The organism is Actinomyces succiniciruminis (assembly GCF_900002405.1).
GTDB lineage: Bacteria > Actinomycetota > Actinomycetes > Actinomycetales > Actinomycetaceae > Actinomyces > Actinomyces succiniciruminis.
On record NZ_LK995540.1, the window covers coordinates 141,909 to 187,332 of the forward strand.

General features: G+C 69.3%; 50 protein-coding genes and 3 tRNA genes. 30 read left to right on the top strand and 23 right to left on the bottom strand.

Annotation, left to right across the window (positions count from 1 at the left end; all coding sequences use genetic code 11):
- The 5 genes from BN1056_RS14870 to BN1056_RS13090 all read right to left on the bottom strand — a co-directional run.
- Nucleotides 1-722: ABC transporter transmembrane domain-containing protein (locus BN1056_RS14870; RefSeq protein WP_244671716.1), on the bottom strand; the 722-nt coding region annotated here is incomplete at its 3' end.
- A 167-nt stretch (nt 723-889) separates the two neighbouring features.
- Entirely contained in the window at nt 890-1,501 is a 612-nt protein-coding gene (locus tag BN1056_RS13075) for an NAD(P)H-dependent oxidoreductase (RefSeq protein ID WP_210581875.1), read from the bottom strand.
- A 129-nt stretch (nt 1,502-1,630) separates the two neighbouring features.
- A complete protein-coding gene (locus tag BN1056_RS13080) occupies nt 1,631-2,968 on the bottom strand; it encodes an ABC transporter permease (protein ID WP_210581877.1) in 1,338 nt (445 codons plus the stop codon).
- A 26-nt stretch (nt 2,969-2,994) separates the two neighbouring features.
- Complete coding sequence (locus BN1056_RS13085) at nt 2,995-4,164, bottom strand: ABC transporter ATP-binding protein (protein ID WP_244671717.1); 1,170 nt, start codon at nt 4,162-4,164, stop codon at nt 2,995-2,997.
- Between the two features lie 64 nt (nt 4,165-4,228).
- A complete protein-coding gene (locus BN1056_RS13090; protein WP_210581879.1) occupies nt 4,229-4,618 on the bottom strand; it encodes a metallopeptidase family protein in 390 nt (129 codons plus the stop codon).
- 162 nt (nt 4,619-4,780) lie between these two features.
- On the opposite strand from BN1056_RS13090, the gene BN1056_RS13095 reads away from it, so the two are divergent.
- From BN1056_RS13095 to BN1056_RS13105, 3 genes are all read left to right on the top strand, one after another.
- Nucleotides 4,781-4,853: transfer RNA gene (locus BN1056_RS13095), tRNA-Glu, on the top strand.
- Nucleotides 4,854-4,878: 25 nt separating this feature from the next.
- Nucleotides 4,879-4,952, top strand: a tRNA-Asp gene (locus BN1056_RS13100).
- A 47-nt stretch (nt 4,953-4,999) separates the two neighbouring features.
- Nucleotides 5,000-5,072, top strand: a tRNA-Phe gene (locus tag BN1056_RS13105).
- 478 nt (nt 5,073-5,550) lie between these two features.
- Here BN1056_RS13105 and BN1056_RS13110 read toward each other — a convergent pair.
- The 7 genes from BN1056_RS13110 to BN1056_RS13140 form a co-directional block, all read right to left on the bottom strand.
- Nucleotides 5,551-6,564 carry a LacI family DNA-binding transcriptional regulator gene (locus tag BN1056_RS13110; protein WP_210581881.1) on the bottom strand — a complete coding sequence of 338 codons (1,014 nt, stop codon included), beginning with the start codon at nt 6,562-6,564 and terminating at the stop codon, nt 5,551-5,553.
- Between the two features lie 12 nt (nt 6,565-6,576).
- The gene (locus tag BN1056_RS13115) at nt 6,577-8,013 is read right to left on the bottom strand and encodes a GH1 family beta-glucosidase (protein WP_210581883.1); all 1,437 of its coding nucleotides are present in this window, start codon (nt 8,011-8,013) and stop codon (nt 6,577-6,579) included.
- Entirely contained in the window at nt 8,010-8,942 is a 933-nt protein-coding gene (locus BN1056_RS13120; RefSeq protein WP_210581885.1) for a carbohydrate ABC transporter permease, read from the bottom strand. The genes BN1056_RS13115 and BN1056_RS13120 overlap by 4 nt, the downstream gene beginning before the upstream one ends.
- Nucleotides 8,939-10,033, bottom strand: a complete 1,095-nt coding sequence (locus BN1056_RS13125) for a carbohydrate ABC transporter permease (protein WP_244671718.1) — start codon at nt 10,031-10,033, stop codon at nt 8,939-8,941. Before BN1056_RS13125 ends, BN1056_RS13120 begins: the two co-directional genes overlap by 4 nt.
- A 107-nt stretch (nt 10,034-10,140) precedes the next feature.
- Nucleotides 10,141-11,427: an ABC transporter substrate-binding protein gene (locus BN1056_RS13130; protein WP_244671719.1), complete on the bottom strand. Its 1,287-nt coding sequence runs from the start codon at nt 11,425-11,427 to the stop codon at nt 10,141-10,143.
- 772 nt (nt 11,428-12,199) lie between these two features.
- Entirely contained in the window at nt 12,200-13,282 is a 1,083-nt protein-coding gene (locus BN1056_RS13135) for a permease prefix domain 1-containing protein (RefSeq protein ID WP_210581887.1), read from the bottom strand.
- 104 nt (nt 13,283-13,386) lie between these two features.
- Nucleotides 13,387-13,740 carry a PadR family transcriptional regulator gene (locus BN1056_RS13140; protein ID WP_210581889.1) on the bottom strand — a complete coding sequence of 118 codons (354 nt, stop codon included), beginning with the start codon at nt 13,738-13,740 and terminating at the stop codon, nt 13,387-13,389.
- A 275-nt stretch (nt 13,741-14,015) separates the two neighbouring features.
- On the opposite strand from BN1056_RS13140, the gene BN1056_RS13145 reads away from it, so the two are divergent.
- The 4 genes from BN1056_RS13145 (at nt 14,016) to BN1056_RS13160 (ending at nt 18,288) form a co-directional block, all read left to right on the top strand.
- Nucleotides 14,016-15,608 carry a mechanosensitive ion channel family protein gene (locus BN1056_RS13145; protein ID WP_210581891.1) on the top strand — a complete coding sequence of 531 codons (1,593 nt, stop codon included), beginning with the start codon at nt 14,016-14,018 and terminating at the stop codon, nt 15,606-15,608.
- 113 nt (nt 15,609-15,721) lie between these two features.
- Nucleotides 15,722-16,177: a peptide-methionine (R)-S-oxide reductase MsrB gene (gene msrB / locus BN1056_RS13150; RefSeq protein ID WP_210581893.1), complete on the top strand. Its 456-nt coding sequence runs from the start codon at nt 15,722-15,724 to the stop codon at nt 16,175-16,177.
- A 62-nt stretch (nt 16,178-16,239) separates the two neighbouring features.
- On the top strand, nt 16,240-17,235 hold the full coding sequence (locus BN1056_RS13155; protein WP_210581895.1) for an endonuclease/exonuclease/phosphatase family protein: 996 nt from the start codon (nt 16,240-16,242) through the stop codon (nt 17,233-17,235).
- Nucleotides 17,236-17,253: 18 nt separating this feature from the next.
- Nucleotides 17,254-18,288: an AEC family transporter gene (locus BN1056_RS13160; protein WP_210581898.1), complete on the top strand. Its 1,035-nt coding sequence runs from the start codon at nt 17,254-17,256 to the stop codon at nt 18,286-18,288.
- Nucleotides 18,289-18,359: 71 nt separating this feature from the next.
- Here the strand turns inward: BN1056_RS13160 and BN1056_RS13165 are convergent, their stop codons facing one another.
- Nucleotides 18,360-19,076: a FadR/GntR family transcriptional regulator gene (locus BN1056_RS13165; protein ID WP_210581901.1), complete on the bottom strand. Its 717-nt coding sequence runs from the start codon at nt 19,074-19,076 to the stop codon at nt 18,360-18,362.
- A gap of 223 nt (nt 19,077-19,299) precedes the next feature.
- Here BN1056_RS13165 and BN1056_RS13170 point away from each other — a divergent pair, with 223 nt between their 5' ends.
- The 21 genes from BN1056_RS13170 to BN1056_RS13265 all read left to right on the top strand — a co-directional run bounded on the left by BN1056_RS13170 (nt 19,300) and on the right by BN1056_RS13265 (nt 31,568).
- On the top strand, nt 19,300-19,821 hold the full coding sequence (locus BN1056_RS13170) for a gluconokinase (protein ID WP_210581903.1): 522 nt from the start codon (nt 19,300-19,302) through the stop codon (nt 19,819-19,821).
- Between the two features lie 49 nt (nt 19,822-19,870).
- The gene (locus tag BN1056_RS13175) at nt 19,871-21,265 is read left to right on the top strand and encodes a GntP family permease (RefSeq protein WP_210581905.1); all 1,395 of its coding nucleotides are present in this window, start codon (nt 19,871-19,873) and stop codon (nt 21,263-21,265) included.
- Between the two features lie 1,124 nt (nt 21,266-22,389).
- Nucleotides 22,390-22,647 carry a GlsB/YeaQ/YmgE family stress response membrane protein gene (locus BN1056_RS13180; RefSeq protein ID WP_210581907.1) on the top strand — a complete coding sequence of 86 codons (258 nt, stop codon included), beginning with the start codon at nt 22,390-22,392 and terminating at the stop codon, nt 22,645-22,647.
- Between the two features lie 253 nt (nt 22,648-22,900).
- Nucleotides 22,901-23,098 (top strand): hypothetical protein, encoded by a 198-nt coding sequence (locus tag BN1056_RS13185; RefSeq protein WP_210581909.1) that lies wholly within the window; start codon nt 22,901-22,903, stop codon nt 23,096-23,098.
- Between the two features lie 113 nt (nt 23,099-23,211).
- Entirely contained in the window at nt 23,212-23,451 is a 240-nt protein-coding gene (locus BN1056_RS13190) for a hypothetical protein (protein WP_210581911.1), read from the top strand.
- Nucleotides 23,452-23,575: 124 nt separating this feature from the next.
- On the top strand, nt 23,576-23,989 hold the full coding sequence (locus BN1056_RS13195; protein WP_210581913.1) for a DUF6248 family natural product biosynthesis protein: 414 nt from the start codon (nt 23,576-23,578) through the stop codon (nt 23,987-23,989).
- A 13-nt stretch (nt 23,990-24,002) separates the two neighbouring features.
- Nucleotides 24,003-24,209, top strand: a complete 207-nt coding sequence (locus BN1056_RS13200) for a hypothetical protein (RefSeq protein WP_210581916.1) — start codon at nt 24,003-24,005, stop codon at nt 24,207-24,209.
- A gap of 2 nt (nt 24,210-24,211) precedes the next feature.
- Entirely contained in the window at nt 24,212-24,505 is a 294-nt protein-coding gene (locus BN1056_RS13205) for a hypothetical protein (RefSeq protein ID WP_210581918.1), read from the top strand.
- Nucleotides 24,502-25,248 carry a DUF2786 domain-containing protein gene (locus tag BN1056_RS13210; protein WP_210581920.1) on the top strand — a complete coding sequence of 249 codons (747 nt, stop codon included), beginning with the start codon at nt 24,502-24,504 and terminating at the stop codon, nt 25,246-25,248. Before BN1056_RS13205 ends, BN1056_RS13210 begins: the two co-directional genes overlap by 4 nt.
- A 1-nt stretch (nt 25,249) precedes the next feature.
- A complete protein-coding gene (locus BN1056_RS13215) occupies nt 25,250-25,474 on the top strand; it encodes a TIR domain-containing protein (RefSeq protein ID WP_210581922.1) in 225 nt (74 codons plus the stop codon).
- 15 nt (nt 25,475-25,489) lie between these two features.
- Entirely contained in the window at nt 25,490-25,669 is a 180-nt protein-coding gene (locus tag BN1056_RS13220) for a hypothetical protein (protein WP_210581924.1), read from the top strand.
- A 20-nt stretch (nt 25,670-25,689) separates the two neighbouring features.
- Nucleotides 25,690-25,824: a hypothetical protein gene (locus BN1056_RS14995; protein WP_280516477.1), complete on the top strand. Its 135-nt coding sequence runs from the start codon at nt 25,690-25,692 to the stop codon at nt 25,822-25,824.
- Nucleotides 25,821-26,603, top strand: a complete 783-nt coding sequence (locus tag BN1056_RS13225) for a ParA family protein (RefSeq protein ID WP_210581926.1) — start codon at nt 25,821-25,823, stop codon at nt 26,601-26,603. Before BN1056_RS14995 ends, BN1056_RS13225 begins: the two co-directional genes overlap by 4 nt.
- Before the next feature lie 179 nt (nt 26,604-26,782).
- Nucleotides 26,783-26,986 carry a hypothetical protein gene (locus tag BN1056_RS13230; protein WP_210581929.1) on the top strand — a complete coding sequence of 68 codons (204 nt, stop codon included), beginning with the start codon at nt 26,783-26,785 and terminating at the stop codon, nt 26,984-26,986.
- 178 nt (nt 26,987-27,164) lie between these two features.
- Entirely contained in the window at nt 27,165-28,016 is an 852-nt protein-coding gene (locus BN1056_RS13235; RefSeq protein WP_210581931.1) for a tyrosine-type recombinase/integrase, read from the top strand.
- Nucleotides 28,017-28,373: 357 nt separating this feature from the next.
- Entirely contained in the window at nt 28,374-28,655 is a 282-nt protein-coding gene (locus tag BN1056_RS13240; RefSeq protein WP_210582003.1) for a hypothetical protein, read from the top strand.
- Between the two features lie 2 nt (nt 28,656-28,657).
- Entirely contained in the window at nt 28,658-28,984 is a 327-nt protein-coding gene (locus BN1056_RS13245) for a ribbon-helix-helix domain-containing protein (protein ID WP_244671720.1), read from the top strand.
- A gap of 233 nt (nt 28,985-29,217) precedes the next feature.
- Nucleotides 29,218-29,793: a recombinase family protein gene (locus BN1056_RS13250; RefSeq protein WP_210581935.1), complete on the top strand. Its 576-nt coding sequence runs from the start codon at nt 29,218-29,220 to the stop codon at nt 29,791-29,793.
- A gap of 59 nt (nt 29,794-29,852) precedes the next feature.
- Nucleotides 29,853-30,287 carry a hypothetical protein gene (locus tag BN1056_RS13255; RefSeq protein ID WP_210581938.1) on the top strand — a complete coding sequence of 145 codons (435 nt, stop codon included), beginning with the start codon at nt 29,853-29,855 and terminating at the stop codon, nt 30,285-30,287.
- A gap of 78 nt (nt 30,288-30,365) precedes the next feature.
- Complete coding sequence (locus tag BN1056_RS13260) at nt 30,366-31,310, top strand: helix-turn-helix domain-containing protein (RefSeq protein ID WP_210581940.1); 945 nt, start codon at nt 30,366-30,368, stop codon at nt 31,308-31,310.
- Nucleotides 31,311-31,316: 6 nt separating this feature from the next.
- Nucleotides 31,317-31,568, top strand: coding sequence for a hypothetical protein (locus BN1056_RS13265; RefSeq protein ID WP_210581942.1), 252 nt, complete (start codon nt 31,317-31,319; stop codon nt 31,566-31,568).
- Nucleotides 31,569-32,072: 504 nt separating this feature from the next.
- Here BN1056_RS13265 and BN1056_RS13270 read toward each other — a convergent pair.
- Both BN1056_RS13270 and BN1056_RS13275 read right to left on the bottom strand, forming a co-directional pair.
- Nucleotides 32,073-32,504, bottom strand: coding sequence for a hypothetical protein (locus BN1056_RS13270; protein ID WP_210581944.1), 432 nt, complete (start codon nt 32,502-32,504; stop codon nt 32,073-32,075).
- A 23-nt stretch (nt 32,505-32,527) separates the two neighbouring features.
- Nucleotides 32,528-33,145: a hypothetical protein gene (locus tag BN1056_RS13275; RefSeq protein WP_210581946.1), complete on the bottom strand. Its 618-nt coding sequence runs from the start codon at nt 33,143-33,145 to the stop codon at nt 32,528-32,530.
- A gap of 465 nt (nt 33,146-33,610) precedes the next feature.
- Here BN1056_RS13275 and BN1056_RS13280 point away from each other — a divergent pair, with 465 nt between their 5' ends.
- Both BN1056_RS13280 and mobF read left to right on the top strand, forming a co-directional pair.
- Entirely contained in the window at nt 33,611-34,156 is a 546-nt protein-coding gene (locus tag BN1056_RS13280) for a hypothetical protein (protein ID WP_210581948.1), read from the top strand.
- Nucleotides 34,157-34,161: 5 nt separating this feature from the next.
- Nucleotides 34,162-37,761 carry a MobF family relaxase gene (mobF, locus tag BN1056_RS13285; RefSeq protein ID WP_210581950.1) on the top strand — a complete coding sequence of 1,200 codons (3,600 nt, stop codon included), beginning with the start codon at nt 34,162-34,164 and terminating at the stop codon, nt 37,759-37,761.
- Between the two features lie 2 nt (nt 37,762-37,763).
- Here mobF and BN1056_RS13290 read toward each other — a convergent pair whose 3' ends face one another.
- The 8 genes from BN1056_RS13290 to BN1056_RS13325 all read right to left on the bottom strand — a co-directional run bounded on the left by BN1056_RS13290 (nt 37,764) and on the right by BN1056_RS13325 (nt 45,035).
- A complete protein-coding gene (locus BN1056_RS13290; RefSeq protein WP_210581952.1) occupies nt 37,764-38,591 on the bottom strand; it encodes a hypothetical protein in 828 nt (275 codons plus the stop codon).
- Entirely contained in the window at nt 38,516-39,094 is a 579-nt protein-coding gene (locus BN1056_RS13295; RefSeq protein WP_210581954.1) for a hypothetical protein, read from the bottom strand. The genes BN1056_RS13290 and BN1056_RS13295 overlap by 76 nt, the downstream gene beginning before the upstream one ends.
- Entirely contained in the window at nt 39,091-39,390 is a 300-nt protein-coding gene (locus BN1056_RS13300; protein WP_210581956.1) for a glutaredoxin family protein, read from the bottom strand. The genes BN1056_RS13295 and BN1056_RS13300 overlap by 4 nt, the downstream gene beginning before the upstream one ends.
- A gap of 16 nt (nt 39,391-39,406) precedes the next feature.
- Nucleotides 39,407-41,272: a type IV secretory system conjugative DNA transfer family protein gene (locus tag BN1056_RS13305; RefSeq protein ID WP_210581958.1), complete on the bottom strand. Its 1,866-nt coding sequence runs from the start codon at nt 41,270-41,272 to the stop codon at nt 39,407-39,409.
- Entirely contained in the window at nt 41,265-42,767 is a 1,503-nt protein-coding gene (locus BN1056_RS13310; protein WP_210581960.1) for an ATP-binding protein, read from the bottom strand. The genes BN1056_RS13305 and BN1056_RS13310 overlap by 8 nt, the downstream gene beginning before the upstream one ends.
- Nucleotides 42,768-42,769: 2 nt before the next feature.
- Complete coding sequence (locus BN1056_RS13315; protein WP_210581962.1) at nt 42,770-44,221, bottom strand: PrgI family protein; 1,452 nt, start codon at nt 44,219-44,221, stop codon at nt 42,770-42,772.
- A 13-nt stretch (nt 44,222-44,234) separates the two neighbouring features.
- Nucleotides 44,235-44,639 carry a hypothetical protein gene (locus BN1056_RS13320; RefSeq protein WP_210581964.1) on the bottom strand — a complete coding sequence of 135 codons (405 nt, stop codon included), beginning with the start codon at nt 44,637-44,639 and terminating at the stop codon, nt 44,235-44,237.
- 132 nt (nt 44,640-44,771) lie between these two features.
- Complete coding sequence (locus tag BN1056_RS13325) at nt 44,772-45,035, bottom strand: hypothetical protein (protein WP_210581966.1); 264 nt, start codon at nt 45,033-45,035, stop codon at nt 44,772-44,774.
- Between the last annotated feature and the right edge of the window lie 389 nt (nt 45,036-45,424).

Sequence of the window (45,424 nt, forward strand, 5' to 3'; positions counted from 1 at the left end):
CCCCCGCCGATCCCGCGCAGAATCCGCAGACCCGCCACCGTGTCGGTGGTGATGGTGGTAAGTGCCGACTGTGCCTCCCGCTGCACCGACTGGCGACGTTGCAACGGCCGGATTACCGGCGTGATCGCCCACGCCACCACCGGCATCCCCACCAGCACGATCACGCCCAACCGCACTGACGTGCTCAGCATGACCACCGCCACCACCAGGAAGGCGCAGGCGGACCCGATCAGCTCCGGCAGCCGCTCGGCGAAGTTTCCGATGTACTGGGCGTCCGAGGCGACGATTGAGGCGACCTCCCCGGAGGAGACCTGCCGGGGCAAGTCGGCGCCGGTGGTGGACACCTGCCGCCCCACCAGACGCGTGATGTCGAAGTTGATTCGCATCCACCCGTGCACACGGAAGTAGGACAGCAGGGTGTCACCCACCGCGTAGACCACGAACAGCCCCAGCAGGGTCAGGGCAATCGCCCACACGCGGCCGTTCAGCCCGTGCTCGATGCCCGCGTCCAGGGCGGCGCCGAGGAAGGACGGCACGATCGCCTGGATGATGCTGGAGACGATCGCCGCGGCGGTGGCGACTGCCAGCGGTGGGGCGGCACGGCGCAGCAGCCAGCGCAGCAGTCTCCCCGGTGACGTGCCGGCGGGCGGGTGGGGGAGCGGGGCGTCGGGCTGCGGCAGCAGTCGTCGGACGGCGGCGCGGGGCATTCGGGAGTCGGCCATGGTGCCATGAGGCTAGCCGCCCCCGAGCAAACGGGCGCCGCCCAATCGGTGTGGGAAGGGACGCTTCGAAGGCGGGAATAGGCGTCGGCGCGGGTACCGGTCCATGCCGGGGTGCCCGCGCAGGGAGCCGGCCGGTGTCGGGGCCCCTACACCGGCCGAGCCGGGCGCTACTGGTAGGTGTCGAGCACGCGCAGCTTGCGCGAGGTCACGTACCGGGCGTAGGCCTTGGCCCGCGCCTCCAGGTCGGCTGTGTGCATCGTCGTCGCCCCGGGGGTGACGAAGGGCTCCAGGTAGTCGGTGCCGATGATGACGCTGGTGGCCTGGAAGGGGCGCAGCACGTCGTTCATGGTGTAGCCGGAGGAGGCGGCGTCCCGATCGCGCCGACGCCGTCGGAACAGCACGTCGGTCACCGAGCGGCGGGTGTCGAAGCGCCGGTAGTGTGCGGCCACCGCGCCGGCGGACACGGCCAGCAGCAGCTCCTTGCCCTGCAGGGCGTCCCCGTTGGTGCCGTAGGCCCACCCCCAGGTCAGGACGTCGTCCTCCCACTTCTTCAACAGCGGCGGACTGGAGTACCACTGGATCGGGAACTGAAGCACGATCCGATCGGTGCGTTCCAGCAGGTCCTGCTCAGCCTCGACGTCGAAGTTGAAGTCGGGGTACAGGGCGTACATGTCGCGGATCTCGACTCCCTCCAGTCCCTCCGCCGCCTGCGCCAGGCGCAGGTTGATGGTGGACTGGCTGAGATCGGGATGAAAGATGAAGATGGTGGTTTTCGCCATGGCATTCCTCAACAGGCGCGGGCGGGTCTGGTACCTCCGATGGCCGGGCGCGGCGAGAGTCGACACGAGTCGACCATCTAACCGCAGGCTTACGGGAAGGTAATGGCATGGTAACGGACTGGAGTGGGGTTATGCAGGTGCCCCGTCCGGTTCTGTGGTTGACACGACTCGCGGGGCTGGCTCCAGCACCGGCGCCAGCGCGGATAGCACGCCGACGCCGCAGCCGATCGCCAGCGGTAGCAGCAGTTGCCGCCAGGGGATCGCGAAGCCGCCAATTCCCTGGTCGGCCAGCACGGCTCCTCCCACCCCGGCCAGCAGCAGTCCGGTCGCCGCGCCCAGGACCAGTCCGGCTACGCAGGCAAGGGTGAATTCACACAGGAGCTGCGCGGCCCGCTGGCCTCGGCTCTGCCCCACCGCTCGCATGAGCGCACTCTCACCCGTCCGCTCAGCGGCCGATGCCGCCAGGGCTCCGGCCGCGCACAGACCGGCGAGTGCGCTCACGCAGATCAGCAACGCGGGCAGTGCATCCAGTTGTGCAGCCGCCTGTTCAGGGACGGCCTGATCCGCCACGGTGGCGCGCAGTGAGACGGCGAGCGGCGCGCCCGCGCAGACCGCCGCAGTGGCGAGCAGCGGGGCCACCGCGATGGCGGCCGCACTGCGGGGTGTCGCCGCCACCTGCCGCAGCGCCAGCCGGCCGCTGGAACCCAGCCGCGCCGGCAGCCCCAACACGGCGACCAGCGCGCGCACCGCCTGCGGCAGCGCAATGAGCAGGCCGACGAGCAACACTCCGGCCGCTGCCCACAGCACGCCGACACGGTGAGTCAGGGCATCCGCGCGCCAGACCACGACGCTGCCAAACGCGCCCACAACAAGTAGCACTGCGCCGATGACGCCGCGTGCCGACAGCGGCTGTTGCGGTTTGGAGGGCGCGGCCGGCGTCGTCCCCGGTGGGGCGGTGGCCGCGCGTAAGGCGGGCGGCAGGGTGCCGACGAGCGTGGCCAATAGGGCCGTGCCGGCGGCGAGCTCCCGCGCCATCAGCGCCTCGCCGGAGTCCCAGGTCGGGTTGAGGGCCGAGGCGAGTTCGGCGGTGAGCAGGCGCGGCGCCCCAATGCTGGCGAGCAGGCCGAGCGCGCTGCCCAGCAGGCCGATGACAACCGCCTGGAGGAGCACGGTGTCCACCAGCAGCGACGTGGACGCCCCGGTCGCCCGCAGGAGCGCGAACACCCCAGCGCGCCGACGCAGGCTCGTACTGAACGCCTCGGCGACGATCAGCGCGAGCATGAGTCCCGTCAAGCCGCCGAGGCCCAGCACCAGTGCATGTGTGCCGCCCCGAGCCAGCGGGTCGGCCTGACCGCTTACCACCGATCCGCCGCCCCGGTCGGCGGCGACAAGCGCGAAGGCGCCGACCATGATGACCGTGGCCGCGGCGACGACCACGGCAAGCAGGAGGGCGGGGCCGGGCCGCATGCGCACGCCGCGCCAGGCCGCCCGGATCACTGGTAGCCCCAGGGGTTGTTGCGGTCCGTGCCGTCCGCCCCGGCACCGCCGGAGCCGGCGGCCCGATGCGGCCGTCGCCCGGGTCGGGCCGGACGGTCGCCGGGGTCGTCCCAGTCGTGTGGAGCGGCGTCGTAGTCGCGCGCTGACCTGCCGGGGCGGGAGCGCTCGGCGGGATCGTCCCAGTCGTGGGGACGGTTACCGCGGGTGTGGGAGCGGGCGGATCCCCGGGTGCCGAGCGGTTGCGCCCAGGCCTCCTCCACCTGCGAGACCTCCCGCTCGACGCTGCCGACGCCGATGTTGGCGTTGGCAGCGTCGCCCAGATCGTGTAGAGCATCCAGGAGCCGATCGCGGTCCGGCTGATTCATTTCGGCAACGATATTGCCGTCTTGCAGGAACAGGACGGTGTCCGCGTGGGCGGCCACGTCGGCGTTATGGGTGGCGACGATGACGCTCTGCTCCAGTTCGTCGACCGCGGTGCGCAGGATGCGCAGGATCTGCGCGGCGGCCGGCGAGCCGAGGGAGCCGGTCGGCTCGTCGGCGAGCACCACCGCCGGAGCGCCGAGGAGTGCGCGGGCGCTGGCCACTCGCTGGGCCATCTCCGGACTGAGCTCGTCGGGGCGGTAATCGAGACGGCCCCGCAGGCCGACGACGTCGACGATCCGGTCCAGGCGCGCGGTATCGACGGGCCGCCGGGCCAGCGTCAGCGGCAGGGTGATGTTCTCGACGACGCTCAGGGAGGGGACGAGGTTGTGGGACTGGAAGATCAGGCCGATCCGTTCGCGCCGCAGGCGAGTCAGACGGCGCTGGTTCAGCAGGGAAATCTCTTCGTCGTCGAGGATGATCGTCCCCGAGGTGGGGGTCTCCAGGCCCGCCAGGCAGCGCAGCAGAGTCGTCTTGCCTGCGCCGGAGGGGCCCAGGATGGCGGTGAAGCGGCCGTGAGCGATGTGCGCGTCCACCGACTCCAGGGCGGTGACCGCGCTTTCGCCGCTGCCGAAGAGCTTGGACAGGTTGCGGGCGGTGACGACCGGATCCCCAACCGGCCCGTGGGCCATCAGCCCCTCCGGGTGACGGCGGCTCATACGTGTCTCGCGGCGGGGCGGCGTGGATGAGGTACTCAGGTGACGCGCCTCGGGCGAGGAGGATTCCCCGGGTGCAACTGTGGTCATAACGGTAGTGTCACACGTAATCGCGCCGTGGGTGAAGCGTGCGGCCGCGTGTGAATGTGTACGCCTACTCCCAGCCGAGTTCGTGCAGGCGGGTGTCGGAGATGCCGAAGTGGTGGCCGACCTCGTGGATGACGGTTACCGCCACCTGCTCCACCAGCTCCTCCCGGCTGCGGCACCAGCGCTGCAGCGGGCCCTGGAAGATGAGGATGCGATCGGGCAGCGCCAGGGACCAGCCGGCGTCGCGCTCGGTTAGCGGCACGCCGTCGTACAGGCCCAGCAGGGTGGGGCGGCCGGCGGCGTCGTAGTCGTCGGGGCCGAGCATGTCCGCATCCGGTTCGTCCTGGACCAGCACCACCACGTTGTCCATTTCGGCGGCCAGTTCCTCCGGGATGGCGTCCAGGGCGTCGGCGACGGCGGACTCGAACTCGGCGTCGGACAGGTGGACCGGGGTCATGGGAACAGCCTGCCATGCGTGGGCAAGCGGCCGTTTGGGTGAGGGTGTCTGTGGGATTTCGGCGGGCGGTGAGCAGAGTCACGCCCGTAAGATTTGCGCAGACGGGTCCCGTCCCAATACCGTACATCCCGGTTCAAGGCGCGACGACGCCAAGGGCACCGGGCCCCCATCGTCTAGCGGCCTAGGACCCCGCCCTTTCACGGCGGTAGCACGGGTTCGAATCCCGTTGGGGGTACGATTCACGTAAGTGATGACATATTGGCCTCGTGGCGCAGTTGGTTAGCGCGCCGCCCTGTCACGGCGGAGGTCGCGGGTTCAAGTCCCGTCGAGGTCGCGGATGCGGGTCGCTCAGTCGGAAACGGCTGGGCGATCGCGCACCTAGGCTCTGTAGCTCAGTTGGTAGAGCGTTCGACTGAAAATCGAAAGGTCACCGGATCGACGCCGGTCGGAGCCACGGCGATGGCCCTCGGGACCCACAAGGTCCCGGGGGCTTCGCTCATTTCGCCGGTTCCGTACCGTCGACAGGGGATTGTCGGTGTGAGTGTGTGGGTTATCGGCGCGAACGTGGTGCTTTAGGTCGGCGTGTCGTGGGGAGGCCGGGTCGTCAGCGCGGATGTGTGTGGTTGGGGCGTGTTGTGGTCTGCCTGCTGGTTCGTTCGGCCGGGCTCTTGTGTGGGTGGTGGTGTCCGGCGTCGGGGCTGGGGTGGCTTTGCACGACCCTGGGTGACACTGCACGACCCTGGTGCGCTTTCCACGACCCCGGGGTGGTCGTGCAACAGGCACCAAGGTCGTGGAACGCGGCCCGAGGTCGTGCAAAACACGAGGCGGGTCAGTGGCTCGGACCCCGGATGCGTTTGGCCGCGCTCTGTCCCGGGGCGGGGCTCGTAGCGTGGTGTCAATTCCGCGAATGCCTTTGATCCCCAGCCGGCATGTCAGCAGGATCCCCGCACCACCAGCCGGGCCGGCACCAGCACCGGTTGCCCGTCCCAGGTCTCATCGAGGATCGACCGCAGCATGTCGGTGGCGGTCCGTCCGAGCACATCGGTGGGATTGTCGATCGAGCTCAGCGGCGGGTCCGCAGCCGCCGCCTGGGGTGTGTTGTCGCAGGAGACCAGGGCGACGTCGTCGGGCACCCGCAGTCCCCGCTCGCGCCAGGCCCTGAGCGCCTCCAGCGCCATCAGATCCGAGGATGCGAACACGCCGTCGACCTCACCGGACTCGATCCGTGGCGCCAGCGCCTCGCCGGCTGCGCGCCCGGAGTCGGAGGTAAATGCGCCCTCCAGCAGGAGCGGGTCGATGCCCTCCCCGGCCATTACGTCCCGGAAGCCCCGCAAGCGGTCGTGTGCGGCCACCATGTCCAGCGGGCCGGTGATGATCGCCGGCCGTCGCACCCCCCGGTCGAGCAGGTGCACGGCGGCGAGCCTGCCGGCGGAGACGTTGTCCAAGTCGACCCAACTGTTATGGGTCTGCCGGGACACCGGTCGGCCGATGAACACCACCGGGATGTTGGTGCTCACAATGGCCTCCACCTGCCCGCTGAAGCGGTGATGGGAGATGACGATCGCCCCATCAACCGAGCCGTTGCGCAGGTACTTGGCGGCGCGGCGGCCATGGCCGGCCTGGTCGGCGAAGACCATGACCAGCTGAATGTCCGCCGCGTCCAGGGCGCTGGAGATCTCCAGGACCGTCTGGGTCAGGAAGGGGTCGGAGAAGATCATCTGGTCCGGCTCCGGGATGACCACGGCGACCGTGCCGGTGCGGTGGGACACCAGTGCCCGCGCCGCCGAGTTCGGGATGTACCCCAGTGAGTCGACGGCGGCCCGTACGGCCTTCATCTTCTTGGCGGTCACGCCGGTGTCCCCGCGGACCACCCGTGAGGCGGTGGCCCGGGAGACCCCGGCGGCACGGGCCACGTCCTCCAATGTGACCCTGTCGGACGAGCGCATGGGAGCCTCCCGTCATTCCAAGTCGAAGCCGTTGTTGCGCACCACCGCGGAGAACCAGTCGGCCGACGCCTTGGGGATGCGCTCCAGTGTGTCATAGTCCACCCGGACGATGCCGAAGCGCTTGGTGTAGCCGCGGGCCCACTCGAAGTTGTCCATCAGCGACCACACCAGGTACCCCTCCACGCGGGCGCCGTCGGCGATGGCAGCGTGCACGGCGACCAGGTGGTCGCGGATGTAGGCCAGACGGTCCAGGTCTTCAACCCGTCCGTGCGCGTCGGGCTGGTCGCGGTAGGCGGCGCCGTTCTCCGTGATGACGATCGGGATGCCGGCCGCGTCCGGGCCCGCCGTCGAGGTGTACTCGCGGTCCAGCCGCAGCAGCAGCTCATACAGGTCGTGGGGCTCCACCTGCCAGCCCATATCCGTGACCGGCAGGTCCTGCGGCACCGCGCGCACATTCTCCGAGCCGACATTCGACGACGCTCCCGCGCCCGCCTCCGGCCCGCCGAACAGCCGACCCGGCTCGGGCCCGGCCACGGTCTGACCGTTGTAGAAGTTGACCCCCAGCACGTCGATGGGCTCGCTGATGGCCTCCATGTCCCCCGGGCGCACCCAGTCGTGGATGTCCGCCCAGACGGCCATGTCGGCCACGACGTCGGCCGGGTAGGCGCCGCGTATCAGTGCCTCCAGGAAAAGGCGGTTCTGGGTGCCGTCCACCCGGCGGGCGGCGTCCCGGTCGGTGGGGCTGGACGGGTCGGCGGGGTGGGCGGGGGAGAAGTTCAGCGTGATGCCGATGCGCGGGCTGCGGCCCGCGGCGGCCCCGGCCTCCCGCAGTGCCCGCACCGCCAGACCGTGCCCCAGCATGAGGTGGTGGACCGCCGCGACCGCCTGTGCCGGCTCGTTGACCGCGGGCGCATGTTCCGCGCCCGCATAGGACAGGAAGGAGGAGCACCAGGGCTCGTTGAGCGTGGTCCAGATGTCCACCTTGTCGCCCAGGCGTGCGTAAACGGCCCGGGCGTAGTCGGCGAAGGCCTCGGCGGTGGAGCGGGCGGTCCAGCCGCCCTCCTCCTGCAGGGCCTGCGGCAGGTCCCAGTGGTACAGCGTCAGCCACGGCTCGATGCCGGCCGCGCGCAGGGCGTCGACCAGGTGCGCATAGAAGTCCAGTCCCTTCTCGTTGACCGTGTGCCCGTCGGGCATGACCCGGGCCCAGGACACTGAGAAGCGGTAGGTGGGCAGGCCCAGCGACTGCATGAGGGCGACGTCGTCGTCGACCCGGTGGTAGTGGTCGCAGGCGACCTCGACGGTGGAACCGTCGTCGATGGCGCCGGGGCGACGGCACAGGACGTCCCAAATGGAGTCGCCCTTGCCGTCCTCGTGGGCGGCGCCCTCGACCTGGGCGGCGGCGGTGGCTACGCCCCAGCGGAATCCGGGCGGGAAGGTGATTGCGGTCATCCCTTAACAGCTCCTTGCATGATGCCGGAGACCAGCTGGCGTCCGGCGAAGACGAACAGGATCAGCAGCGGCACGGTGGCGACAACCACGCCCGCCATGATGAGTGAGTAGTCCTTGAAGTAGGAGGCCTGCAGTAGCTGCAGAGCGACCGGCAGGGTCGGGTTCTTCGCCCCCAGCACGATGAAGGGCCAGAAGAAGTTCGTCCACGAGCCCACGAAGGTGAACAGGGCAAGCATGGACGCGGCGGGCCGGGCCGCCGGCAGCGCCACCGACCAGAAGGTGCGGAACATGGAGGCCCCGTCCACCCGCGCCGCCTCAATCAACTCGTACGGCAGCGCGTCGCGGATGTACTGGGTCATCCAGAACACGCCGAAGGCGGAGACCATCGCCGGCACAATCACGGCGACCAGCTGCCCGGTCCACCCCAGTTTGGCCATCACGATGAACAGTGGCACCACACCCAGCTGCGCGGGCACGGCCATGGTGGCGATCACGAAGGTCAGCAGACCGTCGCGGCCGCGGAAGCGCAGCTTGGAGAAGGAGTAGCCGGCCAGCGTGGAGAAGAACACCACCGACAGCGACACGATCAGGGAGACGATCAGGGAGTTCAGGAAGGCTCCCCACAGGTCGATGCCGGAGTTGATCACCCGGTGGATGTTGTCAATGAGGTCCCCCTTAGGAATCAGCGAGGGGATCGGGTGCTTGGCGATCTCGGCGGCGTTGGAGGTGGCCAGCAGGAAGGCGAAGTACAGCGGGTAGGCGCTGATCAGGACGGCGGCGATCAGGAAGATGTAGCCCACCGGTCCCGGGCGGCGGTCCGGCCCGAAGCCCCGGTGCGCCTGCCTGGCGCGGCGCCGGGCGGCCACGCGGGCGGCCCGCTTGCCCGCCGTCTGCTCGATCATTGCCAACGACGGCTCGTTGCTGCTCATGACAAGACTCCCTCCGTGCTGCTGCTGGCGATGCCGGTGCTGGCCCGGCTGCTGGATCCGGTGCGCTCGCGGCCCGGCCGACGCCGCCGGCGTTTCTTGGCCGGGGCGGTGCCCGAGGAGGAGATGCGCCGGGTGAGCATGAAGCTGAGCGAGGCGAACAGCAGGATGATCAGGAACAGGATCCAGGCGACCGCCGAGGCCCGGCCGAAGCTCTTCTGCGGTCCCCAACCCAGCTGGTACAGGTACATGGTCAGCGTCAGCCACTGGTTGTCGGCGCCGCCGTTGCCCATGGTGTCGAACATGCGCGGCTCGTCGAAGATCTGCAGGCCGCCGATGGTGGAGTTGATGACCACGAAGATGATCGTGGAGCGCAACTGGGGGATGGTGACCGACCAGAACTGCCGCATGCGGCCCGCGCCGTCGACCGTGGCCGCCTCGTACAGCTCACGGGGGATGGCCTGCATGGCCGCCAGGATGATCAGGGCGTTGTAGCCGGTCCAGCGGAAGTTGACCATGTTGGCGATCGCGATGTGGGACCAGAAGGCCGAGGCGTGCCAGCCGATCGGGCCGATCCCGATGTGACCGATGATGGCATTGATCATGCCGGACTGGTCGGCGAAGAGCTTGGAGAAGATGATTGACACGGCCACCGGGGCGACGACGTAGGGCAGCAGCACCCCCATGCGCCAGAAGGTCTTGGCCCGCAGGTTGGTGTTGAGCACGTAGGCGATCAAGATGGCCAGGATGATCTGCGGCACGCTGGAGAGCAGGAAGATGGAGAAGGTATTGCGCAGGGCGATCCAGAAGTTCGGCTGGTGCACCACGTTGATGTAGTTGTCCAGCCCGGTGAATCCCTGGTCGCCGCCGATCAGGTGCCACTTGTGGAATGAGACCCAGGCCGTGTACAGCAGTGGGTACAGACCGGTGATGGCGAAGACGATGAAGAACGGGGCGATGTACAGGTACGGGGAGACGACGAAGTCGAGGCGCCCCAGCTTGTCCCGCCGGGACATGGACCCGCGCCGCTGCGAGCGCGTCGGTGGGGTGGGCGCGGTCCGGCGGTCCCGCGTCGAGATTGCTGCTGACGTCATTGCCGATCCTTTCCGGTCAGCGGTCGGGAAATGTCGTGGCGCGGTCCGGCGCGCGGGTTTCCGCGGTACCGGGCCGCGCCACGAGCATGTGCGGGTGCCTGCGGGCGCTACTCGAGCCCGAGCTGGTCGAACTCGCTCAGCGCCTTGTCCCAGGAGGAGTCGGCATCGTCGGTGCCGTCCACGTCCACGCGAGTGAGCGCGTCGGTGACGACGGTGGTGATGGCGAAGAAGTTCGTGCCCTTGTACGGGGAGATCTCGATCTTCTTGGACATGTCGGAGTAGATCTGGCCGATCGGCGCGTCGTTGAAGAACTCGTTGCTGTACTCCAGCAGGGCCGGGTCATCCAGCGCCGCGGTCTGCGAGGGGAAGTTGCCCTTCGTCTGGAAGGCCGTGATCTGCTGCTCGGGGGCAGTCAGCCAGTCGGCCAGCGCCTTGGCCTCCTCCTGGTGCTCGCCCTGGGTGGGAACGGTCAGGTAGGAGCCGCCCCAGTTGCCGCCGCCTCCGGGGAAGACCGGAGCCACGTCCCAGCCCTCGACGCCCGCGGCGTTGCCCTCGACCACGCCGAGCATCCACGGCGGGCAGAGCATGGTGGCGAAGCCATCGTTCTGGAAGGCGTTGACCCAGTCCTCACTCCACTGCGACAGGCCTGCGGACAGCCCGGCGTCGGACTGCTCGAGGATCGTGTCGTAGGTGTCGCGGATCGTGGTGTTGGACTCCAGCGGGATGACGGTGTCGTCGTCGTTCTCGAAGGGGTTCTCGATCTGGTTCAGCATGCCCTGGTAGGTGCCGGTCGCGGAGTCGTACCACGGAATGCCGGTGGCGTCGACGAACTGCTTGCCGACCTCGAAGTAGTTGCCCCAGTCGCCGTCCAGAAGCTCGGCGACCTCGTCGCGGTCGGTGGGCAGGCCGGCCTGCTCGAACAGGTCGGCGCGGTAGCACACGGCCTCCGGGCCGGCGTCGGTGCCGTAGCCGATGAGCTTGCCGTCGGCGGTGGTGGCCGGAGCGGTCTTGAACTCGGGCCAGCGGTCGGCGACCGAGTCGGAGGACAGGTCGACGAACTGGTCGGAGTACTGCATGAGTTCGGGCAGCCAGTCCATCTCGATGGCCTCGACGTCGGCCAGGCCCGAACCCGCGGCGAGGCGGGTGTTCATGTTGTCGCGGGCCTCGTTGGAGGTGGCGGCCTTCTTCTCAACAACCTTGATGCCCGGGTTCTGCTTCATGTACTCGTCGAGCAGATCGTCGTAGCCGAACTCGTTGAACGTGGCGATGGTGAGGGTGATCTGGCCGTCCGCGTCCGTGCCTGAGGACTCGGAGCCTCCCGAGCCGCAGCCGGCGAGGGCTAGCGCGCCGACGGCGAGGACGCTGAGGCCGGCCATGGCCTGCTTCTTGAACACGATGACTCCTTTGTTGGGATGCGTGGCGCAGCACTGCGCCGCGGTGTTCGTTTGAGAGCGCTCTTGGGTTGGCCTCCCTTGCATGAGAGCGCTCTCAAGGGGTGGGTTAATCATGGCACACATTCGCCACGGCGTCCACTCGCGGTGTCTGGGCGGTCGTCATCGGGCAGGTCTGCTGTCGTGCGGCTCTTCCCTCGGGCGCTGGGCCTTGTCTCGTACACGAGTTCCTCGCAAAGACACGTGTTTTGGAGGTTTGCGGGCGCAGGGCACGTGCAAATCTCTAAAACTCGTGTTCCTGACGCGAACTCGTGCTCCTGACGAGTCGTCGCCCCGAACGTATGAACTGTCAGCACGCCTGGTGGGTGATTCCGGGGAGGTGCTTGACATCCGCGGGTAAACACGCAGGCGGTGGGAACACGGTTCCCGCGGGCAGGGCCCTGACTGATCTGTCAGGCCCCGATGAAGAAGTCCGGTCGCACTGCCGCTGGCACCCCTGCAACACCCCGCGACACGCCGGCCCGAAGCAACGCGTCCGCGCCGACAATCCGCTTGCTTGCGGTCGATGGCGTGGGCCCGCGTCCGTAGGCGTGGCAGACGTACCCGGCTTCCGGCCCCGCCAGACGCGGTGATAAGACGGCTCAACAACTCGGCGCCCAAGTGGGCATCCGCCCAAGCCGGCCGGAGGTCCCGACGCCCTCGACGGTCACGCTCAAAACCCCGGCCGCTCCCGGGTGTGGCGGCGACGGGCGCCTCAGTAGCGAGTCCGGACGGCTCAGCGGGAGCGCCAGGAGCGCAGACCGGCCTCACCTGCGGCGATCGCGCCGAACAGGACGCCCGCAATCGGCCAGAGCATCCAGGTGATGCCCCAGTCGGAGGAGATGAAGGACCACGCCAGGAAGATGACTACACACCCGATCCAGTACGGCCCGGCGATCGCTTCAATGAACGGGGAGTCTCCGGGGTTTCGCCAGGTGGGCGCGGCGTCGGCGGGGCGGCCCTCCTCGGTGATGGTTGTATGTGTCATGGCGGCCCAGGTAGTCGGCAGGAAAATACGCAGCCCGGCCGCGACCATGAACAGGGTGAGGACTAGTCCCAACGGCGGCCCGGAGCGGTCGGCTGACTCCTGGAATAGGATGCCTGCCCCCACGGTGGGGATTGGAGCCATGATCCACAGGGCGACGGCGATGCTCAGCGCTCGCGACCGCACTCCCTCATGCTCCAGGCGCAACCGCGCGGCCCAGGCGGACACCACCGGATTGCGCGTGAACTTGCCGTCCGTCAGATGGGTCAGGCCTGTGAAGGCCTGATGACGGCGAAGGAGTAGGGACACGGCAGTCGCTACCACCGCGAGGGTGAGGACCAGGCCTACTGCTGCTGCCTGGTCCTCGTTCAGGGGGATGAGACCCAGGCCGTCGTCCCGCGACAGGCCGGGGAGCAGGAACAGCGGCACCGCCGCCAGCACACACAGGGCCACGCCATTGCCGAGCAGGGTGCCGGTGCTGCGCCGCGCCTCGGCGAGCGCCTGGGCCTCCGGCAGCGTAATGACGGGGTACTCCGACGGCGTCGTATCGGGCGTGGTCGGAGCCGCGGCGGGCGCGTCGGCGGCCTCGGCTGCCGACGCGTCGCCGGCGCCGCGAATGTCGGGAAGGATGCCGAGCACGGGTGCCAGCTCCTCCAGGTTTCCGAAGTCGGTGATTACCGAGCCGACCGCCTCGTTGTGCGACTTCCCGGAGGCGACGGCGTCGGCGTAGGCGTCCTCCATCATGGCGTGGAGCTCCCGCTTGGCCTCCAGCAGGCGCGGGGTGGCCGGGTAGGGGGCGAACATGGCCTCGAGGAAGGTGTCGATGGTGTCCATCAGGGTTCCTTGTCTGTCTGGGATCTGGCCGGGCGGGTGGCTGGCCGGATCGGCTGCGGGCGGGTTGTCTGGTGTGGCATCTGTTTGGGGCGGTGATTGTGCGGTCAGGGCGACGTCGACGTATCTGGGTTGTGAGTGCGCTGCGCGAAGCGGTCGATGAGAGCCTTGGTGTCCTCCCACTCGGCGAGCTTGTCCGTCAGGTGGGTGTTCCCGGCCTCGGTAAGCCGGTAGTAGGTGCGAGGCTTACCCGATTCGCTGGTATCGGCGAAGGAGGAGACCAGCCCCGCCGACTCCAGACGCTTGAGGGCCGAGTACAGCGTGGTCTGCTTGATCGTGTACTGCCCCTGGGCCACCTCGGCGATGGTCTTGGCGAGTTCGTAGGCGTAGGAGGGGCGGTCGCGCAACAGTGTGAGCGCGATCAGATCGATGTAGCCGCGGATGGCGTCGGCGCTAATCATGACGACCTTCCGCGGGGTGCTCCGGCCCTGGGGGTCGGGGCCGGGGTGCGGTGCCTGTTCATACGTCCAACGTACTACGACAGACGTAGTACGTCCAGTGGTGTATGTGGCGCACTTGGGGCAACCCCTGTTCTTCGGGTACGGGCCTACCGTTGGTCACCGGTTGACGGTGGCGCGGCCAGCGCCCGAGTGACCGGAACCGCAGTGATGTGAATGACGGCCGTGTCCCGGACCTACACAGCTCGGGCACAGCGCCGGGCCCTAATCTTGGGCACATGGCCTTCGCACCCGCGGCACTAGCCGCACCAGCACGCACCCTCACGGCGCTGACCGCCGTCCTGAGCGCCGATAATCCCAGCGACTCCGCCACGTCTTCGGCCACCGAAGGCGCCGCCGACGCCGCCGAGGCGGTCGTGGAGGCCACCGCCGACGTATTCGCGCTGGCCTGGCGGGCGGGCATTGGGGCGCTCATCGGCATTGCGCTGGTACTCATACTCGTCGTCGTCCTGCGGGTCATGGGGCAGCGCCGGGCGCTGTACGCCGAGCTGATCCGCTTCTGCCGCAACCCCATGTACGTGCTGGCGGCACTGAGCGGCGCCTTCATCGGCGGGCAGATCGCCTTCTTCGACCTCTCTCAGCCGGACTGGGCGCAGTTCGTGCTCCACGCCCTGGTGATCGGCATCATCCTGTCCGCCACTTGGGTGGTGGTGGGAGTGGCCAAGGCGGTGGAGTCCTCCATCGTGATCGGGGTGCGCGCCCACGGCGACGTCGACCGCACCAAGCGCATCACCACTCAGGCGCAGGTGCTGCGGCGCGTGGCGGAGTTCATCATCGTGATCTGCGGGCTCGTCGGGGTGGCCATGACCTTCCCCTCGGCGCGTGTGGCCATGGCCTCCCTGCTGGCCTCCGCCGGACTGGTCTCGGTCGTCGCCGGCCTGGCCGCCCAGTCGACCCTGGGCAATCTCTTCGCTGGCATCCAGCTGGCCACCACCGACGCTATCCGCGTGGACGACGTCGTGGTGGTCAACGACGAGCAGGGCTTCATCGAGGAGATCACCCTGACCTACGTGGTGGTGCGCGTGTGGGACGGGCGGCGTCTGATCTTCCCCTCCACCTACTTCACTCAGAACCCCTTCGCCAACTGGTCGCGCCGCGGCAGTCAGCTGACCGGCACCTTCACCATCGACCTGGACTGGCGCGCGCCGGTGGCGGCCCTGCGCGCCGAGGTGGAACGGATCCTGTCCGGTTCGTCCGTGTGGGACGGGCGGGTCGCCTCCGTGGACGTCACCGATACCTCCGCGGGCACAGTCACCGTGCGGGTGGCCGTCTCCGGCGCCAACAACGCCGACGTGTTCACCCTCCAGTGCCAACTGCGCGAGGAGCTGGTCGCCTGGCTGCAGCGGGAGGCCCCCTACGCCCTGCCGCGCACCCGCGTGGAGGTCGACAACGTGGACGTCGCCCACGACCCCACGCCGGAGAAGGTGGCTCGCCTGGCCGAGGAGCTCGTCACCCTGCAAAAACCGAACGCCGACGGCGTCGAGCCGGTGGGGGAGACCACGGCCGTGCAGCGCCCCATTGCGGACGACCCGATCGAGGCCGCACGCCTGCGCGCCGTCGCCAAGGGACGGGCGAAGCTCCGCCGCGCCCGCCGGGACAAGGTGCGGCGCCGGCGCATACTCGCCCGGGATGCGGCGCAGGACGGTGCCGTCGCCGACGGCTCCGACACGCCCGCCCGCCCGGCGGCGGACACCGACGAGGCGACCGGCGTCATCTCCACCCAGGAGCAGCAGGCCTACCTGGACGCGAACTCGCCCGCCACCGGCAAGCTCGGCATCGGCAAGTCCAGCACGGATGCCGACGACGACTGAGGCGCAGGGTGAAGCAGCACCGCTGGTATTCCCAGCCCCGCCAGCTCTTCAGGTGAGACTATCCACGCCGGGGCGGGGTTGTCGGCCCGCTGCGGCCGGGCCAGTATGGCGCCATGACCGCCATTGAAAACACGAACTCTGGCCCGCGCCTCGACCCCGCGGCCGTCGCGCGCACCGACGCCGAGTGGCGGGCCGCGCTCAGCCCGCTGGAGTACCACGTACTGCGCGAGGCCGGCACCGAGCGCCCCTACACGGGGGAACTGCTCGACGAGCATCGCGAGGGCATATATCGGTGCCGTGCCTGCGGGGCGGAGCTGTTCCGGTCCACCACCAAGTTCGACTCCCACTGCGGCTGGCCCTCCTTCTACGACCCGTCCCGCACCGACGCCGTGGTGCTGTCCACGGACACCTCGCACGGCATGGTGCGCACCGAGGTGCGCTGCGCGGCCTGCAACAGTCACCTCGGGCACGTCTTCGACGACGCCCCCAGCACTCCTACCGGCCAGCGCTACTGCATGAACTCCGTTAGCCTGAGCTTCGAGCCCGACCTGGACTCCGCCGAGGCCTAGACCCGGCCCGGGGGAGCGCCTATACCGCGGCTCGATACCGGTAGCGCCAATAGGAGGCCAACGTGCTGCGTGTGCTGACTCTGAACCTGCAACACGGTCAGCCCGGCGCCGGCGCGGGCGACGGAACCGCCGTCAGTGGGTCACTGGCCGGCGCCGACATCCACGACCCCGCCACCGCCCGCGCCGTGCTGGCGGCCTTGGCGGAGGAGATCGCCGAGCTCGCCCCCGACGTGATCGCCTTACAAGAGGTGGACCTCGGCCAGGCCCGCTCCGGACGGCTGGACCAGGCGGCAACCCTCGCCGAGCTGCTCGGGTGGCGCTACCGCCGTTTCGCCGCCGCCTACGCGGGCCCCGTCGCCGGGCTGCGCCGTCGCCCATTGCGCACCGCCCTGACCGGCCCCGGCGACGACGTGCTCGGCCCCGCCCGCGCCTGGCTCGGCCAGGGTCCGGTCGGCTTCGGGAACGCGCTGTTGAGCCGGTACCCCGTCACCGTCTGGCGGGTGATGCGGTTGGGGCGTGGTCCGGCCACCCTCCTGCGCCGTGGCAGTCCGGTCGACCCGCGCTCCTATCGTCTATTCACCGCCACCGCCCGCAATCTGCTGGTCGGTCGACTGGAGCCGCCGGAGGGGGTGCTGCCCGGCGTCGACGCGCTCAATCTGGGCGTCACTCATCTGGCCACCCGCGCCGACACCGCCGCAAGGCAGCTCGCCGCGGCCTGGTCCGGACTCGCCGCCCTCCCCGGCCCCCACCTGCTGGCCGGCGACCTCAACCTGCTCGCCGATCAGGTCGCGGCCCTCGGGGTGGCGCGGATGCTCGGCGACGGGCCCACCTTCCCCGCCGCCCGCCCCGTTCGCCGCATCGACCACTTCCTCACCGACCCGGGGCCCGCCGCCAACGGCCCGTCGCCGACGGCGAGCGAAACCGCCGTCCCGGAGGCGGCCGCGTCCGGTGGCGGTCTGCCGGTCGGGCCCCGGCTGTGCGCCGTCGGCGGTGGGGCCCGCGCCTTCGTCGTCTCCGACCATGCCGGCACCTGGATCGACCTCGAGACAGCCGTTTAAAGCGCATAAGGTGGGGGCGTGTCGGATGTCATCGGGGGCTTGGCGGTCTTCGCCGTCGTCATCGCGGTGGGCTGGGTGCTGGTGCGCGCCGGGGCTGTGCCCGTGGGATCCGACACCGTCCTGACCCGACTGTGCTTCTTCGCCGCCACCCCCGCCCTGCTCATCACCACCCTCGCCGGCGCCGACCTCGCGGCCGTCACCTCCCTGGGCACCGCCGTCGCCATCGGGGCTGAACTGCTGGGACTGGTGACCGCATGGTGCGTGCACCGCTGCCTGCTGCACCGGCCGGTGGCCGAGGCGATGATCGGGGCGCTCGCCTCCGCCTACGTCAACGCCGCCAATCTGGGCATACCGGTGCTGGTACTGGTGCTCGGCGACGCCACCGCGGTCGCCCCGATCCTGCTGCTGCAGCTGCTGGTACTCACGCCGCTCGCCTTCACCGTGCTGGATGCCGTGACCCGCCGCGGCAGTCCCTCCCGCTTCGCCACCTACACCCTGCCGCTGCGCAACCCGCTGGTGCTCGCCGTGCTGGTCGGCGTCCTGGTCAACCTCAGCGGCTTCGACCTGGATGCCGCCCTGCGTGGGCACCTCGCCGAGTTGCTCGACACGCTGGGGCGGATCGCCGTGCCGCTGATGATGCTCTCGCTGGGCATGAGCCTGGCCGCCTCCCGGCTGCGGCCGCCGCAGAACGTGGCCGGCGCGCCGAAGCCCGGCCGGGCCGGTGGCGCTGAAGGCACGGGCGGAGCGGCGCCCCGCGTCGTCAACGTGCCGCCCGAGCCGGTGCACGACGCCGCCAGCCGCACCGCCCTGCGCTGGTCCGTGGCTTGGAAGCTGCTGGTCGTCCCCGGCCTGGCCGTGGGGCTGGGGCTGGCGGCCGGGCTGCACGGCGCCGCGCTGCTGATGCCGGTAACGACGGCGTCATTGCCGACGGCGCAGAACGTGTTCATGTACGCCTCCCGCTACGGGGTGGCCAAGCCGCTCGCCCGCGACGCCGTGCTGCTCACGACGGCGGGATTCGTGCCGGTGGTGCTGCTCGCCGCGGCGGTGCTGTGACCCGCTGCCGATGCCGCCGGCCTGCGCACAGCAACGGTGCGCCGCGGGTGAGTCGGCGGGCGGGCCAAGCGTCAGGTTGTGGTGAGGAATCCCCGCAGCCCGCGTTCCAGCAGCACGTCGCGTACCTCCGCCACGATTTCGCGCATGCAGCGTTCGGCCTCCCGGGAGTCTCCCGCGGCGATCGCCTCGGCCACCTGGACGTGCAATTCGAGTGCTTCCGGCTTGGGCGCCTGCAGTCCGCCGTCCAGCCGGGTCCGCCCGGTGAGAACCTCGGCCACCACGTCCGTCAGCGCCGCGAAGGTGTCGTTTTGGCTGGCCTCCAGTACCAGGCCGTGGAAGGCGATGTCGGCGTCGAGATACGAAGCGACCTCGCCCGTGCGCCCGCGCTCGCGGATGGTGGTGGCGAGGCGCAACAGCTCGGTGCGCTGCGGCTCGGTCGCGCGCCGGGCCGCAGCCGCGGCGGCCACGGGCTCAATGGCGGCGCGCAGCTCGGTGAGTGCGCCGAGCTTGGGGCCGTCGGGGGATACCGCCAGCTGCCAGTGAATCACTAGCGGGGACAACGCGGCCCACTCCTGTGGTGGACGCACGATTGCGCCGGTACGGCGGCGTGACTCGACCAGGCCCGCCGATTCCAGGGTGCGCACGCAATCGCGGGCGAGCGTGCGTGAGACGCCGTAACGCGTCTGAATGGACTCCAGGGTGAGCGCCTCTCCCGGGCGCACCTGGCCCGAGACAATCGCGGCGCCGAGCGCGTCGAGTACGCCGCCGCGCAGGGCTGAGGCTGACATGGGCGCTCCTGAGGCAAGTGGTTGTGTGGCGTCGCCGGTGGCGGCCCCAACTGGCTTGGAATCGCGATCATAGCGGCATCGGCATGGTCCCGCGAAGGTTCCCGGCGCGGGAGGTGAGTGCGCCGCAAGTTCATCTTCGGGACTTACGACCTATTTAAAAATAGCACCTAAGCGCGCATAATCGTAGTACGCATGGTCGACAAAGAAGTCCTAGGAGGCCACCATGAAACAACCCGTCGAGCATCTGGTGCTTATGGGCGTCGCAGGCTGCGGAAAGACCACTGCCGCGGCCAATCTCCATGCCGCGTTGGGCTGGCCAGTGGCCGAGGCGGATGATTTCCACCCGCAGGCGAACATCGACAAGATGTCCCAGGGCGTGCCGCTGACCGACGCCGATCGCCGCCCCTGGCTGGAGTCCCTACGCGACTGGATGAGCGAGCAGGCGGCCAGTGGCACAAAGACCATCGTCACCTGCTCCGCACTGAAACGGGCCTACCGGGACCTGCTCTCCCAGGCGGACGGGCGCGTCTTCTTCATCCACCTGGTCGCCGAGCAGGATGAGCTGCGCGAGCGCATGGAGCACCGAGAGGGGCACTTCATGCCCCCGAGCCTCCTGCCATCGCAATTCGCCACCCTCGAGCCCCTGGCCGACGACGAGGACGGCGTCACCGTGGTCTCGCGTGCCACCCCCGAAGAGACCTTCGAAGCGATCCTTACCGCGCTCGAGGCCGCCGCGCCGGCCTGACCGCGGCCATCCCCCGTTCACACACATCTTCGCCACGGAGACATAGACAATGATGTACACAATCCTGGCTGCTGCAGACGCCGTGCCGCACGCGGGCAGCGACCTGCAGCTGATCCTCGCCGCGCTGGTCGGCATCGCCACAATCATCGTCCTGATCGTCTGGAAGAAGGTCCATCCCTTCCTGGCGCTCACCCTCGGATCGGCCGTACTCGCCCTGGTGGCCGGCATTCCGCTGACCGACACCTTCACCGCCTTTACCTCCGGTTTGGGCTCCACCATCGGAGACGTGGGCACTCTCATCGCCTTCGGTGCCATCATCGGCAAGTTGCTGATCGACTCCGGCGGCGCCGACCAGATCGTCGACACGATCCTGGGGCACACCTCGGCGAACCGGCTCCCCTGGGCCATGGCGCTGATCGCCTTCGTCGTCGGCATCCCGCTGTTCTTCGAGGTGGGCATCGTCCTGCTCATCCCCGTAGTGATGATCGTGGCCCGGCGGGCGCACCAGCCGCTCGTGCTCGTGGGCGTGCCCGCCCTGGCCGGGCTCTCCGCACTGCACGGCCTGGTGCCTCCGCACCCCGGGCCACTCATCGCCATTGACTCCGTCGGCGCCGACCTCGGCATCACCCTCGGCTTCGGTCTGCTCATCGCGATACCGACGGTGATCGTCGCAGGTCCGCTGTCGGCCCGCCTCATGGCCCGCTGGGTGCCGATCGAGGCGCCGGAGCCGCTCGGCGGAAGCGAGCAGGAGCGTACCGGCCAACGGCCCTCCTTCGGGGTGTCCATCGGCGTCGTGCTGCTGCCGGTGCTGCTGATGCTCATGCGCACGGTGGTCGAAACGGCGGCGCCGGAGGGCTCCAACAGCCCAATCGTTCACTTCGCCCTGTTCCTGGGACAACCCATCGTGGCCCTGTTACTGACCGTGCTGGTGGCGATCCTCGTATTCGGCGTGCGCATGGGTGACACCGCCGACGAGATCTCCGCCCGTGTCGGTGGTGCGCTCGGGCCCATTGCGGGCGTGCTGCTGATCGTGGGCGCCGGTGGCGGTTTCAAGCAGACTCTGATCGACTCCGGCATCGCCACCATCATCGCCACCTGGATCGAGCAGGCCGCTGTGCCGGCACTGCTGGCGGGCTGGCTGGTCGCGGTAGCCGTGCGTTTGGCTACTGGTTCGGCCACCGTCGCCACCATCACGGCCGCCGGGATCATGGCGCCGCTGGCACAGACCATGCCGCCCGTGGAAACAGCTCTGCTGGTGTTGGCCATCGGTGCGGGCTCGGTGTTCCTCTCGCATGTCAACGACGCCGGGTTCTGGCTGGTCAAGGAGTACTTCGGCATGACCGTGGGGCAGACCTTCAAGACCTGGTCGCTCATGGAGACGATCCTGTCGGTAACGGCAATGCTGGTCATCATGCTGATCGCCTTGCCTCTGGGGGTGCTGTAGCGGGCAAACCCGGCGCCACCGTGCGCAGGCGTCGGGGTGCCGCCCCGCCCAGTCGTCATGACCGGGCGGGGCATTCTTGTCGGCGTCGGCCGGTTATCGGCGTGTAGGGGCTGTTCGTGTTTGTGGGGGGGGTGGTGGTTCGGGCCTGCGGGTTGTTGTGTGGTGGTCGTGTTCGGGTGTGGGAGGTCGTTTTCGGGCCGGTGGTGAAGCCGACGCCGGCGGTGTTGTGGTCGTGTTCGGGTGTGGGAGGACGACGTCGGGATGGCGAGGTCGTTCTCGGGTTGGCGAGGACGTGTTTGGGTTGATGGGGTTGTGTTTGGGAGGTCGTCGCCGGGCGTATGAGGTCGTGTTCGGGCTGACGAGGTCGTGTTCGGCGGGTGTCGGTTTGCCGAGTACGACCTTTTCATCCCCAAACCCTCCACATTCGGGAGGGTTTGGGGTTGATGAGGACGTTTTGGCCGAGCCCGGGTCGTTCTCGGGCTGATGAGGACGTTGTCGGGCCGGCGGAGGGCGGCGTCGGGCTGGCGTCTGGGCGGTGTCGGGGTGGACGGTCCGTGCGTTTCAGTGACGGTTCGTCAGGTAGCAGCAACGGTTCGGCATGAGCGACGACGGTTCGTACACCTACCCCACGAACCGTCGTCGGATGTGCCGAACCGTCGACCGGAACACACGAACCGTCGACCCGAACATGCGAGCCGTCGCGCCTGATCCACCGTGGTCCACCCCTGCGCAACCTCACCCATCGCGCCACCGGGACAGGCACACCAACCGCCACCCAGGGGCAAGCCTCCTGGCTTTACCGCACCGTACCAACCAGCGGCCCGAACTTAAGCACTGCGCCCACGCCGATAACCCGCGGCGGCCGGGGCGGGTCCACCCGGCCCTCAGGATTCATTGAGATTCGGACTGGAAGGTGTGCATTTCCTGGAGATCAGGCCGGAACGACGTGGGAAGGTGACGGGAAAAGCATGTGTGGGCGGTTGCTTTAATGCATCCGGGGGAGAGCGGTCTCACAGTGGGGAATTCCTGGTGTATGTTGATTCCAGGCGTTTAGGGCGCCGGTACTCCACGCGGTGATTGCGGCGTTGAGTGCATCGTTTCGCACTAGATGAAGGGAATGCGTCATGGGTGAGCTCATTGGAATGGTCGTATTCGGCGGCATTATCGGCGCCCTGGCCAGGCTGATTATGCGGGGTGACCAGAATCTGTCGATTCTGTGGACCATCGTGCTGGGGGCCGTGGGTGCACTGGTTGGCGGCTGGCTCGCGGGGGTGCTCGGCGTGGACGCAACCCCAGGTATCGACTGGATCCGCTGGCTCCTGTCGCTGATCGCCGCCATGATCGCGATCTACATCTACCTGGCCGTCGCCCGTAGGCGGTGAGGCGTGGGCGTGGGCGTGGGCGTGGGCGTGGGCGTGGCGAGGCGGCATGTAGGCCCCTCGCCACGCCGCGTGCCGGCATTAAATTGCGTGGCCCGCGTAATCGAGGTCATTGTTAGGCCCCATATGGCTGTGCGCCAGAATAGGGTCGGCCAACATTTTCCGTCCGCTTTGCCGGACGGTCGCGCTGGTTGCAGCTGGCCGGAATACTGGGTGACGGGAAAGTACACATAAGGAGGAGGGGACGATGCGGTCGGTGACTACTGCCGTTGTCACGAATATAATCGGCGTGCTGCTCGCCGTGCTCTCGTTGACGCTCCTCGAAGGGGCCATCGAGCTACTAGCGGAGGGCGGCGCCGACGTCGCGGTGGTGCCTTTCCTGATTCCGGCCGCAGGGGTGGTCGCGCTGGCGTCGGTCATCGCGCTGCTGGTAGCTCGCCGGCTCTGGTCGTAGTCGCCGGGGCCTCTCCCGGTGCCGCGCGCACAGCGGACTCGGCTACGGGTGTTTCGCACTTTGGGGTGTGACGGCGGGGAGTATGTGGGTGCGGCTTGTCGCTGGTGCCCCCCGTGGGGCTCGAACCCACGACCTTCGGATTAAAAGTTCCCACTCTCGCTGACCGGCTTACCGCGTGGCTTGAGCACCTCGGCGTGCTCGCCACCCACCGGCTCGCTACGAGGGCGGCTGCGTCCCGGCAGACGCTGCCCCACGAGATGCGCCAGCTGGCCCGGCTCGCCATCCCCGAGCCCATGCCGCCCATGATCCCCGCCTACCGCGACCCGTCCGTCGGGCGCCTCCCCCTGGACTGAGGTGCCCACCATGACCACCCACCGGATCACCAGCACCCACACGGCTAGTCGGACTAGTACACCCAGCCGAACTAGCGCAACTATCCCGACTAGTACAACTAGCGCCGCTAGCGCTAGCGGGCGCATGACCAACGCCGAAGCCGCATGGGTCCGAGAGCACGCATGGACCAAAGCCATGCGCAAGACCTACCGAAGCGTTCCCGCCGTGCTCACCACGTGCCCATGCGAATACGGGCCATGCGGACACTGCTCCGCTGGCCACCACACCGACTGCCCCTACGAAAAGCCGAACAACGCACAGTGGGCGGCCGACCGAGCCGACGTACCCGCAGGCTGGCTCACCTGGCCCGACAAAGGCGTCCCCAACCTCGGCGGCACCGAAAGCTGGCAGGTCTGGGAGACCGGCGTCCGCCACGACGGCCGCTGCAACTGCTACCTCGCCGGCCACCACGGCGCCCTCAACCAGCCGCCAGCCGACCCTCACAAGGGCAGGCAAACCACCATCTACGACTTCCTCAACGACCCTGCAACAAATTGAAGGAGAACCCGCAATGACCACGGCCACCACACTCAACTTTCAGCAACAGCTCATCGTCATGGAGGCCCTCGACGAAATGGCCGCCCACGTGCGCGACCGCGTCGCCGCAGGCGACACCACCATGCAGGACACCCTCACCGAGATCGAGACCGTCCAGGCGCTCATCGAAACCGGAACCATCCAGACCACAACCACCCGCACCCCGAAAGAGGCCGCCTGACCATGCGCACCCGCCGACAGCACCCCAACCCCCGCAGCATCCACCGACAGGGCCAGGAGCTCACGCTCCTGGACATCATCGCCAGCGAGGCCGCCGCCCTCAAGCTCGCTGTAGTCGCAGGTGACGACGCGGATATTGCGGTAACGCTCGCCAACCTCGCCGAACTCGTGCGCCAGGCACAGCGCCAGCTCCTCGACGACCAAACCATCGAGGAAACCGCTCCGGGAATCTGGGCTAACAACGGCGTCCTCACCCTGCCCACCCACATGCGCAGCACCGAGGAGACCGGACGATGAGCAACATCGAAACCCAGATCCGGCGTCTACTGGCGATCGCCGAGGACCGAGCCGCCAGCCCGGCCGAGCGCGAGCTCGCCATGCAAAGGGCCACCACGCTCATGGCCCGCCATTCCATCACCAGTCTGCCCGACGACACCGACGACGGCGACAGCCGCGAAGAGGAAATCACGACCGCCGAAATCCGTATCCCCGGAGGCACAACCACCGCATCACGAGCACTGTCAAACGCCATCAACCGCATCGCCCGCGCCGCCAACGCAAACACCTATTACACCGACTACCGGCGCCGCACCGGCGACCCCGGAATCGTCCTCCACGTCGTCGCAGCCCGCGCCGACCTCGAATGGCTCAAGCCCCTCGCAAGCGCATACATGGTGCAGGCGGCCGCCGGCTGGACCAACTGGCGCACCAATAACCCCCGCAGGTGGAAGCCCATGAAGGACAAGACCCGCCGCCGCGTCCGCGACGGTTACCTGACCGCCTACGCCGACGGGATCGCCGACCGCATCCGCACCACCCGCCAGCAAACCCTCGACGAGCAAACCACGGCCGGTAACACCGGCACCGCCCTCGCCGTCCGCGACCGCGCCCAGCGCGTCAGCGACTACATGGACGCCCTCGACCTCAGAGACGGTGCCGAACTCGATCTCGACGAGCGCGCCCAGGCCGCCGGCCGAGCAGACGGATGGAACTCCGGCCTCGGCAACCCCACCCAGCACAACACCCTCCGAGGAGCCTGAAATGACCATCACTGTCGTCACCCCCGAAACCGACCCCCACAACCACGGGCACCCCCAGATCTTTCTAGCCGGTGGGATCACGGGTTGCCCCGATTGGCAGGCCGATGCCATCCAGATGCTCACCGAGCTCGGCCCCGACAACCTCGTGATCGCCAACCCCCGCCGACAGCACCCGATCCCGCCCGAAGGTCCCGAGACGAGCTTCGGCAACGAGCCTCCGTTCTGACAGGCAGCCACAGACATGATTCCCATCATCCTCGCCGTCATCGTCGTCATCGTCGGCACCGCCGCAAACGTGGTCGGCATCCGTGCCATGCGGAATGTGCCGGAGATGCGTCTCACAACGATCACGACATTGGTCCTCATCGACGTCGCGTCGTGCCTGTCCCTAGTCAACCTCGCTGTCCTCCTCGCCCGGTGACTCGCCCAAGGAGTCCAAACATGAGAGCCACTATCAAGGAGATCCGCGCGGCCCTCGACGCCTGCAACCAAGGCGACGCCCGCCAGCGATGGCAGGCCCAGCAGCACCTACTCGACGAGATCGACCAATCCAAGACCGAACAGGAGTCCCAATGACACACATAATCGCGATCGCCAACCAGAAAGGCGGCGTCGGCAAAACGGCCACTGCCGTCAACCTCGCCGCCAGGCTCGCATCCATGGGGCAGCGCGTGCTCGTGGTCGACGCCGACCCGCAAGCAAACGCGACGTCTATCCTCGACGTCGACGTGTCCGCGGACACCCGGACCCTCAACGACGTCCTCGCCGCCGTGGCCAACGGCCAGGCCGGCCCAGGCGCCATCAGCGCAGCCATCGTGCCCGCCGGCCCCGCATGGCCCAGCGTCGACGTCGTCCCCGCCGAGCGCGCCCTCGCCGCCCGCGAGGCAGACACCAGCGCTGGCAGAGAACACATACTGCGCACCGCACTCGACGGCGCCACCGACGCCTACGACGCCGTCATCATCGACTGCCCACCCTCGCTCGGCGCCCTCACCCTCGGCGCGCTCACCGCCGCCGACAGCGTGCTCATCGTCACCGAGGCACGCACGAGCTCCGTCGACGGCGTCGACCAGCTCACCGCCACCGTCGACGCCGTCCGCCGCTATTACAACAACAAGCTCACTATCGTCGGCGTCCTCATCAACAAGTGGAGGGCAGACAGACTCGACCGCGGGGCGTGGAAGCAAGTCCTCCAAGACACCTACGCCGACACGGTCGTCGATCATCCGCTCCCCGAGCGGGAGATCGTGGCCACCGCGGCCACCAACAGGGTCCCCGTCCCGCGCGACGAGGGACGTGACTACGTCAACGCACTCGACGCCGTCGCCCGCCAGATCACCCAGGAGACCAAGTGAAGCCACAACCCAGGCCCCGCAGGAAGGCCGTCACTATCCCGAAGGCGACAGGGCCGGACCCCGCCGCACTCACCGCCGCGGACACCGCCAGCGGAAGTGGCAGAACTAGCGGCGCTAGCCGGACTAGCCGCACTAGCGGGACCAGCGGGCGAGCAGGGAAGGAGCAGCTGTCACTCTGGATGGACGCCGACGTGCTCGGTCGTGCCCGCACCGCGTGGCGCGCCGAAAGCGTCGCCGACGTCGACCAGCCCTACCAGCACTTCAGCCAGTGGGTCGCAGCCGTCATCGAGGCCGCCGTGATCGACTCCGAGCGACGCCACAACAACGGATTGCCCTACCGGCCGACGCCCAAGGGCCAGATCGGCCGCTCCACCCACCGATAGCCGCCAACCAACCTCAGGGACGGGGCACCACACGCATGGTGCCCCGCCCCATGCCGTGCCACCTCTAGCCCCGCTAGTGCGGCTAGTCCGGCTAGCGCAACTAGCCCTACTAGTCCGACTAGCTCCGGTAACTACGCCGGCATTGCCGCCAAGCCCAGCAGAGCGCGGGAATCCGGCCATGGACACAAACACCAACACTCCCAACCATCCGTCCGCCGCCGACCAGATCACCGACCCTGTAGACGCATGGGTACTCGCCATGCGCGCCCGAGGCCTCGCGCCCCGGACCGTCACCGAGCGCGCCCGCGTCATCCGCCAAGCCGCCCAGACCGCCGCCACCAGCCCGGATGAGCTCGCCCCGGCCGACATCGAACGATTCCTCGCCCGGGCGTCGACCCCGGGCACCCGCTACACCTACTACGCGGTCCTAAGAGCATGGCACCGATGGTTGGTGCGCACCGGCCGGCGCACGGATGATCCGACCGAGGCCGTCGAGCGGCCTCGCATGCCCGCAGGCCGCCCCAGGCCGATCAGCCGCGCCCAGCTCGACCGCCTACTTGCCATGCGCCTACGCCCAGACACGAGGACGAAGATACTGCTCGCTGCCTACCAGGGATTGCGTGTGCACGAGATCGCGAAGATCCGCGGCGAGGACATCGACACGGGCGCGGGCACACTCACTGTCGCAGGCAAAGGTGGCCGGGTCGACACCCTGCCCCTGCACCCGCGCATCGCCGCCGAAGCTCGCCAGCGTCCGGGGGAGGGGTATTGGTTCCCATCGCCGTATCGGGCCGGCGAGTCCATCACCGGAAAGAGTGTCGGTGACGTCATCAGCGCAGCACTGCACCGCGCCGGCATACGTGCGAGCGCCCACCAGCTCCGCCACACGTTCGCGACCCAGCTCTTGGCCGCCGGCGTCGACTCACGTGTCGTGCAGGTGCTCATGCGGCACGCATCGCTGGCCACCACCGCCCGCTACCTCGGCGTGAGCCCCGAACAGCAGCATGCCGCGATCGGCACCCTTCGCTGACCCCGCCTCTCATACGATCGAACAACTTTGGTCGCCACCGAGCCCGGTACAGGTAAGCCACTCACCTTGTCTGCACCGGGTCGGCTGCCGCTGGGGTCCGGTTCGGGTGGCCGGGAATACGGGCAGGATGGATCTACGCGCCAGTTTCGTTGCCGACCCGCCGAATCACCTACCGTACCAGACGATTCCTCTTGCCAGCTTCCCCGGCAAGGACACGAGGTGTTCCGGGAGAAGATGCCGGAGAAGGCGCCCCAAGCATATGCGGAGGGTCCGACATCATGCACCGTCTACGCCATCGCCAGCAGTCAGGCTGTGGAAAACATGGACACCCAACCGGTTTTGTCGTACAATATCGGTATGGCCATCCACTACAGCGAGAGCGCCGACAAGCACCACGTACCGCATGAGGAGATCGAGTACGCGATCTTCCACCCGATCAACAAGCAGCAGATCGACGGGCGCAGGGGAGAAGTCACCTTCGTGTTCGTCGGCCGCCGACACGAGCTGTCGCGAGGCTTCCTCGAGGTCATGGTTGCGCTCAAGCCATCCGGCCGCCTAGTGGTGTTCCATGCCATGGAATTGACCGATCAGTGGCGCTGGCTGCTGTACGCGCCCGGACACACCGAATGGGAGGAATGACGATGACCAACAACCGCATCACCGGAACCCTGCCCGCCACCACGACCGATGACGAGCTCGATACCCTCGCCACCCAGGGCAAGCTGCGTCCCATCGGCCAGCCCCTCGGCGGAGGCGACATCACCAGCGAGGGCGAGCTGAAGGCGATCATGAGCGGCCGGCCTACGCTCGGCCACGACCGCGCCACCGGCCGGGGGGCATCCGCCCGCCGGCAGGTACGCCTACCCGAGACCACCAACACCGCCCTCGACGCCTACGCCACCAAGCACGGCATGACCCCCAGCGCCGTCATCCGCCAGGCCCTCGACGAATTCCTCGCCAGCGCCTGAGATCCCGGGCAAAGTGGCCCACTCCTGTTCCGGGAGTGGGCCACTGCTGTGCGCGCCAATCCGTCGCGTGCTGCGCGGTCAGGCGGCGGGGGAGCGGGTGGTGTCTCAAAAACGGCCGATTCCGCACACCCCGCCCACCAGCCGCGACACGCCGACAAACACCCGTCCAAAACCCGTGACCAAAACGGTCGCGCCCGCCCGCGCCAAGGCCAGCGCGGACGCACTATAGGGCCATGACCACCATCGGCTACGCGCGAGTGTCCACAGCCGGCCAGTCGCTCGACCTCCAGGTCGACGCCCTCACCGCCGCCGGCGCCCAGCAGATCCACACAGACGTGGCATCAGGCGCGATCACCGCCCGGCCCGGCCTCGACGCCGCACTAGCCAGCCTCACGAGCGGGGACACGCTCATCATCTGGCGACTCGACCGGCTAGGCCGCTCCCTGGCGCATCTCGTGGCCACCGTCGACCAGCTCGCCGCCGACGGCGTCACCCTCCGCTCCCTCCACGAGGCCATCGACACCAGCACGGCCACCGGCCGCCTCACCCTCACGATCTTCGCCGCCCTGGCCGAGTTCGAGCGGTCGTTGACTGCCGAGCGGACCGCCGCCGGCCTCGCAGCCGCCCGAGCCCGCGGAGCCCGCATCGGCCGCCCCACCGTATGGACACCCGAGCGCGACCAGGCCGCCCGGGCGATGCAGGAGGCCGGTGCGACAGTCACGGAGATCGCCCGCGCCATAGGCGTAAGCCGCGCAAGCGTCTACCGGCACATCGGCGCACAGGATATTGCCCAACCCCGCCAGTCGTGATAGAATCATCTCAACACGGGGCGGAGAAGCCGCCCCGACAATCTCAGAAGGAGACTCCGATGACTTCGATGAACCGCCGTGAGGCCGTCCAGCTCAAGATGGCGATCGGTCTTTGGTTCCTTGCCGACCAGATGGGCGAGGACATCTCCCACGACCACCTGCGCGCCCTGCACGACCAGGGCGGCCAGGAGTGGGCCGAACTGCTCCATGAGCTCGTTAGCGCCGCTCACCCCTTCGCTGCCGAGGACGGCACCTGGGTCGAGACCGTGAGCGATCATGGCGGCGAGCACACCGTCACCGAGCGAATCGGCATCGACGATGTACTGGTCGCCTCGTACTACGCGAGGCAGTGGATGACTGATGCTATCGATGGCTTCCATGCGGTGCACAGGGCCGTCAACTATGCCCTCGTGGCCTACGAGCGGACGATCATGCGTGAGGCCCGGGAGGTGCTGCGGGAGGCCCTCGCGGCCGAGCAGGGCCTCGTCGACTGACGACAGCGTCCGGAGGTGGGGTCGCCAGCGGCTGGCGGCCCCACCCCCGGGCGCGCCCACAGATGGAGGCACAAGATCATGGCTAGCGCGTGGACCATCGCGTCTCGGGCGGTCGACCGCGCCGGTCGCGGGACCGCCACCATCACAGCTACCCCCGACCACCAGCGCGCAGAGCTGGACGCCGGGGGCGGGCGGGAGCTGACGATCACCATCGCCACGCCCGGGCACCCCCGCCTGGACGACGGCACCAGCCAGGTCATCCTGCCCGACGACGACGCCGTCCGGACCGCGGCCGCCTGGATCGACGGCGCCCCACTAGCCTCCCGGCCCGCCGGCCCGCCGGCCTACGTCGACGCATCCCGCGTGCCCGCAGTCGCCGAACTATGGGAGCGGGTCGCGGCCGCCGTCACCGACGCACTACCGGACGGCCTGGCCGCCGACGACGAGCCGGTCGGTATCGGCGACGCCGAGGGTGTCTACCGGCTGGTCGGCCCGCACGGCGCCCGCCTGACTGTCACCCCGCGGCTCACCCGAGCAGGCGAGCTCGCGGAGGTGTCATGGCGCGGCACCCTGGCGACCGGGGCCGCCACCTACGGACACGGCACCCCCCAGGCATCCGCACGGGCAGCCGCCAAATGGGCCGCGACCCTCACCAGCGCCCCGGCGATCACTCCCGCCGGTATCCGCGCCCGCCGTGAGGCGCTCGGGCTGTCGCAGTCCGAGCTCGCCAACCACCTGGGGGTGGGGCAGTCCACCCTCGCCCAATGGGAGGCCAGCAGCCGGGCGCCGCGGGACCCCGCCAGCGTCGACTACGCGCTGCGCGCGCTGGAGGAGCAGGTGGCGTTGATCGTTCGCCAGCAGCTGGCCACCGCCGGCCAGGCCAGCCCTGGCCAGCCGGCCGCGCTCACCACCACCGCCGGCCCCGGCTTGGACGATGCCCTGCACCGGGTGGCCACCGGCCGCGCAGCCGGCACACTCCGCGCCGACGGCCGCGCAGTCATCATCACCTACACCGAGGAGTGATGACTGATGGCCAGCTATCCGGCAGACGATGAAATCGCCGAGCTCAACGCCCTTGGCGTGACTACCGCCGAGGTCAACATGCACAACCGCACGCCGCGTCAGTACACCGAGGCTGAGGTAATCGAGTTCCTGCGCGAGGCCGTCGAGCACCAGCTCGCCAGCATCCGCGAGGACGCCGACTACACCGACGCCGAGGTCGAGTACGCGCTCGACATCGCTGCCTACATCCGCCAGGGATGGGACAGCGAGGCGCGCTGACGCAAACACCGGGGCCGGGAGAGATTGCGCCTCTCCCGGCCCCGGCCGGCGTGGCATCCACCGCTAAAGCGGTCGCCCGACCCTGAACGAGCGACCAACGCCCTAGGAGGTCACGTAGCGCGGCGAACACCAACAAGCCGAGTGTAGCTGTGGGCGGGCGGCGCGGGGGAGCCCCCTGCCCACAGGATGGACAGCGGGACCCGACCGGGGCCGATGGACAGCCCAGCGCCGCCGCGGGCTCCGCCCACGACGCGGCGGCGCGGCCTGCCCCACAGCCCCTCAGCCAGCAGGCCATCGGCACCATTGCGCTTTCTGAACGCCTGCACACAGGCCGCACGTCACCATCGACTCAAAAGGCGGCGTCACTTTCGTTTGCGCGACCTGTGCACAGCCTCCCAAACGTCACGCCGCACGCCCCATCCGACAATATCGCCGCCGAGCACAGAAGGCCGGCCACCCGGGACATAGTTCCCGAGTGGCCGGCCATGATTTCTGCGCTGGTGACTACTCGCGCTCGACGGCGTCGTCATCATCGTTCCGGCGGCGTAGCACCTTATCGCGCACGCTTCGACCGAGCGCAGTCATCCGTGCTTTAGCGCGCTGCCTACGGACCTCGCGCCATCGCTGCTTCCTCAGCGCCTTCCGGCGTGCCAGGGCGGCCGGCTCGCGCACCGGCAGGATAGTGCCGTCCGGCCATACTCTCACCCAATCCCCATTCGCCTTCACGTCGATTGGCCTGCCCGCTCTTGTGGCCAATCTAAGGAGCCCGGCCGTACTCCCGTCAGCTCTCTCCAACGCATGTCCTGACCACGGGTCGGTGACCGACGTGCCATTGACTACGTAGATCGGCGTGAGTGGGACAGCGCCGTCGACTTCTGGGACCGCGCTTATGTCCTCAATGTCGAAGCCTAGTGTGCTTACTTTGCGCTTCATCATTCTCTCCTTCCTCTAATACTGGGTTAGCGCGCCGAGCGCAGTTGGCGACGGAGAACCGCTCCCAGTGTAGGGATGACGGCAACCGCCATGCCGAACATAACGCAGATGACTACCGCGTACATGTCAATCGCGGGGACCGGCCCGCTAGGCATGTCCGCAATGAACAAAGCTGCTACAGCGGTTACAGCTGGAAGCAAAAGCGCTGCCTTGGCCGGGGATAGTATGACTGCCACCAAACGGTAACCTATTACCGTCAGTGCCAGGTATCCGAGGAGCACGGTGGCCACGCCTGGGATCGTCATTCCGCTAAACACCGCGGCCGCCCACACGCCGAAATAGGTCAGGTCGTAAGCAATTGCCATGGACTGCCCGGCAGGGGCGTGCCGGCGGGTCAGCGCGCGCGGTACCTCGGTGATCGCCCAGACCGCCGCAAACGTCACCCCGACCGCAACAAGGAACGCATTGTCGATCGCACCCAATGGTGCACGCAAGATGAATTGCTCCGTCAGGGCCAATACTGCTACGGCCCTTATGGCCGCGACCGCGATACGGACGGCTACGGCGATCACCGCCCGGGGCCGAATGCCGGCCAGCGGCCGGCCGGGGATGTCTGGTGAAGTGTTTTCATGTTGTGTGCTCATACCCCCTATATGCGACGCCGCCCTGCATGCGCGCGAAGTTATCCACAGACCAGGCGGTCAAAAAACGGTCCGCGGTGGGCGCGGCGGTCGGCCGCCCACCGGTCGCCACTCGCCCGACGGTCGCCGCCCGTCGTGCTCGCCCAGGGCGGCCGACCGCCGCGCACTAACCACCACCTCACCTCCCAGCCCCTCCCGGACGGCCTCAGCCCGGACCCTCACCACCCAGCAACAACCTCACCTTCCAGCCAGTCCGAGCTGAGCCCGCCCTACCTATCTCCACTCGCCTTCCAGCCCCGCCTCACCACCGCCGGACACCCAAAAACCCACCTGCTCCTGAGATAAGCAAGGCACATCTGGCACTGCCACGCAAAGGACGCACTTTGGTAGGGGTCGCCCGTGTGCGCGTGTGCGGGGCGGCGTCGCATATAGGGGGTGATACCCGGCCGCACGAAAGGAGCCTAAGAAGTGACCTACGTCACCTGCGCCGAGTGTGGGCAGGCCTTCTTCGCTCACCGCTCGGACGCCCTGTACTGCTCGCCTGGCTGCGCCGGCCGGGCCCGCGCCCGCCGCCGCAGCCAGGCACGCGAGTGCGCCGGCTGCCACGCCGAGTTCGTGCCCGAGCGCACGACGCAGGAGTACTGCACGGCCACGTGCCGGCGGCGCTCCGAGCGGCGACGCCGCTACGCCCGCCGCCAAGAGGCGGCCGGCAAAACCGTCAAACCAACCGGCGCCAGAAACGCACGCAAAACCGATGCGCTTGTGCGCTGCCTCGCGTGCGGAAAAGGATTCACGCCAGCCCGGTCGACGCAGAAATACTGCACCGAGCAATGCCGGGTCAACGCCCGCAGGGTCGCCCGCACCCAGGCCGCCGCCGTCACGCCCGCCGCACGCGCCTGCCAGGCAATCGCCGAGCTACACGCCCCGAATCTCGACGACGTGTGCGTTGAGTGCGGACATAAATGGCCGTGCGAAACGCACCAAATCGCCACTAAGGGCGGTGGTCGTGCATGATAACCATGAGGCAGCTCTACGACCGCGGACGGCCCGGACAATCAATCGTCGACTATCTTGTCGATTCCGTCGCCGACGGTCCCGGAGCTCAGCCGGCGGCCGCCTACGGGTCCAGTCGCTATTACACCGACGGCGGCACGCCCCCAGGCCGGTGGGTCGGAACCGGCATTGCTGGACTCGGAGACGACCCGACCGAAAACAATCCGATGCCGGCCAAGCTGAAGCCCGGAGATATTGTCTCCGCTGAGCAGCTGCGCGCCCTCGTGGAGAAAGGTCGCGACCCGCTTACGGAAAAGCCGCTGGGGCGCGCATTCCCAAAGCACCTCACGGCGCAGGAGCGAGCCGACATTCTACGGCGCGAGCTGCCGAAGAATCTCACCGAGCAGGAGCGTGAGGCCCGTGAGAGGCAGATCGACCGGTCAACCTCTAAAGCCGCCGCCGCCCGTGCTGTGCACGCATTCGACCACACCTTCGCCCCGCCGAAAAGCGTATCCGTCCTATGGGCGCTGGGCGACCAGGGAATCCGCGAGCAGGTGGAGGCGGCCCACCACGAGGCGATCGCAAAGACTGTGCAGGTAATGGAGGCCGACACGATCCGCACCAGGATCGGTGCCGGCGGCGTATCCCAAGAACTCACAATAGGTATGGTTGCCGCCGCATTCGATCACTGGGACTCGCGCGCCGGAGACCCCCATTTGCACACCCACCTGGTGATCGCCAATCGTGTGCAGGCGGCCGAGGATGGAAAGTGGCGTACGCTCGACTCAAACGGCGCACTATTCCCCTCCATCGTCGCCCTATCGGAGGCCTACGACAACTACCTCATGGACTCCCTCAGCGCGCGCCTGGGCGTGTCATTCTCCGCCCGTACTCTTTCGCGCACGGGCCGCACCCAGTACCAGATCGACGGAATCAGTAATGAGCTGATCGAAGAATTCAGCCAGCGTCATGCCGCCATCGACGCCGCCCGTGAACAGGAGGACGGGGACGCCTCCGGCCACTGGGACGCCGACCGCAAAGCCTGGGCGGACACCCGGATGGCGAAGGAGCACCGGCCCCTGTCCCAGCTCACCGAGGACTGGCGCCGCCGGGCCGTCGAGGTCGCCGGCCCGGACCCGCTGCGCGGCGTCGTCGGCCGCCCCCGCCAGGTGCCGGGCACGCCGGCCGGCTGGCCCGGCATGCTCCCGCCAGCCGCCCGCAGCGGCGACGTCACCGACCAGCGCATCGAGGAGATGGCCGACCACGTCGTCAACGTCCTGCAGGGCAGCCGGCCCTCGTGGTCGGACTGGAACATCCGGGCTGAGGCCGAGCGCACGCTACGGTTCATCAGGTGCGCCACGCCGGCGGACCGCGACGCCCTTCGGGCCAGGTTGTGCGAGGCCGCCACCGCCAAGTGCGTGCGCATCGACAGGGTCGACCGCGCCCACACGCCGGCGAGGTGGCGCCGGCCGGACGGCACCAGCCGGTTCGAGCGCGAGCACTCCGCCCTGTGGGTGACTCAAGACCTACTGGACGCCGAGGACTACCTACTGCGCGCCTCCCAGGCCGCCGGCGCACCGGCCATCCCCGGCGCGCGGGCGGCGGTGGCCGCCTGGCGCAGCCAGGACGGCAAGCAGCTGCTGCCCGACCAGGCGGCTGCCGTCGCCAAGGTCCTATCCTCCACGCACCCCGTCGACGTACTCATCGGCCCGGCCGGCTCCGGTAAGACCACCGCCATGGCGGCGCTGGCCGACACCTGGCAGGCCCACTACGGGCAGGTGGTGGGCCTGGCCACCTCCGCGGCGGCCGCCGACGTGCTCGGGCAGTCCCTCGGCATCGAGACCGCCAACACCGCCCAATGGCTGGTGGCGCAGCAGCACGGCGCCGCCCCCCTGCGGGCCGGTCAGCTGGTCATCGTCGACGAGGCATCAATGGCCGCCACCCTGCCCCTGGCCGAAATCGTCTCCCGGGCCAGCTCCGCCGGCGCAAGGGTGCTGCTGGTCGGTGACCCCGACCAGCTCGGCGCCGTCCAGGCCGGCGGCGCCTTCGGCATGATCACCCGCCATCACGACAACCCGGCGACGCTCACCGCGGTGCACCGCTTCGCCGACGCCTGGCAGGCGCAGGCGTCGCTGCTGCTGCGTGCAGGCGACGCCTCCGTGCTGCGCGCCTACGACGAGCACGGCTGCGTGACCTCCGGTGAGCGCGAGGAGGTCATCGAGGGCGTCTATCGGGCATGGCGGGACGACGTCGACGCCGGCATCGACTCCATCATGATCGCCGCCGACAACAACACGGTCAGCGAGCTCAACGAGCGCGCCCGGGCGGACCTGAAGGCGGCCGGCAAGGTCGGCGGCCGCGAGGTGGTCCTGCACGACAAGACCCACGGCTCGGCCGGCGATCGCATCGTCACCCGTCGCAACGCCCACCACCTGGGCGTCGGCAACCACAGGGTGCACAACGGGGCCGCCTGGGACGTCGTTGCCGCCCGCACCGACGGCTCCCTGCTGGTCACCCCGGCCGGCGACCCCTCCGCTCAGGCGATCAGCCTGCCGGCCGCTTACGTCGCCGCCGACGTCGAGCTCGGCTACGCCACCACCGTGCATCGCTCCCAGGGCCGCACCGTTGACCGGGCGCACGCCATCGTCGACTCCACACTCACCCGGCAGGGCCTGTACGTGGCCATGACCCGGGCGCGCGGCGCCAACCTGGCACATGTGGTCGTTGACGACCCCCAGCCCGACACCGCCGACATCCATGATGTGGGCAGCAGCACGCCGACGGATGCGCTGGCCGTCATGGCCGAGATCCTGCGCCGCGACGGCGCCGACCGCACCGCCCGGGAGTCCGCCGCGGAGGCCAACGAGCGGGCCAACACGGTGCGGCAGCTGGCCAACGAGTACGACACCATCACCAGCGGCGACGGCGGGCACGTCCGCGACGACAAGCGCTGGGACCAGCGGCTACCCCGCGTGATCCCGCAAGCGCAGCACGAGCAGCTGCGCAAGGACCCGCACTATGAGGCCCTGCTGGAGCTCATGCAGGCCCGCGACGGCGGCCAGTTCGACCTGGGCGACCTCGTGCCGGCCCTGCTCGCCGAGGCGCCCTTGGACCCCGACCGGCCCGTCCAGGACCTCGCCGACCGCATCATCGCCAACACGCCCATGAGCGAAGAGACCGGCGGCGGAACCTACATCGCAGGGCTGATCCAACCAGGGTGGGCTCGCACGCCGGACGCCCAGCGCGCACTGAACGAGCGTGCCGACCGCATCAACGCCCGCGCCGCCCACGTGCTCGCCACCGCGCTGCGCGAGCGCCAGCCCTGGACCCGCGCCCTCGGCGTACCCCCGAACGATCCGCGCCGCCGCGCCGCCTGGCTGCAAGCGGCCACAGCCGTGGCCGCATACCGCGACCTGTACGGCATCACCGACGGCACACTCGACGACTCCCCGCACATGGACCCCCTCGGCGTCCGCCCCATCAGCGGCGAGCAAGAGACCAAGTTCCAGGCCAACCGTCGGCAGATCGCCACCTGGAGGCTCGCAGAGGCCCGCCGCATCGCAGACGAGGCCACCCGGCCCGACACCGACCCCGCCCCGACACCCGACCAGCGGCCCGAGATGTGACCTCAGGCCCGGCGTCGCACCGGCAGAGCCTCAGCCAGGCGCAGCAGCCGACCCAGATCCTCCGGCACGCGCTCGTCCTCACGCACCTCCTCGGCTGTGGCCAACGTCGTCGTAGCCACCAGCCGCGGCACACCGCCCACGGTCAGTTGCGCCCCGGGCAGCACCCACACCTGCACCGGCTCGGCCGGCTCCATCACCACAGTGGAGCCCGGCCCGGCCACGCCCCGCCCCGCACGTGCGATCAGTCGTGCGCGGTCGCCGGCCGCGGCCGCGCCACCCGCAAGCACCAGCTGGGCGCCCGGTGCGCCGGCCACGCGCCCGCCCGGCTCACTCCGGCAGGCGCCCCAGCAGCGCACGGGCTGGTCGGTCCACCCCGAGGCGATCGCCGACGCCCCAGGCACCACGCTCACGACCGTGCCGGGGGCGTCGTCCACCCACTGGATGTGGGCCGGCTCGCGGCCCACGTACTCGATCTCCGCGGCGCCGTGCAGGTCCAGCAGCTCCAGCCACGTGTGCGCGACCGGCAGGCCCGGTGTGACGCGCGGGGCGCCCTCCACGCGTATGGGCCGAAGCCCGGTGCCCTCAGGAAGGGGAGTGCCGACCGTCAGGTGCTCCCAGCAGTGCGGGCAGCCCTGCACCGCCTCCCACTGTGCGCGCCGGCGACGCAGCCGGCCCGGCACGCCGGTCAGGTCCAGGTCCTGCGTGTGTCCGCAGTGCCACAGCAGCCGGACCGCCGACCAATCCGGCGCGGCTGTCAGGACCGACCCGGGTCCCAGTCCCGTGCCTGCCGCTGGTAGGCCTGATAGGCCCTCTCCTGAGCCTTGGTCCATGTACGTGACGCCCTGCCGTGCTGCTCGATGTCTTGCGCCCACGACTGTAGCGCCGCGGCGTCCGAATCCGGGTCATGGCGCGTCCGGCACGCCCGCCCAGAGAAGAACTCACGCAGCTCGCCGCGGATGAATGCCAGGTCCCGGTGCCAGGCGACCATCACCGACCCACCCATACCGGGAGACAGCGCCGACCGGTAGGACTGGCGCAGCGCGTCCAACATGCGCACAGCCGCCTCATGCTGCTCCCAGCACGCCGGCACCGTGCTCGAATCCCACCGATACGCAGCCACCAGGCGGCCCACGAAGAGACGCAGCGCTGCGAGCTCGCTCGCCCGCTGCGCCGGCGTCAACGACCACCAGTCAACCAAACCCGTGACCGGCGGCACCTCCTCCCGCGCCGCACCGCCCACAGCACCCTGGGCCCCGGCATCAGCAGCCACGAGCAGCTCGTCGACCTGCCACTCCCAATCCTCACCGTCGGGCCCAGACTCGTCGGGAGTCATACTCCAACCGCCTCCCTCTCCCGCTCCATGCTGCGGCTCATGTCCATCTCCCGCTCCTGCCTCTCACGCGCGACCGCATCAATCTCATCGGGGCGATAGCCCGCCCACACGCGGCCGTCGGCGGCCACAACCGGCAGCGCTCGGGCACCGATCTGCTCCGCCAGTCGCCTCGCCTCCCGGTCCGCCGCCGCATCCTGGCGCACGTCCAGCACCTGCGCCTCGATCCCTCGCTGCTGCAACCGCCGCTGCGTAGCGGCACACTGCTGGCAGCCATCTGTGCCGTACACAGTCACCATCTCGTCGTCTCCTCTCTCACCTGACACGGTCCCACTCCGACTGGAGCTGTTGCTGCTGTGGGGGAGGCGGCGGGGGCGCGGCCACCTGCGCGGGCCGGCGCCGCTGCTCCACCCGCCGGGTCGCCCTCGCGGTAAGCCACGCCTCAACCCGGCCCATACGGCGCCCCTCCGGCGCCCCGGCGGGCGTCAGCGTCGCGGTGTTGACGCGGTCCATGATCAGCGCGGGCGCACCGGCCTTGATCAGTAGCATCTTGCCGCGCTCAAGCGCATGCACCTCACCCCTCGACAGGACCGGCTCGCGCTGCTCCGACAGCGAGGTCGATACCGGGCCGCGGCCGGTCTGCGTGGTGCGCCGCGACACGGTCCGCTCACCCAGGGCGGCGGAGATCTCCGACAACGTCGACTCCCTGGTGATCCCACCCATCACGATCTTCACGGTCGCCGAATCCCAAATAGCGGCGGCGGTCTGGGCGCCCCACCGCGCCTCGGACTGCGCCCGGGACTGCTCGACCACTACGGTGAAGATGCCCGAGCCGCCGCCGGCGCTCATCATCGACGGCAAGCTCGGCAGCGCCGCAATGTTGTTCAGCTCGTCCAGCACGAGCGCCACCGGTGGGCACAACCTGTTGCCGGGGGAGTGGTTCGCAAGCTCCTGGGCGACGGCGTAGACCTCCTCGATCAGTGCGGCCACGATCGGCGCCGCAGCCGCCCTGGAGTCCCCCACTACATAGAGCGTGCCCCGGGCGGCCAAAAAGGCGGCGATGTCGAGCTCCTGGCCGGGCGCCGGGGACAGCGCCTCACGGACCGTTGGGTCCATCAGCGGCAGCGCCACGCACGAGCTGATGGTCGCCCAAATGTTGGACACAGTGCGCTTGTCGCCCAGCATCTGGGCCTCGAGCTGGTCGCCCCATGCTGCCGACGCGCCGCCGGCCGCCTTGAGCACATTCACGGCCGCCTTGGCCTGTGCGTGGTCGGCGCACCAGCGGGCGAGCGTGTCCACGCCCGCGCCGGAGATCGCCGCCGCGTGCAGCAGCGCCGCCAACGCAGAATGGGCGTTCGCCTGCCAGAAGTCCGCGTTTTCCGTGCCTTTCGCGGCGTTGGCGACCAGGGCGTTGGCGCGGCGCAGCGCAGTGGTCGGGTCCTGGCAGCCCGACGTCAGCGACCAGCGCAGCCGGCCCGTCACGCCAACAAGGTCCTCATGGCGGACAGCTGGCGCGAACACGGCCACCGGCCCGAGATGTGAGCGTGCCTCCATGGTCTCGGTCGCCAGCTCGGTGCGCACCGACGTGGCGACCACCGGCCCGGTCCAGCCCATCAGGATCGGGATGATCAACTGGTGCGTCTTGCCGGACCGGGACGGGGAGGAGATCGCGACCGAGTCCTCACACGCCAACCACACATCACCAAACGGTGTGGTGCCGACGATAACGCCCAGGTCCCGGGCGGTCGGGTGCTCCAGGTCCGGGCGCAGCCAGATCATCGCAGCGATCGCCGCCGCGGAAAAGTGCCGGCGCACGTCGCGGGCCGTGGCCAGGCCATGGCCGCCGGCCGGCCGCAGCCGGCCACCACCCAGCCGACCCCGCAGCCGCACCAACACCGCCACCACGCCAGCCACCACGACGCCGAAGATCAGCACTGCCAGTGTCCAGAAGGCGCCGGTGCTCATGCCCTCAGCGTCCCAGGCGCGTGCCGGCGGCCGGCCCAGCATCATCCACAGCGCCGCAGCCACCGGCGACCGCCTGGGCATGCACGCGCCGCCCAGGCAGGCCAGCCGGGCCGCCAGCCACAGCGAGACGCCCGCCGCCGCCACCACGCCGACCAGCACACCGGCCAACAGGGCGCCACCCGCATCCTGAGACCCACCGGTATCGCGGTCACTCATCGCGGCCTCCCATTGCATCGTCCGTATCAGTCAGGGCCGCCTCCCACGGGGTGCGGTCATGGGAAACCGCGTAATAGCGCTGGCCGATCATCCACAGCCCCGTCCCCTGCTGAAACCTCGGCACCATGGCCGCACCGACATGGTTCAGCCCCAGCCGCTCGGTCGTCCTGCGCAACTGGTCGGCCTCCTGCCGGTACACGATCCGGGTAGACGTGTCTGCGATCAGGCCCTCGGCCAGGGCACGCTCCCGTGAGCCCTCCGGGCCGGCGGCGTCGGAGTCCGACAACCGGTGCAACACCACGATGTTGGAAATGCCCCAGCGGCGGGCCAGCTTCCACTCATCCGCCATCCGCCCCAACAACCCGGGGCTCGACATCAGACGGCTGGCCTCGTCATAGACCATGAACCGCCTGCCCAGGTCGCCGCCGCGCACGGCGGCCTCGACCCAGGCCTGCGCGCAGGTCATCACCAGGGGCAGGCCCTTGTCGCCGTCACTGAAACCGGCCAAGGACACCGACACCATCGGGGCGGCCGGGTCGAATCGGCGGGTTGATGGGCCGTCGAACAGACCGGCCACATCCCCTCCGATCATGCCCTGCAAGTACAGGCCGGCCCGGCGGCCCATGCGCATCATCTCCGCCCTATCGGGCACGCCCGCGGGCAGCTCGCACCCGTCCGTGGGTGCCAGCAGCTCCTCCACCACCGTCGGCAGCAGCACCTCACCGCCACGTCCCACGGCGCGATCCAGGGCCGCCGCCAGGGCGGTCTGGTCCTGCTCATCCAACCTGGCTCCGGCCAGCGTCTCCAGCAGGGCCTCCAGCAGCTGTAGGCGCTGCTTGCGGACCATCCGCCGCCAGCCCTCATCGTCCACGATGTGCCCGTTCTCGTCGCGGTCGGGGCGCCGGCCCGCATCCAGCGGATTGAGCCGCTCCCGGCTGGCGCCGCCCACCTGGATCACCGTGCCGCCCACCGCCTCAACGACACCCGTCCACTCGCCCTTCACGTCACCGGGGACGAAGGTCCTGTAACCGGCGGCGACGCCCCGCAGGGCCAGGCACTTCACCAGCGCCGACTTGCCCGTCCCGATCACGCCAGCGACCGTGATGTTCGGATTCGTGATCAAACCACGCCGATACAGCACAAAAGGATCGAAGCTGAACGCCCGGTTGCTCATGATGTCACGGCCGATGACCAGGCCCTGGGCGCCGAGCCCGTCGTCGGCGACGAACGGGTACGCGGTGCGCAGGACCTTGGTGGTGGCCCGCTCGGTCTCCGCGGTGGCCTCGCGCAGCTGCCGGGCGCTGCGCGCCCTGCGCTCACCCAGCCGGGGCAGGTAATCCCCCTCCCACAACGCCCGCTCCGCCTTACGCCGCTCGGCCGCGTCGGCCCGCTCCTGGGCGGCCAGGTCCCGGCGGCGCGCACGCTCCGCCGCCACACGCCGACGCCTTTGCTGCTTGGTTTCCTCGCCAATGACTAGTGAGGTGATTCGGGGCATGGTCAGCTCACTTTCAGGCCCAGGGGCAGGGTGGCGGCGTCGAAGAGCTCGTCCTGCTGCCCGATCAGAGTGTCCACCCGGAGGACGGACTGTCCCGCGGCCGCCCGGACGGCTTCGAAGGCGCGTCCGAGGCCGTCCTTCGAGGCGGCGGCGATCACGACCAGGGCGACGTGGTCGGCGTCCGTCCACCCCGAGTCCAACTCGGTCAGGTGCTCGTCGACCGCCTGCCGGTCGCGGGCCTGGAGCACGGTCTCGGTACGGCCCACCTTCGCCCGCTCCTCAACCGCGTTCGCCTCGTCGTTAGCGTCATGCTCCGCAGCCCGGACGGCTTTGTCGGTGCGCACCGGCTCATAGATGTGCGTGAGCGTCATCCTTACGCCCGGCACCATCAGCAGCTGGTGCAGGAAGCCCGGTGCGACGGGCCGGCGCGGCCAACCCACCCGCATCACCTTGTGCCAGCCAGAGTCTGTGCGCAGGTGCGCCCAGTGGGCCTCAACCGCCATGGGGCCCGCCTCGTCCAGGTCGCCGACCAGCTCAGGGTGCCGCTCCAGCTGGACCGACCGGGCCGGGTCGTAGGCGGCCCGGATGATCAGGGCCAGCTCGTCCGGGCCCAGCCAGCCCGCCGGCGTCAGGCCGGCGGCCGGCAGGGCCTCCTCCACCACGTGCATGCGCGAGCGCATGACGGCGGCAGCACCCGTCATGCCGCCCCCGTGGTCACGGACCGCCCTCTTGGTCGCCTCAAGGCTCATGACGATCGTGATTGTGGAGCGGTGCACCTCCGTGGCCGCCGACAAGTCATTGAGCAATGCCTCATAAGACACGCGGGCCGGGCTGCCCTCCGGGGCCTTAGTGGGCCAGCGACGCCAGTGCTCCCTCGCCCCCACACTCGCATCCGGGTCCGACCTCACCGTCGTCTGAATACGCACAATCCCGCCGGACTGACCCACCGTGCCCAAAAACGCCGCCCAACCAGTAACCCTGCTGGCCTGCTCATCGTCGTCGACCACCATGAACTGGCCGTGCGTCACCGCGATCGTCGCCGCCAATGTCTTCGCCGCCGGGTCGTGGACGAAGACGGCGCCGGTGGCCTCATCGACCACCTGACGCAGCCGGGCGCGCGATCCGGGCAGCGCCAGCGTGCCCGCAGGACGGGTCCGCCACACCGGCCGGACATACTGACGCTGCCCAGCCACACCACGCCCCAGCCACGCCGCCGCAACCGGAACATAACCCACCAGCGGCTTGCCGGAGACGGGGACAAGTGCCGCAGCCGCCAGACCCACCCACAGCGGGGACGTGATCACCGGACCCGCCGGCAAACCCAGCCCGATCATCCCGCCCACCGCGGCCACACCCGCCGCCAGCAGACACAAGCACTGGCTGACGCTCAGGCCCACGAACACACCCCGCGTCGACCGGCGCGGAAACACCTCACTAACGGCTGCGTCACTCATCACCATTCACCCATCAGAAATTGGAGCCCGCCTCGGCGAAGAAGCCGACCAACTCCGCCGACCCGCCAATAAACGCGCCTCCGACGAACGCCGCAGCGATACCGATCTTGGCGTTCGTTCCGCGGTGGCCGAGGTCAAACCAGTGGCCAACAACCCAAATGATCACTGCACCGATCACCGACATCACCATCAGCACGATGCCGAGCGCCTGGAAACCGCCGACAGCCTCAACCAACGACCCCATGAAGGGGAAGTAGTCCCAGTTGATCGTGATGTTCGGCACGTAACCACTGCCGCTGCTCGTGCCCGCAGCAGCGCCGTCCGTGGCGCCGTCCGTGGCGCCGTCCGTCGTCAAGTCGGCGCCGACAGCGGCCGCCAGCCGACCTGCGGCCGCCAGGCCCATGGTTGCGAAGCTCATGGGTGCTCCTCCTATGTAGGGATCTATGCCGTCCCGGGCGGGGCGGCCTCACCCCCTATATGCGACGGCGCCCCGCACACGCGCACACACCGTGCACATGTGCGGGGCCCCCCAACAACGACGTTCGCCGGCTCACCCGCCCGACAGCGTGCCGATGATCCAGCCGATCCAGCCCGGCAGCGCCATGGCCACCACCGGCACCAGCAGCGAACCCGCCACCGCGAGCTTCCCCGCCTTCGCCACACCACCCAGCCCGGTGGTGTGGCCCACGCTCCACAGCACCGCACCCAGGATCACGCCCGCTGTGGCCGCCACCAACACCACCGCCTGCACCCCACCAATCAGGCCGAACAGGCCGGCGATCTCCTGCCACAAGTCCACGTCCGGCAGCAGCACACGCGCCGGCAACCCACACACCACCAGCATCAGGACACCTCCCAACCAGGAATGTCATCCTCAAGCGCACCATGCCCGAAACCCCCGCCATACATACGCGGAACCGGGCTCGGCAACCGCCGGCGGCCGCCCTCACCGCGACGAGTATCCAGACGGTCGGCCAGGTCGTTCACCTTCTCAGACACACCACGCCGTGGCCGCGGTGCGGCATCCCCGCCGCCCGAAGGCATCGAGGACGGCGCCGATGACCGGCCGCCCACCGGCGCGCCAGCACCCCGACGACCGGCGGGCGCCGTACGGCCACGGCTGGTCGGCTGCCTGCTGATGGTCTGGCCAGTCTGACCGTCCACGACAGACGGCGCCTGCGCCGGCCCCTCCACCGAAGACGC

What these genes read in the sequence shown, in the direction of transcription:
- mobF (WP_210581950.1), top strand. Translation starts at nt 34,162, where the DNA reads ATGAGGCAGCTCTACGACCGCGGACGGCCCGGACAATCAATCGTCGAC.
- BN1056_RS13085 (WP_244671717.1), bottom strand. Translation starts at nt 4,164, where the DNA reads ATGACCACAGTTGCACCCGGGGAATCCTCCTCGCCCGAGGCGCGTCAC.
- BN1056_RS13300 (WP_210581956.1), bottom strand. Translation starts at nt 39,390, where the DNA reads ATGGTGACTGTGTACGGCACAGATGGCTGCCAGCAGTGTGCCGCTACG.
- BN1056_RS13245 (WP_244671720.1), top strand. Translation starts at nt 28,658, where the DNA reads ATGACCAACAACCGCATCACCGGAACCCTGCCCGCCACCACGACCGAT.
- BN1056_RS13170 (WP_210581903.1), top strand. Translation starts at nt 19,300, where the DNA reads ATGAAACAACCCGTCGAGCATCTGGTGCTTATGGGCGTCGCAGGCTGC.
- BN1056_RS13180 (WP_210581907.1), top strand. Translation starts at nt 22,390, where the DNA reads ATGGGTGAGCTCATTGGAATGGTCGTATTCGGCGGCATTATCGGCGCC.
- msrB (WP_210581893.1), top strand. Translation starts at nt 15,722, where the DNA reads ATGACCGCCATTGAAAACACGAACTCTGGCCCGCGCCTCGACCCCGCG.
- BN1056_RS13290 (WP_210581952.1), bottom strand. Translation starts at nt 38,591, where the DNA reads ATGGACCAAGGCTCAGGAGAGGGCCTATCAGGCCTACCAGCGGCAGGC.
- BN1056_RS13195 (WP_210581913.1), top strand. Translation starts at nt 23,576, where the DNA reads ATGACCAACGCCGAAGCCGCATGGGTCCGAGAGCACGCATGGACCAAA.
- BN1056_RS13205 (WP_210581918.1), top strand. Translation starts at nt 24,212, where the DNA reads ATGCGCACCCGCCGACAGCACCCCAACCCCCGCAGCATCCACCGACAG.
- BN1056_RS13125 (WP_244671718.1), bottom strand. Translation starts at nt 10,033, where the DNA reads ATGACGTCAGCAGCAATCTCGACGCGGGACCGCCGGACCGCGCCCACC.
- BN1056_RS13145 (WP_210581891.1), top strand. Translation starts at nt 14,016, where the DNA reads ATGGCCTTCGCACCCGCGGCACTAGCCGCACCAGCACGCACCCTCACG.
- BN1056_RS13080 (WP_210581877.1), bottom strand. Translation starts at nt 2,968, where the DNA reads ATGCGGCCCGGCCCCGCCCTCCTGCTTGCCGTGGTCGTCGCCGCGGCC.
- BN1056_RS13310 (WP_210581960.1), bottom strand. Translation starts at nt 42,767, where the DNA reads ATGCCCCGAATCACCTCACTAGTCATTGGCGAGGAAACCAAGCAGCAA.
- BN1056_RS13090 (WP_210581879.1), bottom strand. Translation starts at nt 4,618, where the DNA reads ATGACCCCGGTCCACCTGTCCGACGCCGAGTTCGAGTCCGCCGTCGCC.
- BN1056_RS13305 (WP_210581958.1), bottom strand. Translation starts at nt 41,272, where the DNA reads ATGAGTGACCGCGATACCGGTGGGTCTCAGGATGCGGGTGGCGCCCTG.
- BN1056_RS13320 (WP_210581964.1), bottom strand. Translation starts at nt 44,639, where the DNA reads ATGAGCTTCGCAACCATGGGCCTGGCGGCCGCAGGTCGGCTGGCGGCC.
- BN1056_RS13235 (WP_210581931.1), top strand. Translation starts at nt 27,165, where the DNA reads ATGGACACAAACACCAACACTCCCAACCATCCGTCCGCCGCCGACCAG.
- BN1056_RS13120 (WP_210581885.1), bottom strand. Translation starts at nt 8,942, where the DNA reads ATGAGCAGCAACGAGCCGTCGTTGGCAATGATCGAGCAGACGGCGGGC.
- BN1056_RS13135 (WP_210581887.1), bottom strand. Translation starts at nt 13,282, where the DNA reads ATGGACACCATCGACACCTTCCTCGAGGCCATGTTCGCCCCCTACCCG.
- BN1056_RS13175 (WP_210581905.1), top strand. Translation starts at nt 19,871, where the DNA reads ATGATGTACACAATCCTGGCTGCTGCAGACGCCGTGCCGCACGCGGGC.
- BN1056_RS13210 (WP_210581920.1), top strand. Translation starts at nt 24,502, where the DNA reads ATGAGCAACATCGAAACCCAGATCCGGCGTCTACTGGCGATCGCCGAG.
- BN1056_RS13115 (WP_210581883.1), bottom strand. Translation starts at nt 8,013, where the DNA reads ATGACCGCAATCACCTTCCCGCCCGGATTCCGCTGGGGCGTAGCCACC.
- BN1056_RS13240 (WP_210582003.1), top strand. Translation starts at nt 28,374, where the DNA reads ATGGCCATCCACTACAGCGAGAGCGCCGACAAGCACCACGTACCGCAT.
- BN1056_RS13215 (WP_210581922.1), top strand. Translation starts at nt 25,250, where the DNA reads ATGACCATCACTGTCGTCACCCCCGAAACCGACCCCCACAACCACGGG.
- BN1056_RS13295 (WP_210581954.1), bottom strand. Translation starts at nt 39,094, where the DNA reads ATGACTCCCGACGAGTCTGGGCCCGACGGTGAGGATTGGGAGTGGCAG.
- BN1056_RS13225 (WP_210581926.1), top strand. Translation starts at nt 25,821, where the DNA reads ATGACACACATAATCGCGATCGCCAACCAGAAAGGCGGCGTCGGCAAA.
- BN1056_RS13270 (WP_210581944.1), bottom strand. Translation starts at nt 32,504, where the DNA reads ATGATGAAGCGCAAAGTAAGCACACTAGGCTTCGACATTGAGGACATA.
- BN1056_RS13260 (WP_210581940.1), top strand. Translation starts at nt 30,366, where the DNA reads ATGGCTAGCGCGTGGACCATCGCGTCTCGGGCGGTCGACCGCGCCGGT.
- BN1056_RS13265 (WP_210581942.1), top strand. Translation starts at nt 31,317, where the DNA reads ATGGCCAGCTATCCGGCAGACGATGAAATCGCCGAGCTCAACGCCCTT.
- BN1056_RS13110 (WP_210581881.1), bottom strand. Translation starts at nt 6,564, where the DNA reads ATGCGCTCGTCCGACAGGGTCACATTGGAGGACGTGGCCCGTGCCGCC.
- BN1056_RS13220 (WP_210581924.1), top strand. Translation starts at nt 25,490, where the DNA reads ATGATTCCCATCATCCTCGCCGTCATCGTCGTCATCGTCGGCACCGCC.
- BN1056_RS13075 (WP_210581875.1), bottom strand. Translation starts at nt 1,501, where the DNA reads ATGGCGAAAACCACCATCTTCATCTTTCATCCCGATCTCAGCCAGTCC.
- BN1056_RS13275 (WP_210581946.1), bottom strand. Translation starts at nt 33,145, where the DNA reads ATGAGCACACAACATGAAAACACTTCACCAGACATCCCCGGCCGGCCG.
- BN1056_RS13200 (WP_210581916.1), top strand. Translation starts at nt 24,003, where the DNA reads ATGACCACGGCCACCACACTCAACTTTCAGCAACAGCTCATCGTCATG.
- BN1056_RS13315 (WP_210581962.1), bottom strand. Translation starts at nt 44,221, where the DNA reads ATGAGTGACGCAGCCGTTAGTGAGGTGTTTCCGCGCCGGTCGACGCGG.
- BN1056_RS14995 (WP_280516477.1), top strand. Translation starts at nt 25,690, where the DNA reads ATGAGAGCCACTATCAAGGAGATCCGCGCGGCCCTCGACGCCTGCAAC.
- BN1056_RS13230 (WP_210581929.1), top strand. Translation starts at nt 26,783, where the DNA reads ATGGACGCCGACGTGCTCGGTCGTGCCCGCACCGCGTGGCGCGCCGAA.
- BN1056_RS13140 (WP_210581889.1), bottom strand. Translation starts at nt 13,740, where the DNA reads ATGATTAGCGCCGACGCCATCCGCGGCTACATCGATCTGATCGCGCTC.
- BN1056_RS13250 (WP_210581935.1), top strand. Translation starts at nt 29,218, where the DNA reads ATGACCACCATCGGCTACGCGCGAGTGTCCACAGCCGGCCAGTCGCTC.
- BN1056_RS13165 (WP_210581901.1), bottom strand. Translation starts at nt 19,076, where the DNA reads ATGTCAGCCTCAGCCCTGCGCGGCGGCGTACTCGACGCGCTCGGCGCC.
- BN1056_RS13255 (WP_210581938.1), top strand. Translation starts at nt 29,853, where the DNA reads ATGACTTCGATGAACCGCCGTGAGGCCGTCCAGCTCAAGATGGCGATC.